The 57,671-nt window shown below is 73.2% G+C and carries 46 protein-coding genes and 1 pseudogene (2 of these 47 running past the window's edge); 27 read left to right on the forward strand and 20 right to left on the reverse strand.

Annotated elements, in window-relative coordinates; genetic code table 11:
- The 8 genes from Q0994_RS24235 to Q0994_RS24270 form a co-directional block, all read left to right on the forward strand.
- Window positions 1-353, forward strand: the 3' end of a protein-coding gene (locus Q0994_RS24235) for a M20/M25/M40 family metallo-hydrolase (protein WP_299538269.1). Its footprint begins 1,060 nt before the window's first position; the window shows 353 of its 1,413 coding nt (coding positions 1,061-1,413); the start codon falls outside the window, past its left edge; it ends in the stop codon at window positions 351-353.
- 21 nt (window positions 354-374) lie between these two features.
- Entirely contained in the window at window positions 375-2,396 is a 2,022-nt protein-coding gene (locus tag Q0994_RS24240) for a prolyl oligopeptidase family serine peptidase (RefSeq protein WP_299538271.1), read from the forward strand.
- A complete protein-coding gene (locus tag Q0994_RS24245) occupies window positions 2,393-3,358 on the forward strand; it encodes an LD-carboxypeptidase (protein ID WP_299538273.1) in 966 nt (321 codons plus the stop codon). Before Q0994_RS24240 ends, Q0994_RS24245 begins: the two co-directional genes overlap by 4 nt.
- Window positions 3,359-3,484: 126 nt before the next feature.
- Window positions 3,485-4,021 carry a GNAT family N-acetyltransferase gene (locus tag Q0994_RS24250; protein ID WP_299538275.1) on the forward strand — a complete coding sequence of 179 codons (537 nt, stop codon included), beginning with the start codon at window positions 3,485-3,487 and terminating at the stop codon, window positions 4,019-4,021.
- Between the two features lie 77 nt (window positions 4,022-4,098).
- On the forward strand, window positions 4,099-5,580 hold the full coding sequence (locus tag Q0994_RS24255; protein WP_299538277.1) for an aminotransferase class I/II-fold pyridoxal phosphate-dependent enzyme: 1,482 nt from the start codon (window positions 4,099-4,101) through the stop codon (window positions 5,578-5,580).
- Between the two features lie 187 nt (window positions 5,581-5,767).
- Window positions 5,768-6,055: a polyprenyl synthetase gene (locus Q0994_RS24260; protein WP_299538278.1), complete on the forward strand. Its 288-nt coding sequence runs from the start codon at window positions 5,768-5,770 to the stop codon at window positions 6,053-6,055.
- A complete protein-coding gene (locus Q0994_RS24265; RefSeq protein WP_299538279.1) occupies window positions 6,048-7,100 on the forward strand; it encodes a polyprenyl synthetase family protein in 1,053 nt (350 codons plus the stop codon). Before Q0994_RS24260 ends, Q0994_RS24265 begins: the two co-directional genes overlap by 8 nt.
- Before the next feature lie 154 nt (window positions 7,101-7,254).
- Window positions 7,255-8,415 carry an oxygenase MpaB family protein gene (locus tag Q0994_RS24270; RefSeq protein WP_299538281.1) on the forward strand — a complete coding sequence of 387 codons (1,161 nt, stop codon included), beginning with the start codon at window positions 7,255-7,257 and terminating at the stop codon, window positions 8,413-8,415.
- Window positions 8,416-8,444: 29 nt separating this feature from the next.
- On the opposite strand, the gene Q0994_RS24275 is transcribed toward Q0994_RS24270, so the two are convergent.
- Window positions 8,445-9,119, reverse strand: a complete 675-nt coding sequence (locus Q0994_RS24275; protein WP_299538282.1) for an HAD family hydrolase — start codon at window positions 9,117-9,119, stop codon at window positions 8,445-8,447.
- Window positions 9,120-9,255: 136 nt separating this feature from the next.
- The gene (locus Q0994_RS24280; RefSeq protein WP_299538283.1) at window positions 9,256-9,825 is read right to left on the reverse strand and encodes a type 1 glutamine amidotransferase domain-containing protein; all 570 of its coding nucleotides are present in this window, start codon (window positions 9,823-9,825) and stop codon (window positions 9,256-9,258) included.
- A 238-nt stretch (window positions 9,826-10,063) separates the two neighbouring features.
- On the opposite strand from Q0994_RS24280, the gene Q0994_RS24285 reads away from it, so the two are divergent.
- On the forward strand, window positions 10,064-10,273 hold the full coding sequence (locus Q0994_RS24285) for a hypothetical protein (protein ID WP_299538284.1): 210 nt from the start codon (window positions 10,064-10,066) through the stop codon (window positions 10,271-10,273).
- A 27-nt stretch (window positions 10,274-10,300) separates the two neighbouring features.
- Here Q0994_RS24285 and Q0994_RS24290 read toward each other — a convergent pair whose 3' ends face one another.
- The 4 genes from Q0994_RS24290 to Q0994_RS24305 all read right to left on the reverse strand — a co-directional run bounded on the left by Q0994_RS24290 (window position 10,301) and on the right by Q0994_RS24305 (window position 13,697).
- On the reverse strand, window positions 10,301-10,648 hold the full coding sequence (locus tag Q0994_RS24290) for a DUF6204 family protein (protein WP_299538286.1): 348 nt from the start codon (window positions 10,646-10,648) through the stop codon (window positions 10,301-10,303).
- Between the two features lie 173 nt (window positions 10,649-10,821).
- The gene (locus Q0994_RS24295; RefSeq protein ID WP_299538288.1) at window positions 10,822-11,175 is read right to left on the reverse strand and encodes a VOC family protein; all 354 of its coding nucleotides are present in this window, start codon (window positions 11,173-11,175) and stop codon (window positions 10,822-10,824) included.
- Between the two features lie 87 nt (window positions 11,176-11,262).
- Entirely contained in the window at window positions 11,263-12,072 is an 810-nt protein-coding gene (locus tag Q0994_RS24300) for a class I SAM-dependent methyltransferase (protein ID WP_299538290.1), read from the reverse strand.
- 119 nt (window positions 12,073-12,191) lie between these two features.
- Complete coding sequence (locus Q0994_RS24305) at window positions 12,192-13,697, reverse strand: bifunctional phosphatase PAP2/diacylglycerol kinase family protein (RefSeq protein ID WP_299538292.1); 1,506 nt, start codon at window positions 13,695-13,697, stop codon at window positions 12,192-12,194.
- Window positions 13,698-13,973: 276 nt separating this feature from the next.
- On the opposite strand from Q0994_RS24305, the gene Q0994_RS24310 reads away from it, so the two are divergent.
- The 4 genes from Q0994_RS24310 (at window position 13,974) to Q0994_RS24325 (ending at window position 18,036) form a co-directional block, all read left to right on the forward strand.
- Window positions 13,974-14,747: an IclR family transcriptional regulator gene (locus tag Q0994_RS24310; protein ID WP_299538294.1), complete on the forward strand. Its 774-nt coding sequence runs from the start codon at window positions 13,974-13,976 to the stop codon at window positions 14,745-14,747.
- The gene (locus Q0994_RS24315) at window positions 14,744-15,601 is read left to right on the forward strand and encodes an SMP-30/gluconolactonase/LRE family protein (protein WP_299538296.1); all 858 of its coding nucleotides are present in this window, start codon (window positions 14,744-14,746) and stop codon (window positions 15,599-15,601) included. Before Q0994_RS24310 ends, Q0994_RS24315 begins: the two co-directional genes overlap by 4 nt.
- A gap of 139 nt (window positions 15,602-15,740) precedes the next feature.
- Window positions 15,741-16,979 carry an aminotransferase class I/II-fold pyridoxal phosphate-dependent enzyme gene (locus Q0994_RS24320; RefSeq protein ID WP_299538298.1) on the forward strand — a complete coding sequence of 413 codons (1,239 nt, stop codon included), beginning with the start codon at window positions 15,741-15,743 and terminating at the stop codon, window positions 16,977-16,979.
- Window positions 16,980-16,992: 13 nt separating this feature from the next.
- A complete protein-coding gene (locus Q0994_RS24325) occupies window positions 16,993-18,036 on the forward strand; it encodes an MBL fold metallo-hydrolase (RefSeq protein ID WP_299538300.1) in 1,044 nt (347 codons plus the stop codon).
- A gap of 15 nt (window positions 18,037-18,051) precedes the next feature.
- On the opposite strand, the gene Q0994_RS24330 is transcribed toward Q0994_RS24325, so the two are convergent.
- Window positions 18,052-19,170 carry a dipeptidase gene (locus Q0994_RS24330; RefSeq protein WP_299538302.1) on the reverse strand — a complete coding sequence of 373 codons (1,119 nt, stop codon included), beginning with the start codon at window positions 19,168-19,170 and terminating at the stop codon, window positions 18,052-18,054.
- Window positions 19,167-20,504 carry an amidohydrolase family protein gene (locus Q0994_RS24335; RefSeq protein WP_299538304.1) on the reverse strand — a complete coding sequence of 446 codons (1,338 nt, stop codon included), beginning with the start codon at window positions 20,502-20,504 and terminating at the stop codon, window positions 19,167-19,169. The genes Q0994_RS24330 and Q0994_RS24335 overlap by 4 nt, the downstream gene beginning before the upstream one ends.
- 137 nt (window positions 20,505-20,641) lie before the next feature.
- Between Q0994_RS24335 and Q0994_RS24340 the strand changes: the two genes are divergently transcribed.
- The 5 genes from Q0994_RS24340 (at window position 20,642) to Q0994_RS24360 (ending at window position 34,418) form a co-directional block, all read left to right on the forward strand.
- Window positions 20,642-21,439, forward strand: coding sequence for an IclR family transcriptional regulator (locus tag Q0994_RS24340; RefSeq protein WP_299538306.1), 798 nt, complete (start codon window positions 20,642-20,644; stop codon window positions 21,437-21,439).
- A 5-nt stretch (window positions 21,440-21,444) separates the two neighbouring features.
- Window positions 21,445-22,374 carry an ornithine cyclodeaminase family protein gene (locus tag Q0994_RS24345; RefSeq protein ID WP_299538308.1) on the forward strand — a complete coding sequence of 310 codons (930 nt, stop codon included), beginning with the start codon at window positions 21,445-21,447 and terminating at the stop codon, window positions 22,372-22,374.
- Window positions 22,375-22,611: 237 nt separating this feature from the next.
- Complete coding sequence (locus Q0994_RS24350) at window positions 22,612-26,937, forward strand: LamG domain-containing protein (RefSeq protein WP_363325569.1); 4,326 nt, start codon at window positions 22,612-22,614, stop codon at window positions 26,935-26,937.
- Window positions 26,938-27,063: 126 nt separating this feature from the next.
- On the forward strand, window positions 27,064-33,963 hold the full coding sequence (locus tag Q0994_RS24355; protein ID WP_299538310.1) for a polymorphic toxin-type HINT domain-containing protein: 6,900 nt from the start codon (window positions 27,064-27,066) through the stop codon (window positions 33,961-33,963).
- The gene (locus Q0994_RS24360) at window positions 33,963-34,418 is read left to right on the forward strand and encodes a hypothetical protein (protein WP_299538312.1); all 456 of its coding nucleotides are present in this window, start codon (window positions 33,963-33,965) and stop codon (window positions 34,416-34,418) included. The genes Q0994_RS24355 and Q0994_RS24360 overlap by 1 nt, the downstream gene beginning before the upstream one ends.
- Window positions 34,419-34,562: 144 nt before the next feature.
- On the opposite strand, the gene Q0994_RS24365 is transcribed toward Q0994_RS24360, so the two are convergent.
- From Q0994_RS24365 to Q0994_RS24385, 5 genes are all read right to left on the reverse strand, one after another.
- Window positions 34,563-35,210, reverse strand: coding sequence for a hypothetical protein (locus tag Q0994_RS24365; RefSeq protein ID WP_299538314.1), 648 nt, complete (start codon window positions 35,208-35,210; stop codon window positions 34,563-34,565).
- Between the two features lie 61 nt (window positions 35,211-35,271).
- Window positions 35,272-37,596, reverse strand: a complete 2,325-nt coding sequence (locus Q0994_RS24370) for a hypothetical protein (protein WP_299538316.1) — start codon at window positions 37,594-37,596, stop codon at window positions 35,272-35,274.
- A gap of 19 nt (window positions 37,597-37,615) precedes the next feature.
- Window positions 37,616-38,044, reverse strand: coding sequence for a hypothetical protein (locus Q0994_RS24375; protein ID WP_299538318.1), 429 nt, complete (start codon window positions 38,042-38,044; stop codon window positions 37,616-37,618).
- Window positions 38,045-38,311: 267 nt separating this feature from the next.
- Entirely contained in the window at window positions 38,312-38,917 is a 606-nt protein-coding gene (locus tag Q0994_RS24380; protein ID WP_299538425.1) for a DedA family protein, read from the reverse strand.
- 11 nt (window positions 38,918-38,928) lie between these two features.
- Window positions 38,929-39,711 (reverse strand): MBL fold metallo-hydrolase, encoded by a 783-nt coding sequence (locus Q0994_RS24385; protein ID WP_299538320.1) that lies wholly within the window; start codon window positions 39,709-39,711, stop codon window positions 38,929-38,931.
- 246 nt (window positions 39,712-39,957) lie between these two features.
- On the opposite strand from Q0994_RS24385, the gene Q0994_RS24390 reads away from it, so the two are divergent.
- Window positions 39,958-42,327, forward strand: a complete 2,370-nt coding sequence (locus tag Q0994_RS24390; protein ID WP_299538322.1) for a phage holin family protein — start codon at window positions 39,958-39,960, stop codon at window positions 42,325-42,327.
- 93 nt (window positions 42,328-42,420) lie between these two features.
- On the opposite strand, the gene Q0994_RS24395 is transcribed toward Q0994_RS24390, so the two are convergent.
- Together Q0994_RS24395 and Q0994_RS24400 are read right to left on the reverse strand one after the other, a co-directional pair.
- On the reverse strand, window positions 42,421-43,473 hold the full coding sequence (locus Q0994_RS24395; RefSeq protein WP_299538324.1) for a LacI family DNA-binding transcriptional regulator: 1,053 nt from the start codon (window positions 43,471-43,473) through the stop codon (window positions 42,421-42,423).
- Window positions 43,474-43,687: 214 nt separating this feature from the next.
- Window positions 43,688-44,710, reverse strand: a complete 1,023-nt coding sequence (locus tag Q0994_RS24400) for an isopenicillin N synthase family oxygenase (RefSeq protein ID WP_299538326.1) — start codon at window positions 44,708-44,710, stop codon at window positions 43,688-43,690.
- 298 nt (window positions 44,711-45,008) lie between these two features.
- Between Q0994_RS24400 and ligA the strand changes: the two genes are divergently transcribed.
- From ligA to Q0994_RS24425, 5 genes are all read left to right on the forward strand, one after another.
- A complete protein-coding gene (gene ligA / locus Q0994_RS24405; RefSeq protein WP_299538328.1) occupies window positions 45,009-47,129 on the forward strand; it encodes an NAD-dependent DNA ligase LigA in 2,121 nt (706 codons plus the stop codon).
- Window positions 47,130-47,156: 27 nt separating this feature from the next.
- Window positions 47,157-47,282: a hypothetical protein gene (locus tag Q0994_RS24410; protein WP_299538330.1), complete on the forward strand. Its 126-nt coding sequence runs from the start codon at window positions 47,157-47,159 to the stop codon at window positions 47,280-47,282.
- 209 nt (window positions 47,283-47,491) lie between these two features.
- On the forward strand, window positions 47,492-47,797 hold the full coding sequence (locus Q0994_RS24415; RefSeq protein WP_299538332.1) for a 4a-hydroxytetrahydrobiopterin dehydratase: 306 nt from the start codon (window positions 47,492-47,494) through the stop codon (window positions 47,795-47,797).
- Window positions 47,798-47,911: 114 nt separating this feature from the next.
- Complete coding sequence (locus Q0994_RS24420) at window positions 47,912-48,811, forward strand: SDR family NAD(P)-dependent oxidoreductase (protein ID WP_299538334.1); 900 nt, start codon at window positions 47,912-47,914, stop codon at window positions 48,809-48,811.
- A 169-nt stretch (window positions 48,812-48,980) separates the two neighbouring features.
- Window positions 48,981-49,562, forward strand: a complete 582-nt coding sequence (locus Q0994_RS24425; protein ID WP_299538336.1) for a TetR/AcrR family transcriptional regulator — start codon at window positions 48,981-48,983, stop codon at window positions 49,560-49,562.
- A 140-nt stretch (window positions 49,563-49,702) separates the two neighbouring features.
- On the opposite strand, the gene Q0994_RS24430 is transcribed toward Q0994_RS24425, so the two are convergent.
- From Q0994_RS24430 to Q0994_RS24440, 3 genes are all read right to left on the reverse strand, one after another.
- The gene (locus tag Q0994_RS24430; RefSeq protein ID WP_299538338.1) at window positions 49,703-50,539 is read right to left on the reverse strand and encodes an aldo/keto reductase; all 837 of its coding nucleotides are present in this window, start codon (window positions 50,537-50,539) and stop codon (window positions 49,703-49,705) included.
- A gap of 146 nt (window positions 50,540-50,685) precedes the next feature.
- Entirely contained in the window at window positions 50,686-52,485 is a 1,800-nt protein-coding gene (locus Q0994_RS24435; protein ID WP_299538427.1) for a long-chain fatty acid--CoA ligase, read from the reverse strand.
- Between the two features lie 436 nt (window positions 52,486-52,921).
- Complete coding sequence (locus Q0994_RS24440; RefSeq protein ID WP_299538340.1) at window positions 52,922-53,815, reverse strand: LysR substrate-binding domain-containing protein; 894 nt, start codon at window positions 53,813-53,815, stop codon at window positions 52,922-52,924.
- Window positions 53,816-53,984: 169 nt separating this feature from the next.
- On the opposite strand from Q0994_RS24440, the gene Q0994_RS24445 reads away from it, so the two are divergent.
- Window positions 53,985-55,031, forward strand: coding sequence for a bile acid:sodium symporter family protein (locus Q0994_RS24445; RefSeq protein WP_299538429.1), 1,047 nt, complete (start codon window positions 53,985-53,987; stop codon window positions 55,029-55,031).
- Window positions 55,032-55,223: 192 nt separating this feature from the next.
- Here Q0994_RS24445 and fdhD read toward each other — a convergent pair whose 3' ends face one another.
- Window positions 55,224-56,072 (reverse strand): formate dehydrogenase accessory sulfurtransferase FdhD, encoded by an 849-nt coding sequence (gene fdhD / locus Q0994_RS24450; protein WP_299538342.1) that lies wholly within the window; start codon window positions 56,070-56,072, stop codon window positions 55,224-55,226.
- 5 nt (window positions 56,073-56,077) lie between these two features.
- Window positions 56,078-56,242, reverse strand: a pseudogene (locus tag Q0994_RS24455) (Fe-S-binding domain-containing protein); the annotation flags it as partial.
- Between the two features lie 161 nt (window positions 56,243-56,403).
- Between Q0994_RS24455 and Q0994_RS24460 the strand changes: the two are divergent.
- The gene (locus Q0994_RS24460) at window positions 56,404-57,354 is read left to right on the forward strand and encodes a beta-ketoacyl-ACP synthase III (RefSeq protein ID WP_299538344.1); all 951 of its coding nucleotides are present in this window, start codon (window positions 56,404-56,406) and stop codon (window positions 57,352-57,354) included.
- 297 nt (window positions 57,355-57,651) lie between these two features.
- Window positions 57,652-57,671, forward strand: partial view of an ROK family transcriptional regulator gene (locus Q0994_RS24465; RefSeq protein WP_299538346.1) — the 5' portion only. Its footprint extends 1,162 nt past the window's final position; 20 of the gene's 1,182 nt are visible here — the first part of the coding sequence; the start codon lies at window positions 57,652-57,654; its stop codon lies beyond the right edge, outside the window.

The raw sequence follows: 57,671 nt of genomic DNA on the forward strand, positions 1-57,671 counted from the left end.
AGGAGGAGTTCCGCGCCACCCTCGACCGGCTGACCGGTCCCGGCGTCAACTGGGAGTACCACCACCGCGAGGTGGCGCTCCAGGCGCCCGTCGACAGCCCCACCTTCGCCAAGATGCGCGCCGCGGTCGAACGGTTCGACCCCGGCGCGCACGCCGTCCCGTACTCCATGTCGGGCGGCACCGACGCCAAACAGTTCTCCCGGCTGGGCATCACCGGCTACGGCTTCTCGCCGCTGAAACTGCCCGTCGGATTCGACTACCAGGCGCTCTTCCACGGCGTCGACGAACGCGTCCCCGTCGAGGCCCTGCACTTCGGCGCCCGCGTCCTCGACCACTACCTGCGCACCGCCTGACCCGTACGGGGGATCACCAGCATGGCCGACACCGAACGCACCCGCCCGGAGCCCGCCCCCTACGGGACGTGGCCCTCCCCGATCGACGCGGCCCTGGCCGCCTCGCACGACGGCCGCCCCGAATACGTGGGGACCGTCGGCGACGAGGTGTGGTGGACCGAGCCCCGGCCCGCCGAAGGCGGCCGCCGGTCGCTGGTGCGGCGGCGCGCCGACGGCGCGACCGAGGACGTGCTGCCGGCGCCGTGGAACCCGCGCAGCCGCGTCATCGAGTACGGTGGGCAGCCGTGGGCCGCCGCGCCCCGCGCCGAGGGCGGGCCCCTGGTCGTCTTCGTCCACTTCGACGACCAGCGGCTGTACGCGTGCGCCCCCGACCAGGACCGCGAACCGTGGCCGCTCACCCCGGTCTCCGGCACCGGCGGCGGACTGCGCTGGGTGGACCCGCAGTTCCACCCCGGCCGGGACGAAGTCTGGTGCGTCCTGGAGGAGTTCACCGGCGAGGGCCCCACCGACGTCCGCCGGGTGATCGCCGCGGTGCCGCTCGACGGATCGGCCGCCGAGGACCGTTGCGCGGTGCGCGAACTCTCCGACGATCGGCACCGGTTCGTCACCGGACCGCGCCTGTCCCACGACGGCGGCCGGGCCGCCTGGATCGCCTGGGACCACCCGCGGATGCCCTGGGACGGCACCCAGGTGATGCTCGCCGAGATCACCGACGGGGGAACCTTCACCGGCATCCGCCCGCTCGTCGGCGGCACCGACGAGTCGGTCTGCCAGATCGAGTGGGACCGCGACGGCTCGCTGCTCTTCGTCTCCGACATCGGCGACTGGTGGGAACTCCAGCGCATCCGCCCCGACGCCGCACCCGGAGCCGTCGTCCCCAGCAGTGGGCTGTGCCGGGGCCGCGGCGAGGAGTTCGGCGGGCCGCTCTGGAAGATCGGCCTGCGCTGGTTCCGGCTGCTCGACAACGGACTCGTCGCCGTGCTGCACGGCAAGGGCTCCCCCCGCCTCGGCGTCCTCGACCCGGAGACCGGCGAACTCGTCGACGCGGCCGGACCCTGGACCGCCTGGGCGGAGACCCTGGCGGTGCGGGGGGACCGGGTCGTCGGCGTGGCCGCGAGCCCGTACACCGGCTACGAGGTCGTCGAACTCGACACCGCCACCGGCCACACCCGCGTCCTCGGCCCGCCCCACCGGGACCCCGTCGATCCCGCTCACTACCCGAAACCGCAGGAACGGGTCTTCACCGGCCCCGACGGCCGGGACATCCACGCGCACGTCTACGCGCCCCGCAACCCCGGGGCCACCGCCCCCGACGGCGAACTCCCGCCGTACGTGGTCTGGGCGCACGGCGGCCCCACCGGGCACGCCCCGCTCGTGCTCGACCTGGAGATCGCCTACTTCACCTCGCGCGGGATCGGGGTCGCCGAGGTCAACTACGGCGGGTCCACCGGATACGGCCGCCGGTACCGCGAACGCCTGCGCGGCGCGTGGGGGGTCGTCGACGTCGAGGACTGCGCCGCCGTCGCCACCGCCCTCGCCGACTCCGGCGAGGCCGACCGCGACCGCCTCGCCATCCGGGGCGGCAGCGCCGGGGGCTGGACCACCGCCGCGTCGCTGACCGGCACCGACGTCTACGCCTGCGGCTCCATCAGCTACCCCATCCTCGACCTGGAGGGCTGGAACGGCGAGGAGACCCACGACTTCGAGTCGCAGTACCTGGAATCGCTGATCGGCCCCTTCGCCGAGGTGCCCGAGCGCTACCGCGAGCGGTCCCCGATCAACCGGACCGACCGGCTGCGGGTGCCGTTCCTGCTGCTCCAGGGGCTGGACGACGTGATCTGCCCGCCCGCGCAGTGCGAGCGGTTCCTCACCGCGATCGAGGGACGCGGCATCCCGCACGCCTACCTCGCCTTCGAGGGCGAGAGCCACGGATTCCGCCGCGCGAGCACCCTCGTGCGCGCGCTGGAGGCCGAACTCTCCCTGTACGCGCAGACCTTCGGCTTCGCACGCACCGACGTCCCGGTGCTGGAGCTGCGCCCGTGAGCCCGGCGCCCGCCGGGCCCGACCCGCGCCCGCTCGCCCGTGCCGCCCGGCTGCGGCCCGGCGCCCGGGTCGCCGTGGTCGCGCCCAGCGGCCCCGTCCCCGCCGAGCGGCTCGACGCGGGTCTCGACCTGCTGCGCGGCTGGGACCTCGACCCGGTCGTCGCCCCGCACGTCCTCGACGCCCACCCCCGCCTCGGCCACCTCGCCGGGACGGACGCCGACCGTGCCCGCGACCTCCAGGACGCCTGGCTCGACCCGTCCGTGGACGCCGTGCTCTGCGCCCGGGGCGGGTACGGGGCGCACCGCATGGTCGACCTGCTGGACTGGGCGGCGATCCGGGCGGCCGGCCCCAAGGCGTTCGTCGGGTACAGCGACATCACCGTGCTGCACGAGGCGTTCGCCCTGCGCGCGGGGTTCTCCACCCTGCACGGCCCGATGATCGCCACCGAGGCGTTCCTCAAGGACGCGGTCACCCAGGACTCGCTGCGCACCACCCTGTTCGACCCCGGCAGCGCGACCACGATCGGCCTGGACACCGCGACGGCGCTGGTGCCGGGCCGGGCCCGCGGCATCACGTACGGCGGCTGTGTCAGCCTGCTCGCCGCCGACCTCGGGACCCCCGGCGCCCGCACGTCCGCGCGCGGCGGGCTGCTGGTCGTCGAGGACGTGGGGGAGGAGCCCTACCGGATCGACGGCATCCTCACCCGGCTGCTGCGGTCCGGGGCCCTCGACGGGGTGGCCGGGGTGGCCTGCGGGTCGTGGGAGAAGTGCGGACCGTACGACGGGGTCCGCGCGGTACTCGCCGACCGCCTCGCCCCGCTCGGTGTGCCGGTCGTCGAGGAGCTCGGCTTCGGGCACGGCCCCACCTCGCTCACCGTCCCCCTCGGACTCCCGGCCGTCCTCGACGCCCCGGCCGACGGCGGCCGGGGCACTCTCCAGTACGAGGTACCGGCGCTGGTGTGACCTCCGGGCGGGCCCCGCCCGCACGGGGCGCGGGTGGGCACACTCCGGCCCACCCGCGCGTTTCCGTGTGCTTCCCGCCCGGTGGCGGGTTCTCGCCGGACGGGAGTCCGGTCGTAGGCTCCTCGGATGGATCATGATCATGTGGCGCAGGGCGAGCGGGTCGCGCTGCGCCGCTACCGCCCCGAGGACGAGGCCGAGTTCACCGCACGTGTGCGGGAGAGCCGCGCCCTGCACCGGCCCTGGCTGTTCCCGCCCGAGGACGCGGCCGGCTACGCCGCCCAGCTCGCCCGATTCCGTGACGACCCCGCCCGCGAGGGGTTCCTGGTCTGCGAACGCGCGGCGGGCGGAGCCCTCGCCGGATTCGTGCACATCAACAACATCGTGGCCGGGGCCTTCCGCTGCGGCGCACTCGGCTACGGCGCGTTCGCGCACGCGGCAGGGCGCGGCCTCATGGGCGAGGCGCTGCGGCTCGTCGTCCGCCACGCCTTCGGCCCGCTGGGGCTGCACCGGCTGGAGGCCAACATCCAGCCCGGCAACGCCCCCTCGATCGCGCTGGTCCGGCGGGCCGGATTCCGGCTGGAGGGGTTCTCGCCCGACTTCCTGCACATCGACGGAGCGTGGCGCGACCATGAGCGCTGGGCGATCACCGCGGAGACGACCTGAACCGGCCGGACCGTCCCTCCGGGGGCGCGGCGTCCGGCCGGTGATTGCCCGCAGCGGGCCGGGGGAAGACGTGGCACATGCGTACAGATCACAAGGAAGCACCTGTTCTGGAGGCCCTCGCCGCGTACCGGGACTCGGGCCATCTGGCGTTCTCGCCGCCCGGCCACAAACAGGCACGCGGCGCCGATCCTCAGGTGCGGGCGGTGCTCGGGGACGCGGTCTTCCACGGTGACGTCCTGGCCAGCGGCGGCCTGGACGACCGCAAGACCCGCAACCACATCCTGCTGCGTGCCGAACGGCTGATGGCCGATGCCGTCCACGCCGACCACACCTTCTTCTCGACCTGCGGCAGCTCTCTCTCCGTCAAGGCCGCGATGCTCACGGTCGCGGCCCCGCACCAGAAGCTCCTGGTGGGGCGTGACGCCCACAAGTCGGTGATCGCCGGGCTCGTCCTGTGCGGCATCGAACCGGTGTGGATCGAACCGCAGTGGGACGCCGAACGCGGTCTGGCCCACGCCCCCGCGCCCGAGGAGTACGAACGCGCCTTCGAGGCGCACCCCGACGCGCGCGGCGCCCTGGTCACCAGCCCCACCCCCTACGGCGCGGCCGCCGACCTCCGGGCGATCGCCGAGGTCTGCCACCGCCGCTCCCGCCCGCTGATCGTCGACGAGGCGTGGGGAGCGCACCTGCCCTTCCACCCCGACCTGCCCACCTGGGCCATGGACGCGGGCGCCGACATCTGCGTCACCAGCATCCACAAGATGGGCAGCGGCCTCGAACAGGGCTCGGTCTTCCACCTCCAGGGCGACCTGATCGACCCCGTCACCCTGGCCTCACGGGCCGACCTGCTGGGCACCACCAGCCCGTCGACCCTGCTCTACGCCGGCATCGACGGCTGGCGCCGCCAGATGGTGCTCGACGGCCACGCGTTGATCTCGCACGCCCTGAGGCTCGCCGCCTCGGTCCGCCAGGAGATCGAACAGATCGACGGCATGCACGTGAACGACGCCGACGACTTCTGCGGGCCCGGCCGGGCCACCGAGTTCGACCCGCTGCCCGTCGTCGTGGACCTCTCCGGTCTCGGCATCACCGGCTACCAGGCCGCCGACTGGCTGCGCGAGCGTCACCGTCTCGACATGCACCTGTCCGACCACCGGCGCATCAACGCGCAGATCACCCACGCCGACGACTCCACCACCACCAGCCGCCTGATCGCCGGACTGCGGGACCTCGCCCGCCACGCCGGGGACCTGCCCCCCGCACCGCGAGTGGTCGTCCCCGATCCCTCCGACCTGCGGCTGCAGCAGGCCCGACTGCCGCGAGACGCGTTCTTCGCCGAGACCGAGGACGTGCCGGTGGGCGAGGCCGAGGGCCGGATCGCCGCCGAGATGGTGACCCCGTATCCGCCGGGCATCCCGGTCGTCCTGCCCGGCGAACGCCTCACCGCGCCAGTGCTGGAATACCTCCGCTCGGGGGTGCGCGCGGGCATGAACCTGCCCGACGCGGCGGACGTCGAGCTGAACACCGTCCGGGTGTGCGTGGACGGCGACGAGGACTGAGGGACGGCGGAGCGGACTCGGGGCCGGCGCGGGGGCGGTCCCGGCGCGGAATCACTCGATCGGGCGCAATCGGTCCGCCGGAGACCTCCCGCCCCGTACCCCGGGACAGACTCGGGTGCGAGCACCGCACGAGACCGGCCGACCGGCCGGGTCCGGGGCGGTCGACGCGGTACGGGGGGAACACGCCGTGACACACGACGACGCGCGCGGGGGCGGACCGGCCGGGGACGCCGTGGCCCTGGCGGCCGGGCTGGCGGACATCGCCGTCACCACGCTGGGCAGCGCGGTGAGCGGGCTGACCGGGCTGCTGCGCCGGGCCGATCTGGGTGAACTGCTGGCCGAAGGCCGCCAGGACACCGAGGCGCGCGGCCGGTTGCTGCTCGGGCGGTACGTGGGCGTGCCCCCGGCCCACCTGGAGATCCTGGCCCGTTCCGTCCTCGCGGACGGCCGGCTCGGGGGCGGCGCGGGTGACTGACCAGGCGGAGCACGCCGCCCTGAAGGCCCGCGTCGACCGGGTGCTCGACGAGTTCGTCACCGCGGAGGCACAGGCGCTGGCGGACGTGGACGCCTCGCTGGGGCCGGTCGCCGAGCAGTTGCACGCCGCGACGGAGCACGGCAAACGGATCCGGGCGGCCTTCTGCTACTGGGGCTGGCGCGGGGCGGGCCAACCGGACGGTGAGGCCCTGCTGCGTGCGGCCTGCGCGGTCGAGCTGGTCCACGCGGCCGCCGTCGTCCACGACGACCTGATCGACCGCAGCCGCTCCCGGCACGGCCGTCCCACCGCGCACGTCGCCCTGCGCGCCGCCTTCACCCACGGCCCCCGGCCGAAGGCGGGCGCCCGCGCGCTGGCGCTGCTCACGGGCAACCTGCTGATGTCGATGGCCGGCCAGATGTTCACCGCCTCCGGCCTGCCCGGCGCCTACCTGGGCCGGGCCAGGCCGCTGTGGGCGGTCATGGCCCGTGAGCTGGTGGCGGGGGAGTGCCTGGAGATCCTGCGGGTCGGGGCCGAACCCGACCCGGCGGCCTCGGTCAAGGTGATCCGGTACAAGACGGCCAAGTACACCGTCGAACACCCGCTGCACCTGGGCGGCCTGCTGGCGGGCGCGCCGCCGGCGCTGCTCGCCGCGTACACCGGCTTCGGGGTGCCGTTGGGGGAGGCGTTCCAGCTCCGTGACGACCTGCTGGGCCTGTTCGGCGATCCGCAGCGCACGGGGAAGGACCCCGCCGACGACGTGGCGGGGAACCGGCCCACCGCGCTGATGGCGCACGCCCTGCGGTTCGCCGCCGAGGAGGAGCGCCGCGAGCTGCGGGCCCTCCTCGGCGGTGGCCGGCCCGACGAGGGTCAGGTCGAGCGGGTGCGGGAGATCGCCCGGAGCACCGGGGCCGTCGCCCGCGTCGAGGACATGATCGCGGCCCGGTCGCGGGCCGCCCACGAGGCGCTGGACGACGCCTGCCTGACCCCGGAGGCGCGCCGCGCGCTGTCCGGCCTGGCCGCCTTCGCCACCGCCCGCCACCACTGACCCGCGCCTCCCGATCCCGTGCCTCCCGGCCCTCCCGTACACCGGTCCCGCGCATCCGGACCTCCGCGTATCCCGGACCCGGCGCGTATCCCGGCCCTCCAGCCCGGCCCCGCCCATCCCGACCGACGAGTTCCGTATCCAGGGAGCAACGCCCATGTCCTACACCTCCGCGTCCATGGACGCGCTGCGCACCGCCGGGGACGAACTGGCCGACGCCACCGTGGCGACGCTGTTCGAGCGCGGCGAAGTGGGCACCTTCAACACCCTGATGCGGTACGTCTCCACGGCTGGTCAGGAACTCCCCGACGGACTGCCCGAGGTGGCGCGGGAGTACCTGCACGAGACCGGCGCGCCACCCTCCTGGGTGGACTGGTCCGAGATGGAGCGGGCCCGGCTCTTCTTCGTCGACAACAACGTGCACATCTCCACCGCGCTCTCCTTCGCGGCGATGCCCGCCTGCTACGTCGTGCCGCACATCGCGAAACTGCTGTCGGCCACCCACTCGCTGAAGTACCCCTCCAAGCGCATGGCGGAGACCGGGCAGTTCACCGTGTACCTGATGCGGCCCGACGCCTTCGAAGCCGGCAGCCGGTTCATCCCCGCCGCCCAGAAGGTCCGGCTGCTGCACGCCTCCATCCGCCACCACCTGAAACGGGAGGGGCGCTGGGACGTGGCTGCCGACGGCACGCCGATCTGCCAGGAGGACATGATGGGCGGGCAGATGATGTTCTCCGTCCAGGTCCTCGACGCGCTGCACCGCCTCGGCGTCCACATGAGCAACGAGGGCGCCGACGCCTACTACTACGCCTGGCGGGTCGTGGGGGCCATGCTCGGCGTCGACCAGGACCGGGCGCCCGCCGACCTCACGGCCGCCCGGCGGTTCTCGGACCTGTACATGACCCGGCACATGGGCCCGAGCGAAGAAGGCGTGCAGCTCACCCGCCAGCTGATCGACCTGTACGAGGAGGTGGTGCCGGGCACCCTGCTCGATCCCGTCGTGGGCGCCCTCGTCCGCTACCTGGTCGGCGACACGTGCGCCGACTGGCTGGGCGTGCCCCGCAGTCCCTGGGACACGGCGGTCAGGGCGGCCCCCGCCCTGTTGAACGTGCTGGAGACCATCGAGGACAGTTCCCCCCTCGGCGCGTGGGCGCTGGACCGCCTCGGAGACCTCACCACGCGCTTCGAACTCAGTTCGCTCACCCGCGGACGCGTGATGCACTACGCGATTCCGGAGCACCTGAAGGGCGACTTCGGGATCGACAACTCCGTGCCGCCGAAGAACCGTTGGACCCCGCCCCCGGCCACCGTCGGATGAACGCACGCCTTCGCTGCCGGTCCACCGCCTCAGCGGGTGCGCTCCAGCAGGGCGAACGGACTGGTGTCCAGACGGTCCAGCAGGTCGGCCACGTCGTCGTACACCGCCGCCGCACCCGCCTCGACGAGGTCCGAGCGGGGGATGCCGCCGCCGAGCACGGCGACGGAGGTCACCCCCGCCATGCCCGCGGCCTCCATGTCCCAGACGGTGTCGCCGACGAAGACCGCCTCGGCGGCGTCGGCGCCCGCCAGTTCCAGGGCGTGGGCCACCGGGTCGGGAGCGGGCTTGCCGGCCTCGACGTCGTCGGCGCTCGCGGTGGCCGCGATGACGTCGTCCGCGTCGACGGCCCCGCGCAGCGCGTCGAGTTCGGGGCCGGTGGCCGAGGTCGCCAGGACGATCGTCCAGCCGCGCCGGGCGAGCGCCCGCAGCAGGTCGGCGGCCCGGTCGAAGGCGGGGAGCCGGTCGAACCAGGTGCCGTAGAGCGTCGAGTGCGCGGCGCTGATCGCGTCGTCCTGCCCGGCGTCCCGGCCGGGGCCGAGGAGCCGGGAGATCAGGTCCCCGCCGCCGAGCCCCACCGCCCGGTGGATGTCGTGCATGGGGACGTGGTGTCCCGCCTGGCGGAACGCCTCCCACCACGCCACGACGTGCAGATGGTTCGTGTCGGCGAGGGTGCCGTCCACGTCGAAGATCGCCGCGCGTGCCATCCGTACCTCCCTGTGACCGGGCCCGGCTACCGGGCCGAGTACCGTCTCGCGCCCCGGCGGATGCGGCGCACGGCCGTGCCGTGCCGGGCCGTGCGGGGCGCGGCCCGCACGGTCCGGCGGCGCGGGTTGCCGCCGCTCAGCCCGCGCTCGGGGCGAGCGCCGCCTCGATCTCGCGCAGGAAGTCCGGCAGGTCGTCCGGGGTGCGCGAGGTGATGAGCGTGGAGGAGCCGGTGTCGTCGCTCACCACGGACTTGTCGACCCAGGTGCCGCCGGCGTTCTGGATGTCGGTGCGCAGCGAGGCGTACGACGTCAGGGTGCGGCCCTCGGTGAGGCCCGTCTCGACGAGCAGCCAGGGGCCGTGGCAGATGGCCGCGACCGGGCGGGCGGCGGACGAGAAGGCCCGCACGATCCTTTGGGCGTCGTCCTGGAGGCGCAGGGTGTCGGCGTTGAGCGTGCCGCCGGGGACCAGCAGCAGGTCGTAGGAGTCGGGGTCGACTTCGGGGAGCGTCAGGTCCGGCTGGACCGTCGCGCCCGGGTCCTTGTCGCCGACCAGTGTCCGGATGTCGTCCGTGGTCACCGCCGCGACGGTGACCGCCGCGCCCTTGTCGCGCAGGTGCTTCACCGGCACGACGAGTTCGTCCTGCTCGACGCCGTAGTTGGTGACGATCGCGAGTACGCGGCGGCCTTCGAATGTCTTCTCGGCCATGGGCCTTCCTTTCATCGCGTCGTGGAACGCGGGCCGGCGCGGCGTGGGCCCGTCGGCGCGTGTCCCCGTCTGTCGTCGTCCACTGTCCAGCCTTGCACGGCCGGGGCGGGGGACGCCAAAGGGGCGCATACCCCATGATCGGAAATTCGCACCTCGGCGAACGGGCGTATTTAGGGCATAACGTGCACCATGGGAAGAGCGGGGTGGTCATGCCCCGTACGCCGTACCGGAGGAAGCAGTGAGCAGGACCAGGAACATCGTCCAGGCCAAAGCCCGTCGGCTCAAAGGGATGATCAAGGAATCGGACGGGATCGCCCTCGGTGACGAGCGGCTGAGGACGGAGGGCCGGCGCGAGAAGGAAGCGGCACTGGCCCAGGAGCGCCGGGCCCGCGAGGGGGCGCCCCGCCCCGGACGCCCCCGCCGCCCGGAACACGCGCCCGGCGCCTGAGGGCGGTCGGGCCGGGCCCGCGGGGCGTCAGCCGGGTCCCCGGCGCCCCTTCCGGTTGATCTTCATCGTGTCCATGTCGGTCACGGTCGACCGCAACGGGCCGTGTCCGTAGCCCCTCCCGCGCAGGGTGGTCTCCACCCGGTCCTCGGCGAGGGCGCCGGCCATCTCGTCGCCGTCCTCGGAGTCCGAGACGACGACGTGGCGGAAGCTGAAGTGCTTCAGCGTCGCGTCGTAGGTGAACGACCCCTGTTCGGTGAACTGCATCGCGGTGAGCCCGTGGTCGGCCACCTCCGCCAGCAACCGGCCCCGCGCCTCGTCCGTGAGTCCGTCGAACGTCCCCCGCACGATCACCCGGTAGGTGTGCCGCGTCCCCATCGTGCCCGCCTTCCCGTGCGCGTGCCTCGCACGCCCCGCGCGTACTTCTGCCGTTCCCCCGACGGCGACCGCCGCCGACCGCCCAGGTTACGACGTGGGTGGCGGCGATCACGCGGAATATCGTGGCCGTCGGCTCCGGAGCGAACGGGCGGGCCGGGCCGCGCGGCCGGTGGTCAGGTGAGCGCGTTGCGGTCCACGTACTCGAAGACGGAGCCGTCCGGGTGGAGTGCGATCAGGTTCCGGCCGGCGGGGGTGGGCACGGGTCCCGCCACGATCCGGGCGCCGGCCCGGGTGAGCGCGGTGAGGGCGTCGTCCACGTCCTTCACGGCGATGGTCGCCGACACCTTGCGCAACACCTCCAGCTCGGACTCCGGGCCGCTCATCAGAAGGAAGCAGGCGATCGCGGCGACCGACACCCCGCCGCGCTCGAAGCGCAGCGCCCGGACGCCGGTGAGGTCCTCGTAGAAGGCCACCGCGGCCTCCAGGTCGTCGACGCAGATGCGCAGTGTGGTGCCGAGAATGTCCATGTCCACGAGGGTAGTTGCCGCCTGCGCCGTGTGTGATCTGTTCCGGGCGGACGGTCCGTGCGCGAGCGCGGTCCGTCCGCGGCGCGGTCAGGCCCGGCAGAGGATTTCGCCGTGCGGCACCATGAACCAGCCGTCCTCCTGCCGCCCCCAGTCGCGCCAGGCGTCGGCGATCGCCTCCAACTGCCCGGTGGTGGCGTGCCCGCCGCCGACGGCGATCCCGGCGTAGGAGGAGGCGGTCGTGCGCTCCGCCCACAGTCCGGACCACCATTGCCGGGTGTCCGGCGTGGCGTAGCACCAGGTGGACGCGCCGGGCGTGACGTCGGTGAAGCCGGCCTCGCGGGCCCAGGAGAGCAGCCGTCGGCCCGCGTCCGGCTCCCCGCCGTTGCCGCGGGCCACCCGCCGGTAGAGGTCCAGCCACCCTTCCATGCCCGGTACCTCCGGGTACCAGGTCATCGCGGCGAAGTCGCTGTCGCGCACCGCGACCACGCCGCCCGGCCGGCAGACCCGGCGCATCTCGCGCAGCGCCCGGACCGGATCGCCGAGGTGCTGGAGCACCTGGTGGGCGTGGACGACGTCGAAGGAGTCGTCGGGGAAGTCCAGCTCGTGCACGTCGGCGACGGCGAACGCCAGGTTGGTCAGGCCCCGTTCGGCCGCCGCCGCGGCCGCCCGGTCCAGGATCTCGCGGTGGGTCTCGACGGCCGTCACCACGCCGGGGGCCACCCGCGCCGCCAGGTCCGCGGTGATGGTGCCCGGCCCGCACCCCACGTCCAGCACCGACAGGCCGGGCCGGAGTTCGTCCAGCAGGTACCCGGCCGAGTTCTCCGCGGTGCGCCAGGTGTGGGAGCGGAGCACGGACTCGTGGTGCCCGTGGGTGTAGACGGCGGAATCCTTCGGCATGACCGGATCTCCTTGTTTCCAGGCGCTCTTGTGAGCACACCCGTCACGCTACGCCCGGATGTCGCATGATGAGATCCGTGTTTTGACATGTGAGACGCGCCTGCCGTGGGCGCGGCCCCTCAGGAAGACATCGGGCAGTAGACGGTCAGCGCCTCGGGAAGCTTGTCGATCACCAACTCCGAGTCCGCGTGCGCCACTTCGCCGTCATAGGCGTACGGGGTGCCCTGCGGCAGTCCGGCGATCCGGATGCGCTTGCGGCGCTCCGCGGCGTGGGCGGGCGAGCGGGTGATCGGCCCGGAGATCGCCGCGGCCAGCAGCCGCAGCGCGGGCCCCCGGCCGCCGTGCACCACCCGTACGTCCAGCAGGCCGTCGGCCAGGTTGTGCCGCCGGCCCGGTGCGGGACCCACCCGGCGGAACAGCCCGTTGCCGACGAACAGCAGCCACAACGGGCGCCGTTCGCCCTGGAGTTCCGCCTCCAGGGGGCGTTCTCCGCGCAGTACCTTCGCCGCGGCCAGCACCCCGGCGGGCCAGCCGCCGATGCGGGGCGCCCACTGCTCGCGGATCGACACCAGCTCCGGGTAGACGCCCAGGCTGAAGGCGTTGAGGAAGTACCCGGGCGCGCCGGAGGCTCCTGCGGGGCCGGGCCGGAAACGGCCGACGTCGACGCGCACCGCGGCCCCGCCCTTGAGCGCCAGGACCGTGTCGTGCACCGTCTCGATCCCCAGGTCGTACGCGAAGTGGTTGAGCGTCCCGCCCGGGAAGACCGCCAGCGGCACCTCGTGCGTCGCCGCCACCGAAGCCGCCAGGTTGACCGTGCCGTCCCCGCCGCAGACGCCCAGCACCTCGCCCTGCTCCACCGCCTCCTCCATCGCGGCCGGCAGGTCGGACGGAGCACACTCCATGATCACCGCGAGCGGCAGCACGTCCCGGATCAGCGAAGCCGTCGCGGCGGCCGAACCGGAGTTCCGGTTGACCACCACGACCAGCCCCGCGCCCTCCGGCAGCGCGGGCGCCTCGGCGGGAGGCCGGCCGGGAGCGGGCAACTGCCCGCGCGTGGGCACCACCCCGCGCAGGGCGAAGGCGGCGCCCACGCCGAGCGCCGCGCCCGCCAGCACGTCGCTCGGATAGTGCACTCCCGTGTAGACGCGGGAGGCGGCGACGGCCAGCGCCACCGGCGCGACCGCCGCGCCCCACCCCTTCGACTCCAGGGCCACGCCGGTCGCGAACGCGGCGGCGGACGCGGCGTGCCCGGACGGGAACGACGTGGTGACCGGCTGCCGCTTCAGCTGCCGTATCACCGGCACCATGTCGAGCACCGGCCGGTCCCGGCGCACCGCACCCTTGCCGACGGTGTTGATGGCGACCGAGGCCACCGCGAGCGACGCCACGCCGCGCAGCGCGGCCCGCCGGGCCCGCGCGCTGCCGCCCAGGGTGGCCATGCCCGCGGCGGCGCCGAACCACAGCAGCCCGTGATTGGCGCTGCGGCTCAGCCGGGGCAGGACCGGGTCGGCGCCCGGCCAGTGCCGCTCGGCGACGGTCTGGAACGCCGACAGGTCGCGGCTCTGCAACCAGCCGCGCATCCGGGTGGGAGAGGTGAGGGAACGGGGTACACGGCGTGACGACATGGCTCAGCGGATACCCCAGGAACGCCCGATGAACCAGCAGGCGCGCCGGGACGCGTGTCGCACCGCCCCCGTCGGCCCCGCCCGGAAACGCCCCCAGCCGGGGCATACCGGCTCCGCGGCCTTCGTCACGGTCATTGCCCGCCGGACGGCACCGGCGCTAGCCTCTGTTCGTCATACCGGCTGACGATCGAAGTTTCGAACAGCTCCGGTTCCGGGCCGGCCGGAACGGGCCGTACGGCGTGCCTGCGGCGAACGACGCACAAGGGGTGGGGAAACATGGGGCGACTCGTCCCTGCGGTGACCAGGGCGCTGGACGTGCTCGAACTCTTCCTGGAGGGCGACGGGACGCTGTCCGCACCCGAGGTCACCCGCCGACTGGAACTGCCGCGCACCACCGTCCACGAACTGCTGACCACCCTCGCGGCCCGCTCCTACCTGGTCACGGTTCCCGGCCAGCCCGGACGCTACCGTCTCGGGGTCCGCACCTACCAGCTCGGCAGCCGGTACGCCGAACAGCTCGACCTGGCCGCCGAAGGGCTCCAGGTCGCCCGCGAGGTCGCCGAGACGTGCGGCGAGACGGTGCACGTGGCGATCCTGGAGGACGCCGACGTCATCTACATCGCCAAGGTGGACTCCACCCACGCGGTCCGGATGGTGTCCGCCGCCGGCCGCAGGCTGCCCGCCCACTGCACCTCCGTCGGCAAGCTGCTGCTCGCCGCGCTGCCCGAGGCCGAACTCGAAGCCCGGCTCCGGGGCCGCGAGCTGGAGGCCATGACGGAGAACAGCATCACCGGCACCGAGGAGCTGCGCGCCGCGCTGGCCGAGATCCGGGAGCGGGGGATCGCCGTCGAGCACCGCGAGTCCAACCCCGACGTGTCCTGCGTCGCCGCCCCGGTGCGGGACCGCTCCGACCGGATCGTCGCCGCTCTCTCGGTCTCCGTGCCGATGAGCCGCTGGAGCGAGGAGCGCGAGGACGAACTGGCCCGCCTCGCCGCCAAGGGCGCCGACGCCCTCTCGGGGCGGCTCGGCCACCACGGGGGGCAGGCATGAGCGCCACCGCGATCGAGGTCGCGATACGGGCGGAGGCCGAACTCGGCGAAGGCCCCACCTGGGACGCCGCCACCGGACGGCTGCTCTGGGTCGACATCCTCGCCTCCCGCGTCCACACCTACGACCCCGCCGCCCCCGAGGGGCCGGGCCGCACCGAACTCGTCGCCCCGCAGCACGTGGGCGCGGCCAAGCCCCGTGCGGGCGGCGGACTCGTCGTCAACCTCCGTGACGGGATCGGGCTGTACGACGCGGCGGGCGCCTTCCGCTGGCTGGTCCAGGACCCGGTGCCGGGCCGGCGCGCCAACGACGCGGCCGTCGCCCCCGACGGGGCGCTGTGGGCCGGCACCATGCGCTACGACGGGGCGGAGGGCGGCGGCAGCCTCTCCCGCGTGGCACCGGACGGGACCGTCACCCGGGTCGCCACCGTGACCTGTGGAAACGGCACCGGCTGGAGCCCGGACGGACGGCTGATGTACCACATAGACACCCCCACCCGGCGGATCGACGTCTACGACGTGGACGGCGAACACGTCCGGAACCGCAGGCCGTTCGCCACCGTGGAACCGGGCGCCGGCCTCCCCGACGGACTCACCGTCGACGCCGACGGCTGCGTCTGGGTGGCCCTCTGGCAGGGCTCGGCGCTCCGCCGCTACACCCCCGGCGGCGCCCTGGACCGCGTGATCGGGCTGCCGGTGTTCCAGCCGACCGCCTGCGCGTTCGGCGGCCCCGGACTGCGCGACCTCTACGTCACCACCGCCCGCACCGGCCTGCGCGACCCGCAACCGCCCGCCGGTTCGGTACTGGTGCTCCCCGACGCGGGGGCCGGGCTCCCCACGCCCGCGTTCGCCGGCTGACCCCGCCGCGCCCCGGCCCGGACGGACCGCCTCCGGGCCGGTCCGTCCGGGCGGGCAGCCGCGCCGAAACCTCCGTATAAAGGCTCTGGGGGCGGCACGGCGACGACACGGGGGACGGCGGTCGGACGAGGAGGCACCGGTGGACCGGACCGAGCAGGGCCACCGGGGCGGTGCGCGCCAGGACCGCGGACCCGTCCGGTACGGCCCGCCCGCCCTGGACCCGGGGCTCCCCGTCCTGCCCCGCCTGGCCGGCCGGCTCGCCGCCGCCGCCCACGACCTCCACCCCGAGCCGCCGGGCGGCGGACCCGAGCTCCGCGGAGCGGCCTGCGGCTACTTCGCCCGCCGGGGCCTGCGCGGCGGCCCCGCACTGATCGCGGCGGCCCCCGGCGCGCAGCCCCTGCTGCTGGCCCTGATGGCCGCGCACGGCGGCGACGTCCTGATGCCCCGGCCCTGCCCCGCCACCTGGATGCCGCAGTCCCGGCTGCTCGGCCGGCCGTTCTACCACGTGCCCACACCCGCCGAGTGCGGCGGCGTCCCCGACCCCTACGCCCTGCTGGAGACGGTCCGCCGGGTCCGGGCGGAGGGCGGCCGGCCGCGCCTGCTGGTGCTCTCCGTCGCCGACGACCCGACCGCCACCGTCGCCCCGCCCGAGCTGGTCCGCGAGGCGTGCGAGGCGGCTGTCGGCGAGGGCCTGCACATCGTCAGCGACGAGACCTGGCGCGACACCGTGCACCGGTCGCGCGACACCGTGCTGATCGGCCCCGGCGACCTGTGCCCCGACGACGTCACCGTCCTCACCGACCTCGCCGGCTCGCTCACGCCCGCCGCCTGGCCGGTGGCGGTCGCCCGTTTCCCCGACACCGACCGGGCCGCGGCGCGCCACGCCCGCACCCTCGACGTGCTCACCGCCCTCGGCGCGCTCGTGGCCGTGCCGGTCGCCCGCGCCGCGACCGAGGCGCTCGGCGAGCCGGAGGACGTGGTCGCACGGGTCCGGCGGTCCGCGCTGCTCCAGGGGACCCTGGCGTCCGCAGCCCACCGGGCGGTGCTCGGCGCCGGGGCGCTGGCCAGGCCCCCGCAGGCCGGCCGCCACCTCTACGCCGACCTCGGACCGCTCCGCACCCGGCTGGCGACCCGCGGGGTGACGGACTCCATGGAACTGGAGGAGTACCTCGGCCGGCGGCTCGGCGCCCCCGCGCCGGGCGGGCACCGGTTCGGCGACGAACTGGGGGCGCTGCGGGTCCGCCTCGGCACCGCGCCGCTCTCCGGGGCGACCCCCGAGGAGCAGGAGGCCGCCCTCACCGCCGCGGAGCCCCTGGAATTGCCGCACGTCGCGGCGGCGCTGAGCATGTTCGCGAGCGCCTTCGACGAACTCCGATGACAGGAGCCTCCCGATGACCGAGCAGTCCGGGGGTACGAACGCCGCCGCGCGGGCCCCCCTGCCGTCCGGACCCGACGCCCGGCCCCTGCCGGGCGCGGACCCCGGAGCGCGCCCGCCGCAGGACCCGCGGGTGTGGCCCCGGTCGTTCGCCGACCGGCTCACCGCACCGCTGCCCGGTGTCCGGGCCATGGCCCGGCTGGTACGGGAACGCTCCCTGCGGCCCGGCGCCGAAGGGCTGCGCGGCATCAGCCGGCTGCCCTACGCGCCCGCGCCGCTGCCCCGCACCAACGCCCCGACCGTCACCTGGGCCGGTCACGCGAGCTGGGTGGTACGGCTCGGCGGCCTGACGGTGCTCACCGATCCCGTCTGGTCCCGGCGCATCGTCGGCACGCCCGCCAGGATCACCCCGGTGGGCGTGCGCTGGGAGGACCTTCCGCCGGTCGACGCGGTCGTCATCAGCCACAACCACTTCGACCACCTCGACGCACCGACCCTGCGCAGGCTGCCCCGGGACACCCCGCTGTTCGTCCCTGCCGGGCTCGGCCGCTGGTGCCGCCGCCGGGGGTTCACGCGGGTCACCGAGCTGGACTGGTGGGAGGGGGCGGAGCTCGGCGGCGTCCGCTTCGACTTCGTCCCCGCCCACCACTGGTCCAAGCGGACCCTGTTCGACACCTGCCGGTCCCTGTGGGGCGGCTGGGTGCTGACCGACGTGCGGGGCACCGGGCGGCGGATCTACTTCGCCGGCGACACCGGGTACGGCCACTGGTTCGCGGAGATCGGCCGCCGCCACCCCGGCGTCGACCTGGCGTTGCTGCCGATCGGCGCGTACGACCCCCGGTGGTGGCTCTCCGACGTCCACACCGACCCGGAGGAGGCGGTGCAGGCGTACGAGGACCTCGGCGCGCGGGCCATGGCGCCGATGCACTGGGCGACGTTCCTGCTGTCCGCCGAACCGGTGCTGGAACCGCTCAGCCGGCTGCGCACCGCGTGGAAGCGGGCCGGACACCCGCGCGAGAACCTGTGGGACCTGCCGGTCGGCGGCTCCCGCGAGGTGTGACCCCGCTCCGCGCGGTCAGCCCCAGACACGCTCCGCGTAGTGCGCGAAGTTGCGGCCGAGCACCTTCTCGATGCGTTCGGAGCCCCACCCCTCGCGCTCCAGCAGGCCGATCAGCTTGCGGAACTGGTCGACGCCGCGCAGGTCCACCACGAAGGGATAGGTGTCGGCGCGCTCGCCGGCCGCGCCGACCCCGGCGGCCTGCCGCTCCGCCACGTGCTGGGCGAGCTTCTCCCGGTAGGCGTCCAGGTCGTCGACGGCCGTCACCGGTCCGTCGGTGCCGATGCCGACGGCGTCCTCCCCGCAGACGTTCACCGCGTGCACCAGGTGCGCCACGACGTCGTCGGCGGTGGCGTGGCCGGTGACGTTCAGGAAGGGCATGAAGTACACGCCGACGAAGCCGCCGCGCGAGGCGACCAGCCGCAGCTCTTCGTCCGTCTTGTTGCGGGGCAGGTCGGTCACGGCACGGCAGCCCGTGTGGTTGATCGACACCGGCACGGAGGAGATCCGGGCCGCTTCCAGACAGGTGTTCTCGCCGCTGTGCGAGAGGTCGACCATCATCCGGCTCTCGTTGACCGCCTCGACCACCTCCCGGCCGAACGGCGTCAGCCCCCGGTTCTCCGGGGCCATCGACCCGTCGCCCAGGTGGTTGGCCTGGTTGTACGTCAGCTGGAAGACGCGCACCCCGCGCCGCTGGAACTCCGCGATCCGCCCGAGGTCGTCGCCGACGGCCACGCCGTTCTGGAAGCCGTAGATCACACCGACACGGTCCTCGTCGCGCGCCCGGTACAGGTCCGCGGCGGTGCGGACGTGCAGCAGGTCGTGCGGGCGGGAGCGGATCAGCTCGTCCCAGACGCCGATCTCGTGCAGGGTGTGCGCGTAGGGCTCCAGGTCGCCCATCACATAGCCCAGGGTGATGTTGACCGCGTGCACGCCGGAGGCGCGCGCGTCCGCGACGGCCCGGTCGTCGATCGCCATCTGGTCGATGCCCTGAAGGAGCCCGCCCGCGCTCTCGGCCGCCTCGGCGGCGTTCGGGTTCTCCAGCCCGCCCAGGGCGTTGACGATCAGCATGCCGTCCCGGGGCCGCCGTGCGGGGGCGGCCGGGGCCGGCTGCGTCTGCGTGGTCCGTACCGTCATCGGGGTCCGGTTCCTTCCCGGTCGGCGGACGCGGGGGTGAAGTCCGCCCGGTCCAGGGGGAGTCCGCGCTTGACCACCAGGGTGATGTCGCGCAGATTGCGGATGTCGGCCAGCGGGTCGCTGCCGAGCACCACGAAGTTGGCGAGTTTGCCGTCGGCGACGGTGCCCATGGAGTCCGCCGCCCCGATGGCGAGCGCGCCGCCCAGCGTCGCCGCCCGGATCGCCCGGGAGGCGGGCAGGCCGCAGCGCTCGACCAGGAACACCAACTCGTCGTGCAGCGAGGGGAACGCCTCGCCCGGCGCGCTCTCGTAGTCGGTGCCGGTGGAGATCTCCACCCCGGCCCGGTACGCCTGTGCGGTGAGCGCCGCCGACAACTCGGCGTTGGCGCGGGCGCGTTCCTTCTCCTGCGGGGTGTCGGCGTCCTGGGCCAGCCAGTCCCACAGGGCGTTGGTGGCGTCGAGGACGGTGCCGCGCTCCCGCATCCGGGTGAACAGCGCCGCCATCTCCGGGTCGTCTCCGGACGCGAACCGGGCGTGGTCCACCGGCGGCTTGTCCTGGTAGCTGGTCAGCGCCCGGCCGGCGAACTCGTGCACCAGCAGGTGGACGTGCGAGACGACGTCCACCCCGGCGTCCACCACCTCGCCCGGCGAGGCGGGGAAGACGGCGGCGTGCGCCCAGACGCCGAGGCCCTGCCGGTGCGCCTCGGCGGTCAGGGCGGCCACCGTGGCCCCCGGCAGGTCGGCGTAGATCTTGATCGCGGTGGCGTAGGTGCCCCGGGCGACGGCGATCGCCAGCGGCAGGTCGGTCTCCTCCGTGATGGCCTGCATCCACGGCACGTGTCCGGGGACCGCGCCCTGCGAGACCTGCCAGGTGCGCGGGTCGACGAAGAAGCCGGGACCGGCGGTCAGCGCCGCGTAGTGGATGTCGGGGCCGGGGATCTCGCCGACCAGGGTCGCCCGCGCCAGGTCGGAGACGTGCCGCAGGTCGTCCGCCATGTCGCGGATCGCGGTCACGCCGCCGTAGACCTGGCGGCGCAGCACGGCCTCGGCGACCGGACGGTTCGGCGGGGTGGCGAGGTGCTGGTGCGAGTCGATCAGGCCGGGTACGACGTACGAGCCCCGGAGGTCGACGATCCGTGCCTCGGAGAGCACGGACACCGGGATCTCGCCGTCCGGCGCGACCGTCCTGACGCGGTCGCCGTCCACCACGACCGAGACGCCGGACCGGGCCGGGCCGCCGGTGCCGTCGATCAGGGTGGCGCTCCGGTACAGCACGACCGTGCCCTCCGCCGGGGCGGCGAACGGAGTCGGGGCGGGGAGATCCTCGTGAGCCATCGGGTCACACCTTTCCGTGCCCGCGCTGCGACCGGACACCAACAAGAGAATTACATCTGCTGTAACATCTGTTACGGCAGTCGGAACATACGCTACCGTGCGGGTACGACGTCGGGTAAGGGAAGCGGGTGGTCGGGTTGGCGAGATCGGCGAGTTCGGCGGTCGACAAGGCGCTGGATCTGGTCGAGGCGGTCTCGCGCGCCGACCGGCCGCTCCGGCTCAGCGAGGTCGCCGACGCGGTCGGACTGCACCGCCCCACCGCCTACCGGGTCCTCGCCGACCTGGTGCGCCGGGGCTGGGTGCTGCGCACCGGGGACCACTACCTGCCGGGGGCGGCGGCGCTGCGGCTGTCCCGGACCGCGGCCGCGCGCTCGCTGGCCACCCTCTCCCGCCCGGCCCTGGAGGAACTCGCCGCGCGGACCGGGATGATGGCCAACCTCCAAGTGCTCGAACACGACCGGTCCCGGGTGATCGACGTGGTCCGGCCGGCCCGCCTGGAGATGATCAGCCTGCTCGGCGACCAGGCCCTGCCCGTGCACCGGTTCGCCGGACCGCTGGCCCTGGTCGCCGCCCTGGAGCCCGCGGCGCGCGGCCCGTACCTGCGTCCGGCGGAGGCGGACGGCCACCCGATGACCGGTCCCGACGGGCTGCTCGCGGACCTGGAGCGGGTCGCCCGCACCGGCTTCGCGGTGGAGCGCGGACGCAACGAGGCGCTGGTCGCCTCCGTCAGCCGGGCGGTGGTGCCCGAGCCGGGGAGGCCGCTGTGCGCGCTGACCGTCGTCGGGCCCGACGCGGAGTTCGGCGAGGACGCACTGGTGGAACTGCGCGCGGCGCTCGCCGCGGCGACGGACGCCGTCGCCACCGCCCTCGGCGTGCCCGCCGCCCCGGACGACGAACCGACCACGACGGACACGCCCGTCCCGGAGGGGGATTGAGCCGCATGCTGGTACTCGACGCCGAACGGACCCGGGCCTGTCTCGACCCGGACCGGCTGGCAGAAGCGCTGACCACCGCCCTGGTGTCCGTCGCGCGGGGTACCGCGTCCGCGCCGCCCCGGGTGGCCGCCGAGGCCCCGGCCGGGCTGCTCGGCGTGATGCCGGCCCACGTCCCCGGCCTCGGCCTGGCCGCGAAGCTGGTCTCCGTCTTCGCCGACCCGGCGCACCCCGGTCGCAGCACCCACTGGGGCGTGGTCGTCCTGTTCGACGAGCAGGACGGCCGGCCGCTCGCCGTGATGGACGCCGAGGCGGTCACCGCCGTGCGTACCGCCGCCACCGCCACGCTGGCCCTGCGCGCCCTCGGCCCGGCCGAGCCGCGCCGGATCGCCGTCATCGGCACGGGGGTCCAGGCCGGCGCTCAACTCGACCTGCTGGCACGGTACTTCGCGGACACTCCGGTCGTCGTCGGCGGCCGGGACCCGGCGCGGGCCGGTGCGCTCGCCGCGCGCCACCCGCGGGCGGCCGCGGCCGGCGTCGAGGAGGCGGTGCGGGGCGCCGACGCGGTGCTCTGCTGCACCGGCGCCCGCACCCCGGTGCTGCACCGCACCTGGCTGGCCGACGGCGCCCACGTCGGCTCGGTCGGCGGCTCCCACGGCCCCGAACTCGACCCGGCCACCGTCCGGGACGGCTCGCTGTTCGTGGAGTGGCCCGGCGCCGTCACCGCCCCGCTCCCGGCCGGCGCCCACGAACTCCAGGGCCTGCCGCCCGGCCGGGCGACCACCCTCGGTGCGGTCCTCGACGGCGCCCACCCCGGCCGCCGCGCCTCCGGCGAGCTGACCGTCTTCAAGTCCACCGGCCACGCCGCCCTCGACGTCGCCGCCGCGTCCGTCGTGTACCGCGCGGCGCTGGAGGGGGAGGGGGCCGTGCTGTCCTGAAGGCGGGGACGGCGGCCGGAAGGCGAAGAGAGGGTTGCTGCTACCGGTCCCGCGCCGACGCGAGATGGCGTCGAAGTGAACGGTGCGCAAGGGGAGTTCATCGTTCCGGGGAACGGAATTCGCGCTTCCGACCCGCGGCGCTCATAAGTTTTCTCCGCTCAGTGATCTTGTGTCGAGGGTGGGGGAGTGCGACGGATGCGGTTCGGTGCCGGAAGACGTGGGAGAACGGGCAGGGGGGTGGCGCTCGGCGTGGGCGTCGCCCTGGCGGCGGGGCTGCTGCAGATGGGAGCGCTCCCGCAGGCCGTGGCGGCCGGCCCGCAGCCCGCCGCGCGGGCCGTGCAGTCCCCGACGGCCCCGGCGGAGGGACCCGGTGCCATGGCGGCGGCCTCCGAGGACGAGGCGTTCGCCGCGGCGGCCCGGACCGGCCGGAAGGTCGAGGTGGCCTCCCTGCGGGGGGAGAGCAGCGAGGTCTGGGCCACCCCTGAAGGCGACCTGGAGGCGCGGGAGTACCTGCGCCCGGTGCGGACCCGGATCGACGGCGAGTGGCGGCCGATCGACACGGATCTCGCCCCGTCCGGCGACGGGATGGTCGCTCCCGGCGCCGCCACCGTCGGTCTCGGGTTCTCCGGCGGCGGCGAGAAGGTTCCGCTCGTGCGCATGGAGCGGGCCGGGCGGACGCTGGAGCTCGCGTGGCCCGGCGCCGTCCCCGCGCCCCTGCTTGACGCGAGCATGGCAACATATGCGGACATCCTGCCGGACGTCGACCTGCGGCTCACCGCGCTCGTCGACGGTTTCACGCAGCTGCTCGTGGTCAAGTCGGCCGAGGCCGCACGGAGTCCGGAACTCGCCGCGCTGCGGCTGCGGCTCAGCGCCGACGGCATGGCGGTCGAGGAGACCGCCACCGGCGGCCTGCGGGCGGTCGACGAGGGCGCGGGCGGTGTCGTCTTCGAAGCGCCGACCCCGGTGATGTGGGACTCCAGCGGCGGCGGCCAGGCCGCCGAGGGCGCCGAAGGCGCGTCCACGGCCTCCCTCGCCCGGACGGCGACCGCCGCGGAGCCCGCGGCCGGCGCCGAGGACCCGGCCGCCGGAGAGTCCGGCCGCCTGGAGCAGGTCGGCGTGGACATCGCCGGGGACGGCGCCGAACTGGTCCTCACCCCCGACCACGACCTGCTGACCGGATCCGGCACCGTCTACCCCGTCTACATCGACCCCCAGTGGTATTCCCCGAAGGCCACCTCCTGGACCATGGCGTCCAGGTACTGGGCGAGTTCCCCGCAGTGGAAGTTCAACGGCGAATCGGACGCGGGCCTCGGCTACTGCGGCTGGGCCTACTGCGCGCCCTACGACGTGAAGCGGCTCTTCTACCAGATCCCGACCACCAGGTTCGCCGGCCGGACCATCCTCTCCGCCGAGTTCGTCGTCCGCGAGACCTACGCGGCCTCCTGCGACAACCGCGAAGTGCAGATCTGGCGCACCAAGGGCATCAACTCCTCCACCACCTGGAACAGCCAGAACGCCTCCGGCTTCTGGGCCGACCATCTGCAGACCCGCAGCTTCGCCCACGGATACGACGGCTGCGCCGCGGCCGACGCCGAGTTCGACGTCAAGTCCGCGGTGGCACAGGCCGCGGCCGCCAAGTGGTCGCAGATCACCTTCGGGCTGCGGGCCACCAGCGAAGACGACCGCTACACCTGGAAGCGGTTCTCCGACGACGCCTACCTGCGCGTGCGGTACAACCGCGCCCCCGACAAGATCAAGCTGTCGCAGCTCACCATGAGCCCCGGCGGACCGTGCGTGGCCTCGGACAAGATGGTCCGCATCCGCTCCACCGCGACGGTCCGCGCCAACAACGTCACCGACCCCGACGGGGACACCGTCTCCGTGCAGTTCCAGGCGTCCTGGGACTCGGGCGACGGAGCCGGGTGGAAGGCCCGCTACACCTCGGCCCGCACCACCGCCAAGAAGAGCGGGTCGGACTTCTCCCTGGTGCTGCCCGGCAGCATCCCCAAGAACAGGCACGTCGACTGGCACGTCCGCTCCTACGACGGAGCGCAGTGGTCGGCGTGGAGCTACACGGGCGCCCACGGCTGCCACTTCATGTACGACACGTCCGTGCCCGTCGGCCCGGTGATCGACTCCGCCCAGTACGGGGAGTCCGATCCCGACCATCCCGACGACCCCTGGTGGGACGGTGTCGGTAGGTACGGCACCTTCTCCGTGGACACCACGTCCACCGACGTCACCAAGTACTGGTTCGGCGTCAACGCGGCGCCCAGCAGCGCCCACACGCTCACCACCACGGGCGGCGGGCTCAAGACGATGACCTTCATGCCGACCAGGCCCGGCGTCAACTTCATCACCGCGCAGGCCTTCGACGCCGCCGGCAACGGCTCGGAACCCACCACGTACACCTTCCGCGTCCGCTCCGGCCAGCCCGACCGGCTGACCTGGCAGATGGACGAGCAGGCGGGGGCGACCGCCGTGGCCGGAGCGGGCGGCGCCTGGCCGGCCGCGCTGCACGGAGCCACGCCCGGCGGCGCCGGCGTGTCCGGCAAGGCCCTCGGCTTCGACGGCGTCGACGACTGGGCAGCCAGCGATTCGCCCGTACTCAACACCGGCAAGAGCTTCTCGGTGTCCCTGTGGGCCAAGCTCCCCGGCACCGATCCGGGCCGCCCGGTCATCGCGCTGTCCCAGTCCGGCCAGAACAACAGCGGCTACGAGATCTACTACTCCTCCGCCCTGGGCGGCTGGGTGTTCCTGCGGCACTCGGACGACGCCGCCTCCGGAAGCACCTCCACCCGGGCCGTCCAGCCGCCCTGTGCCACCGGTGACACCGCCTGCACCACCGCCCGGCTGGGGCAGTGGACCCACCTCGTCGGGGTCTTCGACAACCCCAACCACCTGCTCAAGCTGTACGTGAACGGCAAGCTGGCCGGCACCGCCCCGTACACCAACCCCTGGGACGCGCGGGGCGGAACCCTGATGGGTGCGGCACGCCACTGGGGTGAACTCGCCAACTTCTTCCCCGGCACCCTCGACGACGTCCAGCTCTTCGACTACCAGCTCACCGACCCGCAGGCCGCCCGGCTCGCGACCGGGCAGCCGGCGAACACGGGCCGTCCGGCCAAGCTGGTCCTGCCCCTGGACGAGGAGGCGGGAGCCACCGAGGTGACCGGCCGCGGCCAGGCGGCCGACGCGACGCTGAAGGGCGGCGCCGTCACCGGAACCACCGGGGTGAGCGGACGGGCGGTGACCTTCGACGGCGTCGACGACCACGCCACCACCGGCCGCCCCCTGCTGGACACCTTCCAGAGCTTCGCGGTCTCCACCTGGGTGCGGCTACCGAAGGACAAACCGGCCAGAGCGATGACCGTGGCGTCACAACTCGGCTCCGTGCGACGCAATTTCGAGCTGTACCACTCCTCCGCCCTCGGCGGCTGGGTGTTCTCCCGGACCGACGCCGACACGGCCGACGCCGCCATCGTCCGCGCCACCCAGACCGCCTGTCCCGAGAACACCAACTGCGCCGCGGGCCGGTTCGGCGAGTGGAACCACGTCGTGGGCGTCTACGACGCCGACGCCGGCAGACTGCTGCTCTACGTCAACGGCGTGCTGCAGGCCAGCACCGCCTTCACCGCCCGTCTGTCGTCCGAGGGGCCGCTCACCATCGGCAGCGGCCTCGACCCGAACGGCACGGTCACCAGCCCGCTCAAGGGCGACACCGACGACGTACGGCTGTACGACCGCGCCGTCTCCGGCGACGAGGTCCGCCAGCTGTTCAAGCAGCGTCCCCAGGTGGGCTCCCGCTGGAAGTTCGAGTCGGCCGCCGGCACCCCGCCGGCCACCCCCGACGCGTCGGCGGCGGGCGCCGGGATGACCCTCTACAACGGGGCCGCCACCGGATCGGGCTGGGTGGACGGCGGCCTCACCCTGGACGGCGTCAACGACTACGCGGCCACCGCCACCGGCGTGCCCACGGTCGACACCGGCGCCAGCTTCACCGTCAGCGCCTTCGTCCAGGCCGCCGCCCAGCCCACCGGGAACGTCACCCTGCTCAGCGCGCCCGGCACCACCAGGAGCGCCCTCGCCGTCCGGTACGTGCCCGGCGCGGCGGCGGACGGCGACCCCGGACGCTGGCGCATCGAGACCGCCGACGCCGACAAGGCCGACGCCCTCACCACCCAGGTCGACAACGGTCAGTTCTTCACCGTCCAGGAATGGACCCACCTCGCGGTCGTCTACGACGGCTTCGCCCGCGAACTGCAGCTCTACGTCAACGGCGAACTGCAGGACGTGGCGTGCGCGGACACCGACGAGAACGGCGAGCCGGACGTGTCCGGCTGCACCGACACCGACTCCTCCGGTGAGGACGTCGTGACGTTCAAGGCCACGCAGAACCTCCAGCTCGGCCGCGCGAAGACAGGTGCGAGCACCTGGGGCGAGTACTTCCCCGGCACCGTGTCCGACCTCTGGACCTTCCAGGGGGCTCTCACGCCCACCCAGATCAGCCATCTCGCCGTCGGCATGCCCGGCGTGGAGACCGCCGTGCCCAGCGGCGACTGACCCCGTCCGCCCGCCGGACCACCCGCACCCGCCGCCCGACAGGCGGCGGGCGCGGGCCCGGCCCGCCCGCACCGCCACGCCACCCAGTCCGAGGCACCCGGCACCGCGCTCGGGGGACCACGAGGGATGACCATGAGACCCGGACCACGAAGTACCTTCCGCCTGCCGCAGGCCCTGCGGCGCAGAATCGCCCTGGCCACCGCCTCCGTCCTGACGGCCGGCCTGCTCCAGGGGATGGCCGCCCCGGCGGTCGCCGAGGCCTGGCGCACACCCGAACTGCCCGCCGCCGAGAAACCGCTGCCCGGCGGCCCCGCCGGCGGGGCCGTGGCCCGCAAGGTCACGAAGGGCCCCCGCACCCCGCAGCGGCCTCCGGCCACCGCCTGGCCCGAGGCCGGCTCGGCGACCGTCGAACTGCCGCCGGCCGGGAGGGGAACGGCGAAGTCCGCCCTCCGGGCCGGGAAGCTCCCCCTCACCCTCGGCACCCGGGCCGAGGACGGGGAGCACGCGGCCACCGGCGAAGTCGCCGCGCGCGTGCTCGACCGCGCCTTCGCCGACGAGGCCGGAGTGGACGGACCCGTCTTCACCCTCCGGGCCGGCCGCGCGCAGGACGCCGGCACGGTCCGGGCCGGGATCGACTACTCCTCCTTCGCCGACGCCTACGGCGGCGGTTACGCGAGCCGGCTGACACTGGTCCGGCTGCCCGCCTGCGTGCTGACCAGCCCCCAGGAGGCCCGCTGCCGCACGGCCGAACCGGTCGAGACGGTCAACGACGGCGAACGGCGGACGCTCACCGCCGACGCCGTCCCCCTGAGCGCCTCCTCGGCCACCGTCCTCGCCGCCGTCGCGGACACCGGCGGCGGACTGGGCGACTACAAGGCGACGTCCCTGGCCGCCTCCGCCACCTGGAGCACCGACCTCAACAGCGGTTCCTTCGGCTGGTCCTACCCGATGGCGGTGCCCCAGGTCCCCGGCGGACTCGTCCCGAACCTCGCCCTCTCCTACTCCTCCGGCTCGGTCGACGGCCGCACCGGCAACACCAACAACCAGTCCTCCTGGGTCGGAGACGGATTCGACCTCTCGCCCGGCTTCATCGAGCGCCGCTACAAGAGCTGCTCCGACGACGACGTCGAGAACGCCGACGGCAACACCCCCGGCGACCTCTGCTGGGGCTACGACAACGCGGTCCTCCAGCTCAACGGCACCGGCGGCGAACTGGTGCCCGCGGGCACCGACTCCTGGAAGCTGAAGACCGACGACGGCACCCGGATCGACCGGCTGCGCGGCACCGCCACCGACGTCCGCTCCAACGGCGCCCGCGACGACGAGTACTGGCGCGTCACCACCCCCGACGGCACCCGGTACTTCTTCGGCTACAACCGGCTGCCCGGCTGGGCCAGTGGCAAGGAGACCACCGACTCCACCTGGACCACGCCCGTCTTCGGCGACGACACCGGCGAACCCTGCCACGCCTCCGCGTTCGCCGACTCCTGGTGCCAGCAGGGCTACCGCTGGAACCTCGACTACGTGGTGGACACCCACGGCAACGCCGCCGCCTACTACTACGACAAGGAGGCCAACTCCTACGGCCGCAACCTCAAGGCGGCCGACGACACCCCCTACGTCCGCGGCGGCACCCTGGACCGCATCGAGTACGGCCTGCGGTCCACCAGCGTCTACTCGGCCCAGGCCCTCGCCAAGGTCGACTTCACCAGCTCCGAGCGCTGCCTCCCGGCCACCGGCACCACCTGCGCCGACATCACCAAGGACGCCTTCGCCTGGTACGACACCCCCTGGGACCTGAACTGCACGGCGGGCACCGACTGCGACGACGGCCGCTTCTCCCCGGCGTTCTTCACCCGCAAGCGGCTCACCGGCGTCACCACCGAGGTCCTCGCCGCCGGCGCGTACGCCAAGGTCGACGGCTGGACGCTCGGCCACCGCTGGGGCCAGGCCGACGTCGACTACCAACTCCTGCTCGACTCCGTCCAGCGCACCGGCCACGACGGCACGGCCTCCGTCACCCTGCCGAAGGTCACCTTCGCCTACACCCAGCTCGCCAACCGGCTCGACGAGACCGGTGACGGCTTCGCGCCCTTCATCAAGGCACGGCTCTCCGGCATCGCCGACGAGTCCGGCGGCCAGCTCGACGTCGGCTACTCCGCCCCCGCCTGCGCCGCGGGCGCGACGCCCGTCCCGGAGACCAACACCACCCGCTGCTTCCCGCAGTACATCGGCGGCAGCTCCACCGACGACCCGGTGCGGCAGTGGTTCAACAAGTACGTCGTGGCCACCGTCACCGCCACCGACCGCACCGGCGGCTCCCCGGACCAGGTCACCATGTACGACTACCTGGACGGCGCTGCCTGGCACTACGACGACACCGACGGCATGACCCAGGAGAAGTTCAAGACCTGGTCCGACTGGCGCGGCTACGGCCACGTACGCGTGCGCACCGGCGGTCAGGGCGGTGCCGCGGCCATGCGGACCCAGGCCGACACCTACTTCCTGCGGGGCATGGACGGCGACCGGAAGAACACCGCCGGCGGCACCAAGAGCGTCAGCGTCACCCTCGGAACCGGGGAGGGCGACGCCCTCGCCGACCACTCCTCGTCCGCCGGCTTCGCCTACAAGACGGTCACCTACTCCGGGTCCGGAGGCAAGGTCCTCGGCAAGACGGTGAGCCGGCCCTGGCACAGGGAGACCGCGAAGAAGGTCCGGGACTGGGGTACCGTCACCGCCGATCTCTCCGGCACCGAGAACACCCGGACCTGGACCTCCCTGGACGACGGCGCCGGCGCCGCGTGGCGGACCACGTCCACCAGCAACGCCTTCGACGCGGCCACCGGCCAGGTCACCCGTACCGACGACGCCGGCGACACCGCGACCGCCGCCGACGACCAGTGCACGCGCACCACCTACGCGGCCGGCAGCGCCGTCGTCGCCACGCCCGTCCGCGTCGAGACGGTGGCCAAGGCCTGCGACGCCGCCACGGTGGACCGGCCCGCCGACGTCGTCTCCGACACCCGCACGGCCTACGACGGCGGCGCCTACGGCGCCGCGGCGAGCAAGGGCGACGCCACCCGCGTCGCCAAGCTGAAGAAGTACGACGGCACCACCGCCGTCTACCTGGAGTCCGGCTCCACCTACGACGTCTACGGGCGGACGCTCACCAGCACCGACCTGACCGCCGACGTCACGGTCACCTCCGCGGGCACGCTGACGCGTACCGCACGCGGCGACGGCCGGACCACCACCACCGCGTACACGCCCACCACGGGCCTCGCCACCGGCTCGACCGTCACCAACCCGCCCGTCGTCCCCGGCGACAGCACCACCGCGACGACCGCCTCGCAGACCTTCGAACCCCTGCGCGGCCTGCCGCTGACCGCGACGGACACCAACGGCAAGGTCACCTCCTACGCCTACGACCCGCTGGGCCGCGCCACCAAGGTGTGGCTGCCCGACCGGACCACCACCCAGGTCCCGAGCTACGAGTTCACCTACACCGTCGCCGACGGCAAGGCGGTCGCCGTCGGCACCAGGACCATCGGCAACGACGGTGCCCAGGTGACCTCGTACGTCCTCTACGACGGCTTCCTGCGCGCCCGCCAGACCCAGGCGCCGGGACCCGGGGACGGCACCCTGCTCACCGACACCTTCTACGACGAACGCGGCCTGACGGCCAAGGAGTTCGCCCCCTACTACACGGACACCACCGCCCCGTCCACCACGCTCTTCCGGCTGGACGACGCGCTCGCCGTCGAGACCCAGACCTGGTACGCCTACGACGGCCTCGGGCGCCCGACGGAACAACGCCGGGTCGCCGGCAACGGCGACGGCGGCAAGGTCCTCGGCGTGACCAGAACGATCTACGGCGGGGACCGGACCACCGTGATCCCGCCGGTGGGCGGCACCGCCACCACCACCGTCACCGACGCCCGCGGCAACACCACCGAACTGCGCACGCTCCACGCGCGCGACGCGGACGCCGCCTACGACACGACGGCCTACGCCTACTCGCAGCGCGGTGAGATGACCAGCACCACCGACCCGGCGGGCAACGCCTGGACCTGGACCTACGACCCCCTGGGCCGTCTCACCGACACCACCGACCCCGACAAGGGGGCCACGCACCACACCTACGACGACCGCGGGCTGCTCTCCACCTCCAAGGACGCCCGCAACACCGTCCTCGCGCACGTGTACGACGGTCAGGGCCGCGAGACCGAGCTGCGCGAGGGATCCAGCACCGGCACCCTGCGGGCCAAGTGGGTCTACGACACCGTCAGCGGGGCCAAGGGCCACCTCGCCGAGTCGATCCGCTACAGCGGCGGCCAGGCGTACAGCACCAAGGTGCTGGCCTACGACCGGCTCTACCGGCCGCTGCGCACCTCGGTCACCGTCCCCGCCACCGAAGGCGCGCTGGCCGGCACCTACCTGTCCGCCACCACGTACAAGGCGTCCGGCCTGGTCGAGGGCGTCGGATACCCCAAGGCCGGATCGCTGGCGGCCACCACCACGGCCTACACGTACGAGGACGACACGCTCCGCCCGATCGCGGTCAGCGGCCCGCAGAACCTCAGCGCCGGCACCTCCTACAGCTACACCGGCAAGCCGCTGCAGTACACCTTCTCCGCGAGCGGCGGGAAGGCGACGTACGAGACCAACAGCTACCAGTGGGGCACCCAGCGGCTGGCGACCTCCCGGGTCGACCGGCAGGACGTCGCCGGCACCGACCAGGCCAACACCTACACCTACGACGAGGCCGGAAACGTCCTGTCCGTCTCGGACACCTCCCGCTCCGGCACCGACAACCAGTGCTTCGCCCACGACTACCTGGGCCGCACGACCGAGGCGTGGACGCAGTCCACGGCCGTCTGCGCGACCGCACCCAGCACCGCCGTCCTCGGCGGCCCCGCCCCCTACTGGGACTCCTACACCTACGACGTGGTCGGCAACCGGCTCACCGAGACCGGACACGCCACCGGGGCCGGCGCCGACAGCCTGCGGACCTACCACTACCCGCAGCCCGGCTCGCACCGCCTGTCCTCGGTGGACACCGAGACCGGCACGGTGAAGTCCACCGACAGCTTCGGCTACGACGAGACAGGCGACACCAAGACCCGCCTCCTCGGAAACGGCACCTCCCAGACCCTCGACTGGGACGCCGAGGGCCACCTGGCCAAGGTCACCGAGCCGGTGGAGGGCGGCACCGCCAAGGTCACGGAGTACCTGTACGACACCGACGGCAACCGGCTGATCGGGCGCAGCCCCACGGAGACCACCCTCTACCTCGGCACCACCGAGATCACGCTGGCCAAGGGCGGCACGACGGCCAAGGGCACCCGGTACTTCGACCTCGGCGGCGGCCATCAGGCGGTCCAGACCGACGACGGCAGGATCACCTTCACCCTGGCCGACCACCACGGCACCGCCCAACTGGCCGTCGACGCCGCCGGCCAGGCGCTCACCCAGCGGCGCACCAAGCCCTTCGGTGGCACCCGCGGCACCGGACCCGCGAACTGGCCCGGTACCAGGGGCTTCGTCGGCGGGACCACCGACGCCTCCACCGGGCTCACCCATCTCGGCGCCCGTGAGTACGACCCGGCCACGGGACGGTTCCTGTCGGTCGACCCGCTGTTCACCGCCGACGACCCGCAGCAGATGCACGGCTACACCTACGCCGCCAACAACCCGGTGACCCATTCCGACCCGGCGGGCACGGAGATCGGCTCCCGGCCCAACTCCTGCCAGTACAGCCTCGCCAACTGCGACAAGAAGACCCAGGAGGCGGTCGGCTACGACCCGAAGACCGGCACGACCGACTACCGCCGCGGCACCGACTACAAGAAGCAGCAGAAGTCGAAGAAGGTCTGGGTCGCCGACAACACCCCGGTGACCAACGACATCGACAAGCTGTCCGACTACTGGGCCAGCGCGATGGACGGGGAGTTCACCGACGACTTCTGGTACAACCCGGTCTACGAGTCGGCCGACGAGGGCTCCGCCTGCTACGGACGCGAGGGCTGCCGCCAGGCGTACCTCTACGTGCTGCACGGCGGGAACGACGTGGAGAAGGCCAAGGAGATCGCGGCCACCTACTGCGCCCACCAGCCGAAGACCTGCGCGGAGAAGGCCAAGGAGGTCGCCCGCGGCAAGGTGATCGAGGACTTCGTCAACACGGCCTTCGTCGCGTACCTCGGCGTCGGCGCGAGCAGGGAGGCGATCCCCTGCAACAGCTTCGTGCCGGGCACCGCGGTCCTCATGGCCGACGGCACCAGCAAGCCCATCGAGGACATCGAGACCGGGGACCAGGTCCTGGCCACCGACCCGGAGACCGGTCGCACCGAAGCCCGCACGGTCACCGCCGAGATCACCGGCGAGGGCCGTAAGCACCTGGTACGGATCACCCTCTCCGTCGAGGGGGCGCAGAACGACGGGGCGGACAAGGGCGCTGCTCGTACCGTCTCGGTGACCGCGACCGAGGGCCACCCGTTCTGGGTCCCGGAACTGAAGACGTGGCTCGACGCCGGCGACCTCACGACCGGCGAGCACCTGAGGACCCGCCGGGGCGACCTGCTCCGCATCGAGTCCCTCGAAAGGTGGACCGCGGCGGCCACCGTTCACAACCTGACCGTGGCCGAACTGCACACGTATTATGTGCTGGCCGGTCAGGAACCGGTCCTCGTCCACAATGCTGGAGGGTTCACCCAGGGTTCCAAGGACCCACTGAACTTCGGCAGCAGATACACCGGGCGGGTCGACAGATTCGACATCGGCGGCACTTCCGACTTCGAGGTGCACGTGTACCACAAGGGCAAGGAAGTCGGCATCTTCGGCAGCAACGGGTGGTTCTCCAAGCACGGGAAGGGCACTGACGTCGAAGTGCCGCGGAACGTCTACAACAACCTCAAGGGGCTGGCGGTGGAGGAGATGAGGCGAGACCGCCGCATCGGTCCCAAGGGAACGCAGAACATCAAGGGCGACAGCTGGATGCGCCCGCGCATCACCGGCGGTGGTTGCTGATGCAGTACGTACGTGTGGAACCGCTGCCGGACCGTTACGGTTTCCATCTGGACCCGGGCGACTATCTGGAGGCACTACCGGAGATCTCCGCCGGTCTTCCCCCCGGTGCCGCCACGTACGCCTGCGATCCCGGGCACTACGATTTCCGGAGTTCCCGGTGCGTCAAGGACCTGGAGTGGACCAGGACGGTCCTTGCCGACGAGCAAACGGTGATCTCTCTGGAGCTGGCTCTGTCGGCGAACGAATGGAAGCACGACAGCGGGCTGCGTCTGCGCTACACAGATGTGCGGTCCTTCCGGACCGACGCGGAGGAGTCGGACGGCACGATGCCCCGCCTGGGTGCCCTGCAGCTCGACGAGGTGCTCCCGCACCCGGCGGGCATGTCCCACGAGATCTCCTTCACCTGCGGCTCCATCCACATCGTGGCGGCCGATCTGGTCGCCGTGTGGGAGTGAACGCCGGTCCGGTGACCGGATGAGCGGGTCTCGACCCGCCACCCGCACGTGCCGCAGGGCCCGTACCCCACGTGGGGTACGGGCCCTGCGGCACGTGCGGGTGCGGCAGCCGCCGGGCGGGCCCAGCCGCGGGCGGCCCCGCCGCTACTTCGGTGTGAGTACGGGGGTCTCCGGCAGGCCCGCGGCGCCCTCGCAGCCGAGTTCCTTCACCACCGAGAGCGCGCCGGCGTGGAGGATCTCCAGATTGGCCGCACGGATCTCGGGAGTGTCGGCCGCATCGCTCTTGTTGGTGAAACTCCCGTAGACGCGCAGGGGGTCCGTGCTCGAACCCTTCAGCTCGGGACTCACGCAGGCGAGGTAGATCGACGCCCCCGCGCCCCTGGCCTCGGACCTCTTGCCCATCGTGTACGCCTGCGTGCCGGGCGCGGTGCTCGGATCCTCCAGGTCCTGCGGTGCGTACATGGAGAAGGTGATGTCCGCCGCGTCGCGCGGTCTGCCGCCCTTGCGGCTGAACTCGCACAGGTCCCCGCCCGCGGCCGAGCGGTGCCCGGACTCGTATCCGCGTGTCAGGGCCTCCACGACCTTGTCCGTGCCGTCGCCCTTGTCGAAGAACTCGGTGGTCCCGGTGACCGTCTCCAGTTTCTTCGCCAAGGCGCCTTCGAACAGGCCGCCGCACACCTCGTCGGCGCCGACGTAGGCGGTCGCCCCGTCCTCCTTGCCCGCCGTGTCCTCCGAGCCGCAGGCCACCAGCCCGGCCCCCAGCGCCACGACCAGCCCCGCAGCGGCAGTCACGCGTCCTGCCCGCACCCGTCCCACGATCCTCATCCCTCCACCCGTACCCATATGTGCCTCGTCAGCCGGTTTCCGGAGCCCTGCCCTGCTGGTTCTCCCGGTCGTTTCCGGTCGAATAGCCGAGCCTCATGGATTCCTTCATGTCCTGGCGGAACTCGCTGTCCTTGTCCGTCGTGTTGCTCGCCAGGAACTCCTCCATCGGCGCTTCGGCCATGGACTCCCCGGAACGGTAGATCCGGTTCCATTCCTGTTCCGTCAGCTCCTCGGCCTTCTCCTTGCTGGCGTCGACCGAGTTGTCCGACATGTCTCCGATGAACTGTCCGATGACCTGCTCGGCCGCGCCGCTGGCGGTGTCCGTCGCCAAGGGGATGAGAACGGCGGCGGTGCCGACCGCGGCCGTGGCGGGCAGGAAGGCGACACCGGCGGCGACACCCGCCACCGCACCGAACTCCACCCACCCCGAGCGCTTGGCGACCGCTTTCTCGTAGTCCTCGTGGGTCTTCATGTTGTCGGCCTGGACCTGGTCGGCGCGGGACTGGTCGAGCATGCCCTGGACCTCCGCGCCCACGTGCACCGTCGACCGGGCCCCGCCCTTGTCGATCACCCCGTCGGGACCGACCTGCCCTTCCAGCACGCTGCGGGTGTAGACCTGCTCCGCCGTCGAGAGCGTCGCATAGGCGTCCGGGTGCTGGCCCATGGCGCTGAGGAACCCGCGGGCGACACTCCGGCCCTCTTCGTCGTCCTCGAAGTCGATGTGGCCCTCCGGGTTCTTCCCGGGGGCGAACACGCTGTCCGTACCGCCCTTGTCCAGAGCCCAGTTGATGTCGTCGATGTAGCCGGCGCCCATGGTCCCCAGGCTGTCGGCCAGCGCCTCCTGCTGCTTGAGCAGGCCCGCGTCTGCCCCGTACTTCTCCATGACCTGCTGCATGACACCCGCGTTGTCGGCGTCGCGCACCACACTGCCGTCCGGATGCCCCGCGGGATAGCCCAGCGTCGCCGCCTCCAGGGCGTGCCCCAGGGCGTCGGGCATGTGGTTGAGCGACCCCTTGAGCTCGTCCTCGTCGAGCGAGTTGACGTCGCCGAAGGACTCCCACTTCTCGTTGCCGAAGAAGTCGAGGTAGTTGTCGATCCCCTTGCCGAGGTCGGCCGTCGCCCCGCGGTTGACGGTGCCGTCCTCGTTGTACGCCGTCGGGGCGTCGCTGAAGAACTTCTTCGCCGCCTCCGGGCTGTTGCCGAGCGCCTCCAGCATGGCGGTGGTCGGGTCGTAGCCCGCGCCGTTCACGCCCGAGGGGTTGAACGGGTTCTTGAACGGGCTGTTCACCACCTTGTTGTCGGCGAACATGTACGGGTCCTTCTGGTGGAGCTGCGCCACGTGTTCGGCGATCGGGTTGAGGAACTTCGCGTCGTAGTTCCCGTACCGCATGATCCCACCGAGCAACTGGTAGCCGTAGGGCCCGTTGTAGTCGTGTTTGGTCAGCGGGATGCGCTCCGTGCCCATCTTCCGCAGCTCCGGGCCCCACTTGTCGGCGAAGTCCTTGTCGTGCGAGGCGGTGGCGAGGTTCAGACCCAGGTTCTTCTGGAGCTGCTGGACGTCTTCGAGCCGCTGCTTGTCGACCTTGCCGTAGTCGTACGTGTCGGTGGAGAGCTGGCCGAAGAACGCGAGCGACTTCTCCGGGCCGAGCTTCTCGTAGAAGTTCTTGGAGAACTCCACCGAACCGCTGTTGTCCTTGAGCAGTTCGTTGAGCTGCTGGAGTTCGGTGTGCGTGATGTCGCGGCCCTTGGAGGCCAGTTCGGCGGCGCGGGCGGCCTCCTCCTGGTCCAGCTTCGTGTAGGTCGGGGCCTGGAAGTCCTTGCGGTCGGTGACGTTCTTCTCCAGGGCGTTCTTGAAGGAGACGTCGGTGTCGTTGCAGTTGTCGACGACGAGGTCGATCCTCTTCTGCCACGACTCGATGTTCTCCCGCTCCTGCCGCAGGAGATCGCTGTAATCGGGGTCGTGCCGAGCGGTGTTGTTCTCGGACAGCGGGTGCCGCGCGGTGACCTTGCCCTTGCCGTCCACGTGGACGCCGGCGGCGGGCCCCTCGTGGTCGCGGATCGCGATCAGGTCGTCCTTGGCCGCCTTGATGGCCGCGTGACCCTCTTCGAGGATCTGCTTCACACCCTTGGCCTCGGCGGCGGCGTCCGCGAACTCCTTGGCGGTCTTGCCGATGAACGCCCGGGTGACGCCCGCGTTGACGCCCTCCCAGTCGGCCTTGTCCGCTCTGGCCTTCATCCCGTCGGAGGCGTCGGCGGCCAGCGTGTCCAGCTTCCCCGCCATGTCCGACCAGCTGTCGGCCGCGGTCTTCAGTTTCCCCACCGGGGCGTCGACTATGTCCTCGAACTTCAGCATGCGCGTGCTCCCCCGAGCGCTAGTTCATGTATTCCGTGAGCTTGGAGATCGGTGCCAGATCTCCCTGGACCTTCAGTTCGTCCTTCGCGTGCTGGGCCTTGGAGTAGTCGAGGTGGTTCGAGATCTGCGCGCAGGAGTCCACCAGCGTCTTGAGATGGGTCTGCCAGAAGTCGTGCACCTTCAACACCGCCGAGCCGCACGCGAAGTTCCCGTTGGTCAGCGCGATCGCCGCGTCGAACGTGGACGGGCGGGCGAGGTCGCCCTCCTTCGAGAGCCGCGTCCGCAGGGCGTAGGCGTCGTTCCCGATGGCGCCGAGATCGTCCCGGTTGACCACCAGGTCGCCGCTCCCGCCGCCCCCGCCTCCGTCGGCCGGAACGCTGTTGATCTGCATGGCGGTCCGCTGGGCAGCCGCCGCACGCAGCTCGGCCCACTCCTGTTCGAACGTCATCCATTCCCCCAAGTCCACCCGGGCCGACCGCTTCGCCCGTCCGCTCGCGGCCGTCGACCGGGTCACCGTATCGCTTGTCGCTCCGGGGCCGAACGTGCGGCCGAGGGGAGAGCGCACGAACGGGACGGACGAAAGCGGCGGAGTGCGGGGATTCCGGCCGGACCCCCCGCGGGGCGGGACAGCCCCGGCACCGGAGGCGCCGCATTCCGGCCCGGGAACGCGTGAGCGGGCAGCCGGTCCGGCCGCCCCGCTTCCGGACCGGGGGCGTCAGCCGGGGAAGCGATCCCGCACCCGGCGCCACAGCGCCGGTACCCCGCTGATCAGCAGCGCGATCCCCACCGCCGCCACCACGCCCTGCCACGGCTCCGGGAACAGGGAACCGCCGAGGATGCCGATGAGCTGGTACGTGGCCGCCCAGGCCAGGCAGGCCGGCACATCCCCCCGGACGAACCGGGCGAGCGGCATCCTGCCCAGCAGGCAGGCGAGCATCACGGGGATGCGGCCGGCCGGGATCAGCCGGGAGAGCACCAGAACCGCCACTCCGTGCTCGTCCAGCTTCTTGCGCGCCTGCTCCAGCTTGTCGGGAGCGGCCCGGTCGGTGATCGCCTTCAGCCAGCGCGATCCGTGCTCGGAGTCCACCCCGCGCTCCCCGAGCCAGTACAGGCAGACGTCCCCCAGGAACGCGGCCGCCGACGCCACCGCGAACACCCACAGCAGGGCGAGCGGAGACGGCCCGTGGAAGGCGACGACGGCCGCGGAACTGACCAGCGCCCCCGTCGGCACCACGGGTATCAGCGAGCCGAGGGCGACCAGGGCGAACAACGACGGATATCCGATGGCCTGCTGCGCCGAGGCGGTCGGCAACTGCCGCATGACCTCCTGGATCACCGGCCGACCTCCGGGCGGACCCGTTCTCCGTGCCCGAGCAGATGCACCGCCACCTTCGGGGCGAGCCGCGCCGCGTGCCGGACGAACTCCTCGCCCGGCGCGTGGAACTCGTGCGGGCGCACCCCGTCCAGCCCGATCGGCCAGTACGTGCCGTAGTGCACGGGCACCGCGGAGTACGGCTCCAGCAGCGTCAGAGCCTCCGCGGCACGGGTCGCGTCGAGGTGGTCCTCGCCCAGGTGCGGCCCCCAGCCGCCGACCGGCAGCAGCGCCACGTCGACCGGGCCCACCGCCTTCGCCATGTCGTCGAAGAGGCCGGTGTCCCCGGCGAAGTACGTGCGCGCCTCGCCCTCGACCACGTAACCGAGCGCGGGAACGCGGTGCGGGCCGACCGGGAGCCGCCGACCGTCGTGCCGGGCCGGCACCGCCCGTACGGTCAGCGCGCCCACCCGCAGCTCGTCGCCGGGCGCCACCTCGGCGATCCGCAGGTGCCGCAGCCTGCGCACCAGCCGGAGCCCCGGCACCGCGGCGACCGCGCCGCGCGGCACGATCAGCCGGGTGCCGGGGGCGAGCCGGGCCAGCGACGGCACGTGCAGGTGGTCGGAGTGCAGATGGGACAGCAGCACCACGTCGGCGACCGCCGCCCCCGGCGGAGGCACCGCGCCGCGCCGCCGCCGCAGGTGCGCGAAGCGCCGGGCGAACAGCGGGTCGGTGAGCACCCGGACACCGGAGTCCTCCACCGTGCAGGTGGCATGACCCCACCAGGTGACCTCCACGGGCACGTCCGCCTCCTCGTTCGATCCTCGATGACGCCGGCCGTCCCCCGGGGAACACCGGTCGGGCGGTCTTCGGCGGGACCGGTGCCCGGCCGCGCCGCCGCTACGAGCCTACGGGCTTGTCTGCCCGCGCCGGCGGGGCCCATGCCCGGCCTTCTTCCCACGTCCGGACGGTTGCGGGGCGGCCGGCGCGGCTGTGGGAAGCTGGGGGCGGGCCGTGAACGGCCGGCCCGGACGTGAGATGGAGCAGGAGTGGGCGGCGGTCGATGGCGCAGGACGGGCGCGACCGTGCTGCGCGTGGTGGCGGTGTGGATGGTCTCGACCGTCACGATGCTGATCCTGGCGGGCATCCTGCCCGACTTCCAGCTCCAGTCCGACGACGGTGACACCATCACCCGGACCGCCTTCACGGCGGCCTGGGGCGCGGGCGCGTTCGGCCTGCTGTCGGCGCTGGTCTGGCCCGTCCTCGTCCGGTCGCTGCTCGTCGTCCCGGCCCTGGTGCTCGGCGCCCTGGTCTTCTTCCTCAACGGCTCGCTGCTGCTGATCGCGCTCTGGCTCATCCCGGCCGACCGGGGCGCCGCCAACCCGGAGAACGCGGTCGTCGTCGCGGCCGTCATGTCCGCCGTCGCCTCCGCCGTCTCCACCGCGCTGGCCGTCCGCGACGACGACGCCTACCGCCGCCGGCTCTCCCGGCTCGCCGACCGCAGGCGCCGCCGGGGCGCCCTCGGCTCCTCGGACCGGGACGGCCCGCCCGGCACGGTCTTCATCCAGCTCGACGGCGTCGGCCACGAGGTGCTGCGCGAGGCGGCGGCCGACGGGCTGATGCCGACGGTCGCCGGCTGGCTGGCCGACACCTCCGGGCACCGGCTCACCCCCTGGCGCACCGACTGGTCCAGCCAGACCGGCGCCAGCCAGCTCGCCCTGCTGCACGGTTCCAACCACGACGTGCCCGCCTTCCGCTGGTACGAGAAGGAGACCGGCACCGTCATGGTCTCCAGCCGTCCCGCCAGCGCGCTGGAACTCCAGCGCAGGGCCATCGCCCGCACCCACGACGGGGGCCTGCTCAGCTACGACGGAGCGAGCCGCGGCAACCTCTTCAGCGGTGGCGCCGACCAGCTCGCCCTGGTCCTGTCCATGGCGGCCAGACGGGGCAAGGGCAGCCGTTCCCGCGCGGGGTACTTCGCGTACTTCTCCGACCCCGCCAACGCCGTGCGGACCGCGCTCTCCTTCGTCGCGGAGGTCGGACGCGAGATCGCCGAGTCGACCCGGTCGAGGCTGCGGAAGGAGACGCCCCGCATCAAGCGCGGCGGGCTCTACCCCTTCATCCGGGCGTTCGCCACCGTCGTCGAGCGCGACGTGGTCGTCGCGGCCGTCATCGGCGACATGTTCGCCGGACGCACCGCCGTCTACGCCGACCTCGTCGCCTACGACGAGGTCGCCCACCACTCGGGTCCGCGCAGCCGCGACGCGCAGAAGGTGCTCGCCCGGCTCGACCGGTCCCTGGCGCTGATCGCCAAAATCGCCGACCACACCCCGCGCACCTACCGCATCGTCATCCTCTCCGACCACGGCCAGAGCCCCGGCGAGACCTTCGAGGGGCGTTACGGGCTGACGCTGAAGGACCTGGTGCGGGCGGGCTGCGGGCTGCCGGTACCGCGCCGGGCCCTGCGCACCCACAGTGCCTCCGAGGCCCGCGACGCGGTGCGCATCGCGCTGCACCGGCCGGTCGCCGACCGGGAGGCCGAGCACCCCGTCCAGACCTCCGACCCGGTGGTGCTGGCCTCGGGCAACCTCGGTCTGCTGTCCTTCCCGGACATCGAGGGACGGGCCTCGCGCGAGCAGATCGACCTCCGCCACCCGGCACTGCTCGGCACCCTCGCCAACCACCCGGGCATCGGCTTCCTGCTGGTGCGCAGCGAGGCGCACGGCTCGCTCGTGCTGGGCGCCGGCGGGGTCGAGGTCCCGATCGCCGAGCTGACGGACGACGAGGGGCCGCTGCGGGGCTTCGGGCCGGGCGCCGCGTCCGCGGTCCGCCGCACCGACACGTTCCCGCACGTCGCCGACGTGATGGTGAACTCGATGTACGACCCCGAAACGGGCACCGTGCACGCCTTCGAGGAGCAGATCGGCTCGCACGGCGGCCTGGGCGGCGAACAGGCCGGACCCTTCCTGCTGTGGCCGCGCGGCCTCGCCGACCCGCTGGACGTCGTCGCCGCGGAACGCGCGGACGGCGCGATCCCGGCGGGGGACGGGCTGATCGGCGCGGAGGCGGTGCACCGGGTACTGGCGCACTGGCTGCGGGAGCAGTCCGGGCCCCAGGTGCCGGTGCGGGCCGGGGGGTCCACCGGGATGACGCTCGCGGACGAACCGTTCCCCGACGGCCCTCCCGCCACCGCTGCCGCCACCGCTGCCGCTCGCGCCGCCTCCGGGGCCGACGCGGAGGCCTCGGCCGCGGAGCCCTGGGGCGGCTTGCCCGCCCCGCCGCCCGCCGCCGGGGCCGCCCCGGACGTGGACGCGGTGGTCGAACTGCTGCCGGGGGCCGAGCCCGCGGACGGGGCCGGGGAGGCCGGCCGCGGACCGGCGGCGGACGACGAGGAGCCGGTCCGGCGTACGCGCGGCTGACCGGACGGACGTTCTCGGCAGACGGCGGCTCCGCGGCGACGGTGGTTCCGTGGCCCACGCCTGCTCCGCGGCCGGCGGTGGCCGCGGGGTCCCTCACGCCGAGTCGCGCACCACCAGCGACGGGCGGAACACCACCGAGGGGGCCGGGGAGCCGGCCGCGCCGATCTGGCGGAGCAGCAACCGGGCCATCTCCGCCGCCATCTCCTCCACCGGCTGCCGCACCGTCGTCAGCGGCGGGTCGCAGGCCAGTGCCGCGCTGCTGTCGTCGAACCCGACCACCGCCACGTCCGTCGGCACGTCCCGCCCGGCCCGCAGCAGCACCGGCATCGCGCCGAGCGCCATCAGGTCCGAGGCGATGAACACCGCGTCCAGCTCCGGCCGGTCGCCCAGCAGCCGCTTCATCGCGAGGGCGCCGCCGGCGTGGGTGAAGTCGCCCTCCGCGCACGCCACGTCGGTGATCCCGTGCGCCGCCAGCGCGTCCACGAACCCGGCCAGCCGCACCTGGCCCGCCGGGCTGTCCTGCGGCCCGGCCACCGTGGCGAAGCTCCGCCGCCCCAGCGACACCAGGTGATCGGCGGCCAGCCGGGCCCCGGTGAGCTGGTCGGCCTCCACATACGTCAGCGGATTGGGGTACGGCGCACGGCCCGCGAGCACCGCCGGCAGCCGGGCCTCGTCCAGCAGCCGGGGCAGCGGGTCGTCCGCGAGCGAGGTCAGCAGCACCACCCCGTCCACGTGCCCCTGCCGCAGGTAGGACAGCAACTGGCCGCGCGACTCCTCGTCGTCGGCGAGCATCAGCACCAACTGGATCCCGGCCGGGCGCAGTACGTCGAGCAGGCCGCTCACCACCCGCCCGAAATACGGGTCGGAGAAGATCCGGCCGGCGAACGACCCGTCCGAAGGGCTGTGCCGGCGTTCGGAGACCACCAGCGCCACGGAGTCGGTGCGCCGGGTCACCAGCGACCTGGCGGCCCGGTTGGGCACGTAGCCCGTCGCCGCGACCGCCTCCCGCACCACCTCGCGCAGCGCCGGGTCGACGGTCGTCGCGCCGTTGATGACGCGGGAGACCGTGGCGCGGGAGACCCCGGCCACCGCCGCCACGTCCTCCAGGGTGGCGGGGCGCGCGGGCGGTGAGACATCGGCAGGCATGGAGCCTTTATACCGGTCCTGAACGGAAGATCGAATGACAGTACGCATATCGCCGCCCCGCGCCCCTCGCCCCTCGTACGCAGGTCACGGGGGCCGCACGGGCCGGCCGGGCGGCGGGGTGCGCCGGCCGGCCCGTGCGTGTCGGAGGCGTTCCCCCGGTTCCGCACGGCGGGGGCGGGCCGGGTCCTGCCCGGCCGACCCGTTCACCGTACGGTCAGGAGGCGCGCTCCGAGGCGAAGTTGGCGCTGATGCGGCGGTGCAGGTACTCCGCCGCGGTCAGCGGCGGATAGGTCCCGCCGGGGCTCTCGATCAGCACGTCGCCGTTGGCCTGGGCGAAGAACGCCAGGCTGTACCGGGCGCCCTGGTACTCGTCCGGGGCCGGATTGCGCACCCGGTGGAAGTTGGACGGCAGCCGGTCGTCGCTCCAACGCATCAGCATGTCACCGATGTTGCAGGTGATGACGTCCGCCGACGGCACCACCGGCGTCCACTCCTGCGCCTCGGCCTCCTTCCCCGGGCAGACCTGGAGGCCGCCCTGCCCCTCCTGCTGGAACAGCAGGGTGAGGCAGTCGAAGTCGGTGTGCGCGCCCGCCCGCCAGGTTTCCGTGCCGCCCCGCGCCTCCTGAGGTACGGCGAAGTAGTGGAGCAGCCGCAGGGTGCTCCGGTAGGTGTCGGCCGAGGGGTCGTGGGCCCGGTCGAAGAAGCCCTCGGGGAAGCCCAGCCGGTCGGCGAAGCAGGACAGCACCCGCATCGCCACCTCCCTGCAGCGCGCCTCGAACCCCAGCATGGTGGCGCGGAACCCGTCCAGCTCCTCGTCGGTGGGCCAGAGCCCTTCCATGTGGGGGCGGGTCACCTGGTACGACTCCTTGGTGTCCGGCACCCCGGTCGAAGGACGCACCTGACTGCGGCTCTCCCAGCCGGAGTTGGTGCCCTTGCGCAGGGAGTAGCGGGACTTGACGTCCTCCGGGAGCGCGAAGAACGCCTCCGCGGCGGCGAACGCCGCGTCCACCTCGTCCTGTCCGATGCCGTGGTGGTGGATCTGGAAGAAACCGATCTCCGTGGCGGCGTCCCAGAGTTCCCCGGTGATCTCGCTCCTGCGCCGGTCGAAGTCGGAGAGGTCGATGCGGCGGATCTCCCGGCCGGACACCTCGGTGCCGGCGCCGCCCATGCGGCTCTCGCGGTCGAGTTCGGCGAGGCCGGGGCCGTCGGCGGGGGAGTGGGGCAGTGGTGTGTTCACAGCGGCAGTGCTCCGTTCGGAGGTCACTCGTATCGGCCGTCGGGATGCAGTCACCGCCCCTGCACCCCCACCGGGCCCCGGGACGTAGGTCCCTGGAGGCTCCGGCCACGATCCTTCGTGGGCTGGCACGCTCGGCGTGCGCGATGCCCCGAGCCTCCCGCCGCCGTGTTGCGGTCCCGTGGCGTTCCGCGTACACGCGGGTTACGGGACCCACGACCCGCCGGGGCCGCGGGCGCCGGCACCCGTTCCGTCCGTCCCGTCCGGCTCGTCCGGGGGACTGTCAGTGGGGGGAGGCAGGATGGTGGCCATGACGAACCCAGACGTTGTGCTCGCCGACGAAGCCGCCTACGCCGCCGCCGTGGAGGAGGCCACCCGTGCCGCCGCGGCCTACTACGCCTCGGGCGACAGCGCTCTCGACGACGACGCGTACGACCGTCTGGCGCGCGGCATCGCGGCGTACGAGCGGGAGCACCCGCAGGAGGTGCTGGCCGGGTCGCCCACCGGCAAGGTGGCCGGCGGAGCCGCCGTCGGCGACGTGCCGCACACCGTGCCCATGCTGTCGCTGGACAACGTCTTCTCCGACGAGCAGTTCGCCACCTGGACCGCCTCCCTGGAGCGCCGCATCGGCAGACCGGTCACGGCGTGGAGCGTGGAGCCCAAGCTGGACGGACTGGCCGTCGCCGCCCGGTACCGCGAAGGGCGGCTGGAGCAGTTGATCACCCGCGGCGACGGCACCGCGGGGGAGGACGTCTCGCACGCCATCGGCACCCTCGTGGGCCTTCCCGACCGGCTCACCGAGCCCGTCACCTTCGAGGTGCGGGGCGAGATCCTGATGACCGAGGCCCAGTTCGAACAGGCGAACACCCTGCGCACCGGGCACGGCGGCGCGCCCTTCGTGAACCCGCGCAACGGCGCCGCCGGCACCCTGCGCGCCAAGGACCGCCCGTACCGCGTCGAGATGACCTTCTTCGCCTACGGGGCGCTTCCGCTGCCCGACGCGCCGGGGGCGACGGCCCCGCCCGCCGGACTCCCGCACAGCGAGGTCCTGGCGTACGTCGCCGGGCTGGGCGTGCACACCGCCGCGACCACCGCCGTCGCCCCCCGCACCGTCGCCTCCGTCGACGAGGTGACCGCGCGCGTCGCGGAGATAGCGGCGCTGCGCGCGTCGCTTCCGTTCGGCATCGACGGCATCGTGGTGAAGGCCGATCTCGCCGCCGACCAGGCCGAGGCGGGCTCCGGCACCCGCGCCCCGCGCTGGGCGATCGCCTACAAACTGCCCGCCGTGGAGAAGATCACCCGGCTGCTGGCCGTCGAGTGGAACGTCGGCCGCACCGGCATCATCGCTCCGCGTGCGGTGCTGGAGCCGGTGGAGATCGACGGTTCCACCGTCGGATACGCCACGCTCCACAACCCCGCCGACATCACCCGCCGTGATCTGCGCATCGGCGACCAGGTGATGGTCTACAAGGCCGGAGACATCATCCCGCGCGTCGAGGCGCCCGCCGTGCACCTGCGCACGGGCGAGGAGAAGCCGATCGTGTTCCCCGAGGTCTGCCCCCAGTGCGGCTCGGAGATCGACGCCGGCGAGCAGCGGTGGCGCTGTGTCCGGGGCCGCGACTGCCGGGTGGTCGCCTCCGTGGCGTACGCGGCGGGCCGCGACCAGCTCGACATCGAGGGCCTGGGCGCCACCCGGGTCGTCCAGCTCGTGGACGCCGGTCTGGTCGCCGACTTCGCTGACCTGTTCACCCTGGAGCGGGAGCAGTTGCTGACCCTGGACCGGATGGGGGAGACCTCGACGGACAAGCTGCTGGCCGCCATCGACACCGCCCGGACCCGCCCGCTCTCCCGCGTCTTCTGCGCGCTCGGTGTACGCGGCACCGGCCGGTCCATGTCCCGGCGCATCGCCCGGCACTTCGCCTCCATGGACCGGATCGTGGCGGCCGACACCGAGGCGTTGCAGCGGGTCGACGGGATCGGCACCGAGAAGGCGTCCGCCGTCGTCGCCGAGCTGGCGGAGCTGGCCCCGCTCATCGGGAAGCTGGAGCGCGCCGGGGTCAACATGACGGAGCCGGGCGCCACCCCGCCGCCGGAGCCCGGCACGGAGCCGGAGGCGGCCGAGGCGGACGGCGCGGACGGCGCCGCGGACGGGAGCGCCGCGGAAGGCCTCCCGCTCGGCGGCATGACGGTGGTGGTGACCGGCGCGATGACCGGCCCGCTGGAGAAGCTGTCGCGCAACGAGATGAACGAGCTGATCGAGCGGGCCGGCGGCAAGGCCTCCTCCAGCGTCTCCCGGCGCACCAGCCTGCTGGTCGCCGGCGAGAAGGCGGGCTCCAAGCGCACCAAGGCCGAGGAGCTCGGGGTGAGGATTTCCGGACCGGACGAATTCGCCGCGCTGATAGCGGAGTTCGTGGAGGCGTAGCCCGCACGGCCGCGCGGGCGTGGCGGCGTGGAGCGCCTGCTGCTCGTCTGTGACGCCGCACGCACGGTCCGGCACGCGCTCTTCCCGGTCACCGGCATCCCGGCGGCGGTGGACGCGGCCCTGCGGCCGGGGCGGGCCCTCGCCACGGCCTGACGGTCCGGGGAGCGGGCGCGACCCGGCCGCGGGACCCCGCCTCCGGGTGCTCGCGGGCGGCCGGCCGGGTGCGGCGCCGGTGCCGGGTGGTGTGCCGGGTCGTGTCGGGCGTGACAGGGGTTCGACCCGACCCGTAACGTCGGTCGCCGCCCGACGGCGGGCGCAGTCCCGCCGTCCACCCGCAGGACGCGCCGAAGAGGAGCCGCACCATGCCCGCCGCACCGCTCACCCCGTCCGAGATCTCCGGCCGACTGGAGAAGCTGGCCGGATGGACGTACGAGGACGACCGCCTCGCCCGCACCTACCGGCTGCCCTCCCATGTCGCCGCCGCCGCGCTGACCATGCATGTGGCGTCGATCCAGCAGGAGTTGAACCACCACTCCGACATGACCCTGGGCTACTCCACGGTGTCCCTCACGGTGCACTCCCACGACGCGGGCGGCAAGGTCACGGACAAGGACTTCGCCCTGGCCGCCCGCGTGGAGGCGGTGGCGCCCGCCCACGGCGCGGAGTGAAAGGCGTCGCCGGCCGGGCAGGGATCAGTAATCGGATGAACTATCCGCTTGTGTTAGCCTCTCTCTCGGAACGAAACGGATAGATAATCCGATTCTCTGGATGGGGGGACCTTCATGTCCAAGACAGCCGTGGTCACGGCCGGCACCGGAGGCATAGGCCTGGAGACGGCGCTCGGGCTCGCCGGGGCCGGGTTCGCGGTCACCGTGGTCGGGCGGGACGCCGACCGGGGAGGCAGGGCGGTCGCGCGGATCAACGCGACGCGGCCGGCGCGTCCCGCACGGTTCCTGGCCGCCGACCTCGCCTCGCTCGACCAGGTCCGGACGCTGGCCGACAGCATCGCCGCCGGTCACGCCGGATCGGGGGAACCGCTCACGGTGCTGGTCAACAACGTGGGCGCCATGTTCGCCGAGCGGCGGTACGTGGACGGCGTCGAGGCGTCCTTCGTCGTCAACCACCTCTCGCCGTACCTGCTCACCGAACTGCTGCTGCCCACGCTCGCCGCCGGGCCGTCCAGCCGGATCGTGAACGTGACCTCTGCCGCGGTCACCGTTGCCAAGCGGGTCTTCGACGCCGCGGAACCACCGGGCGGCTACTACGGCTTCCACTGGTACGGGCGCGCCAAGCTCGCCCACCTCGCCCACACGCTCGACCTCGCCGAACGGCTGGACGGCACGGGCGTCTCCGTCTTCGCCGCCGATCCCGGAGGCGCCGCCACCGACATGACCAACGGCACCATGGCCGACCCGAGGATCGTCTCCCCGCAGCTGCGGTTGCTGTGGCCCTGGGTGCGCCGCCGGTTCGAGCGCTCCACGGCCGGCCCGGCCTCCGTGGCGGCCAGACCCTCGATCACCGCCGCCACCGACCAGGCGCTGGCCGGTCGGACCGGTCTCGTCATCGGCCCTCAGGCGCACCCCGTCGCCCCGTTCCGTGCGGCGACCGACCCCCGCCTCGTGAAGGCGGTACGCCTGCTCAGTGAAACCCACGCGCCCACGGCGACCGGAACCGGCGGCTGAGCACCTCCGGCGGGCTTCCCGGTCGCGGGCCGCGCACGCGGTCGGCGTCGCCCGGCTCGCGCTCCCGGGAAGCCCGCCGGGGAACGCCCGCCCCCGGCGAGCGCCCGAGAAGGCCGCATATGATGGCCGGCGAGCCTGTGAACCATGACGAGCACCTGGACCTCCTTCTGTGACGACCCCACCGCTGCGCAAGGACGCCGTCCGCAACTGGGAGCGGATCGTCGCCGTCGCCCGGGACCTGGTCGACCAGGGCACCGCACTACAGCTCAACGACGTCGCACGCCGGGCCGGCCTCGGAGTCGCCACGGTCTACCGGAACTTCGCCACCCCCGAGGCCCTGCTGGAGACCGTCGCCGCTCCCTGCCTGGAGGGCCTGGCCGCACAGGGCGAGCGGGCCTTGGCGGACCCCGACCCCTGGCGGGCGCTGACCGGCTTCCTCACCCATGTCCTCGAAGCGCAGCTCCACGACGCGGCGCTGCCTCCCGTCGCCGCCGCGCCCGAGGACACCCTGCCGCGTACCACGGCACTCAAAGCGTCACTGACATCGGTCGGCACCACACTCCTCGGCCGGGCCCGTGACGCCGGAGTCGTCCGTCCCGGTCTCGCCGCCGCCGACCTGGTCCCCCTGATGTGCGGCATCGCCCACGCGGTGAACGTCCACGGCGGCACCCCCGGCCACCGGACCGAGACCGGCCACCGCTACCTCGCCACCCTGCTCGAAGGCGTACGTCCCCCGACGCCGCACGCCTGAACCCCGCGTGCGGCCGCGCCGTCAACGGGACGACGAGGCCGCACGCGGTTCGTCCGTCCGCCCGCCCCGTACGGCGACGGCTCCCCGCCGCCGGAGCGGTGGGGAGCCGTGAGGAGGGCCGTGAGGGGTGCCGGGCGGGGTCAGCCGCCGACGTTGAACTCGGCCGGGTTCGGGCCGGTGCGCTTGCCCTCGTCCAGGGCGGCGAACGCCTTGAGGTCGTCGGCGTCCAGCTCGAAGTCGAAGACGTCGATGTTCTCCTTGATCCGCGACGGGGTCACGGACTTGGGGATGACGACGTTCCCCGTCTGCAGGTGCCAGCGCAGTACCGCCTGGGCGGGCGTGCGGCCGTGCTTCTGCGCGACGGCGACGACGGTCGGGACCTCCAGGAGGCCCTTGCCCGAGCCCAGCGGCGACCACGCCTCGGTGGCGATGCCGTGCTCGGCGTGGAAGGCGCGCGACTCGGCCTGCTGGAGCTGCGGGTGCAGCTCGATCTGGTTGAGCGCCGGGACCACGGAGGTCTCGCCGATCAGCCGCTCCAGGTGCTCCGGCAGGAAGTTCGACACGCCGATGGCCTTGGCGCGGCCGTCCGCGTAGATCTTCTCGAACGCCTTGTACGAGTCGACGTACGTGCCCTTGGCCGGCATCGGCCAGTGGATCAGGTACAGGTCGACCTGCTCGAGACCCAGCTTGTCGAGCGAGGCGTCGAAGGCGCGCAGCGTCGCGTCGTACCCCTGGTCGGCGTTCCAGAGCTTCGTGGTGACGAAGAGTTCGTCGCGCGCGACGCCGGAGGCGGCGATCGCCTTGCCCGTGCCGGCCTCGTTCCCGTAGATCGCGGCGGTGTCGATGGACCGGTACCCGGCCTCGATCGCGGTGGCGACCGCCTTCTCCGCCTCGTCGTCCGGCACCTGCCAGACGCCGAAACCGAGCTGCGGCATGTCGAGGCCGTTGTTGAGGGTGAGAGAGGGGACCTGGCTCACGAGCTGTCGATCCTTACGTCGGGGGGTTGGTACTCGGGATACCAACGATCGGGACCGGAGATCCATTCCCGCAACCGCCGGTTCCACCCTCCCGTCACACCAACGGCTCCCGCCGCCCGACCGTCGCGCCGCCGACGGGGAGGGCCTCAGCCGTAGAGGGCGTCCACCTCGACCGCGTACGCCGACTCGATCGCCTTCCGCTTCAGCTTCAGCGAGGGGGTCAGCAGTCCGCGTTCCTCGGTGAAGCGGTGGGCCAGGATGCGGAAGGTCCGGATGGACTCGGCCTGCGAGACCGCCGTGTTGGCCGCCACGACCGCCCGCCGGACCTCCATCTCCAGATCGGGGTCGCGCACCAGCTCGACCGGCTTCAGCTGGGGCCTGCCCTGCATGGTCAGCCAGTGCTCGACGGCCTCCTGGTCGAGCGTCACCAGCGCGGCGATGTAGGGGCGGTCGTTGCCGACGACGATGCACTGGGCGACCAGCGGGTGGGCCCGGACGCGCTCCTCCAGGCCGGCCGGCGACACGCTCTTGCCGCTGGAGGTCACCAGGATCTCCTTCTTGCGGCCGGTGATCGTCAGATAGCCGTCCTCGTCGAGCGATCCGATGTCGCCGGTGGCCAGCCATCCGTCCCGTACGGTGGCGGCGGTCGCCTGCGGGTCGCCGAGGTATCCGGCGAAGACGTTCGGGCCGTGCACCCACACCTCGCCGTCCTCCGCTATGTGCACGGTGGTACCGGGGACCGGCTGGCCGACCGAGCCGTAGCGGATGCGGTCCGGGGGGTTGCCCGTGGTGGCGGCGCTGGTCTCGGTGAGGCCGTACCCCTCGAAGATGTCGACCCCGCTGCCGCCGAAGAACAGGCCGAGCCGTCGCTCCATCGCGGACCCGCCGGACATGGCGTACCGGATCCGGCCGCCCATGGCGTCGCGCAGCTTCTTGTAGACCAGCTTGTCGAAGACCTGGTGCTGGAGCCGCAGCCCGGCCGACGGGCCGGGCCCGTTGTCGAAGGCGCGTTCCTCCACCGCCTCCGCGTACCGGACGGCGATCTCCACCGCCTTGTCGAACGCGGCGAGTCTGCCCTCGGCCTCGGCCTTGCGCCGGGCGCCGTGGAAGAGCTTCTCGAAGATGTACGGGACGGCGAGGATGAACGTCGGCCGGAACGTCACCAGGTCGGGCATGAGGGCGTTCGCCGAGAGGCTCGGCTGGTGGCCCACCTTCACCCGGTTGCGGAGCGCGGCGACCTCCACCATGCGGCCGAACACGTGCGCCAGCGGGAGGAAGAGCAGGGTGGAGGGTTCGTCGCCGGGCTTCGAGCGGAAGATCGGCTCCCACCGTCTCGCCATGGTGTCGCCCTCGAACATCAGGTTGGCGTGGGTGATCAGGCAGCCCTTCGGCGGACCGGTGGTGCCCGAGGTGTACACGACGGTCGCCACCGAGTCGGGCGTCACCGCGCGCCGGTGCCGGTGCACCACCTCGTCGTCGATCCGGGTGCCCGCCTCCGTCAGCTCCTCGACCGCGCCCGCGTCGAGCTGCCACAGCCGGTGCAGCCGGGGCAGCCGGTCGATCACCGAGGCGACCGTCATGGCGTGGTCCTCGTGTTCCACCAGCACGGCGGAGACCTCGGCGTCGTGCAGCATCCAGAGCACCTGCTCGGCCGAGGACGTGGGGTACACCGGCACCGACTGGGCCCCCAGCGACCAGAGCGCGAAGTCGAACAGCGTCCACTCGTAGCGGGTACGGGACATCAGCGCGACCCGGTCGCCGAACCGCACCCCGTGCGCGATCAGCCCTTTGGCGAGGGCCAGCACCTCGTCCCGGAAGGCGGTCGTGGTGACGTCGTGCCACCGGCCGTCCTCGTCCTTGCGCGCGAACGAGGCCCGGTGCGGGTCCTCCTGGGCGTGCTCGAACACGGCGTCGGCAAGACCCCCGGCCTGGGGCGCGGCCGCGATGGGTGGGACGGTGAACTCGCGCAATGACCTGCTCCTTACGGCGCTCCGCACAGCGCCGCGACGCTACCCCAACGGACGCCCTCGCGGGAGGGGAACGGATGGCCGGAAACCCCTCCATCCGTACAGGTCAAGCGGGTAAATCCGGCCAGAAGGGCAAGGCTCGGGCACGCATCCGACCTCGGAGTAAGCGCATCGGGTGGAAATCTCCACCGAATCTGTGCAGATCGTGCCGTCGACGGGCCGCTCGCATACGCCGTGCGTCGGCGCGACGCGTCCGGGAATGGCCTTTTCTCGCCGTGGCGACGTGGTCACGGACGGGGCGGAGGGGGCCGCGGGGGCGGACCGCCGCAGCCCTTTCCGCCCCCCGGACCTGCTTCCGGACCCGCCCACGGGCCCGCTCCCGGACCCGCCCGCGGCCTCTCGCCCTCCGGGGCCCTCACCCCGTTCCGCCGCGCCCCGTGAACCCCCGGTGCAGCCGGTCGCCGCCCGCCAGGATCGCCGCCGCCAGGGCGTCCGCGGCGGGCTGCGAGGAGGTGCGGCGGCGGTCGTGCAGCAGGACGAAGTCGACGTCCCCCAGCTCCGGCAGCCCGGCCCGCGCCGGGGCGGGCAGCGCCGTCAGCCCCGGCGGTACCAGCCCCCGGGTGTGCGCCATCACGCCCAGCCCGGCCCGCGCCGCCGCGACCAGTCCGCTCAGGCTGGTGCTGGTGCAGGCGACCCGCCAGGACCGGCCGTGCTCCTCCAGCACCTCCAGGGCCCGCGCGCGGGTGATGCCGGGGCGGGGGAAGAGGATCAGCGGAACCGGGCGGTCCGGGTCGATCCGCAGCCGGGGCGCGCCGATCCATACGAGTGCGTCCCGCCAGACCAGTTCGCCGTGGGTGTCGTCGGTCCGCCGCTTGGCGAGCACCAGGTCCAGCCGCCCCGCCGCCAGCTGCCGGTGCAGCGTCCCGGACAGCTCCACGGTCAGCTCCAGCTCGACCTCGGGGTGGTCGGTGCGGAACGCCTCCAGGATCTCCGGCAGCCGGGTCAGCACGAAGTCCTCGGAGGCGCCGAAGCGGAGCCGGCCGCTCAGCCGGGTCCCGCTGAAGAAGGCGGTGGCCCGCTCGTGCGCCCCGAGAATCGTCCGGGCGAAGCCGAGCATCGCCTCGCCGTCCTCGGTGAGCGCCACCCGGTGGGTGTCCCGGGCGAAGAGCTGCCGGCCGGTCGCCGCCTCCAGCCGCCGCACGTGCTGGCTCACCGTGGACTGCCGCACCCCGAGGCGCCTCGCCGCCTGGGTGAAGCTCAGCGTCTGGGCGACGGCCAGGAACGTGCGGAGCTGCGCGGGGTCGTACATGGGCCGAGGTTATCGTGATCCGTGATGACAGTGAGTGTGGTGTACGGGATTCCCGATCGACGCGATCACGAGCAAGATGGGCAAGGCACGCACCGTCCCGGCGGACGACGGCACGGACCCGACCGGTTCCGCGGCCCCGCACGAGACCCCCGAGAGAACCGTGGAGCCCATGAACCGCCGCGCCACCCGCCTCCTGTCCCGGCTGCCGGTCGACGGCTACGTCCTGGCCCTGCTCGGGACGGTCGGCGTCGCGGCCCTGCTGCCCGCGTCGGGAGCCGGGGCCACGGTGGCCGACGGCGCCTCCACCGGGGCCGTCGCCTTCCTCTTCTTCCTCTACGGCGCCCGGCTCTCGACCGCCGAGGCACTGGACGGGCTGCGCCACTGGCGCCTCCACCTCACGGTGCTGGCCTGCACCTTCGTGGTCTTCCCGCTGCTCGGGCTGGCGAGCGGAGGGCTCGTCCCGTACGTGCTGACCCCGCAGCTCCAGGCCGGGTTCCTCTTCCTCTGCCTGGTCCCGTCCACGATCCAGTCCTCGATCGCCTTCACCTCGATCGCGCGCGGCAACGTCCCGGCGGCGATCTGCGCGGGTTCCTTCTCCAGCATCGCGGGGATCTTCCTCACGCCGCTTCTGGCGGCCCTGCTGCTCGGCGGCTCCGGCGCCGGGTTCTCCGCGGACTCACTGCTGAAGATCGCCTTCCAGCTCCTCGTCCCGTTCCTCGCGGGACAGCTGCTGCGCCGGTGGCTCGCGCCGTTCCTCGTCCGGCACAAGAAGGTACTCGGCCGCGTCGACCGGGGCTCGATCCTGCTCGTCGTCTACGCCGCCTTCAGTGAGGGCATGGTCGCCGGGGTCTGGCACCAGGTCACCCCGCTCCGGCTGGGCGCCCTGCTCGCCGCGGAGGCGGTGCTGCTGGCCCTGATGCTCACGCTGAGCTGGTACGGCGCCAAGCGGCTCGGGTTCGGCCGGGCGGACCGGATCGCGATCCAGTTCGCCGGCTCCAAGAAGAGCCTGGCGGCCGGTCTGCCGATGGCCACGGTCCTGTTCGGCGCGCACGCGAGCCTCGCCGTGCTGCCGCTCATGCTCTTCCACCAGATGCAGCTCATGGTCTGCGCGGTCCTCGCCAAGCGGCGTTCGCGCGACCCGGAGGAGCCGCCGACCGGGGCGGGAGCCGAAGCGGGGGCGGGCGCGCCGGAGCGGCGGGCCGTGTCCGTGGGCTGACCCGGCCGCGCCCCGGCCGCCCGGCCGGAACGAGGTCCGTCACGGACCGCACACGCCCGGCCCGCGCGACGAAGGCGGGCGCGAGGAAGGCCGGGCTTGCGACGGAGGCCGGACGCGACGGAGGCCGGAAGGGTCCGGCCGGCGCAGGGGGTGCTCCCCGCCGGGCTCCTGATCCGTGCAGCGGGCGGCGCCTCAGCTTCCCGGGACCGGGTCCTCCAGGGCGATGCGGTGCTCTCCCGCGTACACGTTCATGGACGGACCCCGCAGGAAGCCGACGAGGGTCAGTCCGGTCTCGGCCGCCAGGTCGACGGCGAGGGAGGAGGGCGCGGAGACCGCGGCCAGCATCGGAATGCCCGCCATCACCGCCTTCTGCGCCAGTTCGAACGAGGCCCGGCCCGACACCAGCAGGATCGACCGCGACAGCGGCAGCCGGTGGTCGGTCAGGGCGCGCCCCACCAGCTTGTCGACCGCGTTGTGCCGGCCCACGTCCTCCCGCACGTCGACCAGCTCGCCCTCCTCGGAGAAGAGGGCCGCCGCGTGCAGGCCGCCCGTCCGGTCGAAGACCCGCTGCGCCGCCCGCAGCTTGTCGGGCAGCGCCGACAGCAGCTCCGGTGCGACCCGCAGCGCGGGGGAGTCCGCCACCGGGTGGCGGGTGGTCGTCCGCACCGCGTCGAGACTGGCCTTGCCGCACAGGCCGCACGACGAGGTGGTGTAGACGTTGCGTTCGAGAGTGATGTCGGGGACGACGACGCCCGGCGCCAGCTTCACGTCCACCACGTTGTACGTGTTCACGCCGTCCGCCGTCGCCCCGGCGCAGTACACGATCGACTGGACCTCGTCGCCGGACCCCAGGACGCCCTCGCTCACCAGGAACCCGGCCGCGAGCGCGAAGTCGTCGCCGGGGGTGCGCATGGTGATGGCGAGCGGCTTGCCGTCGAGACGGATCTCCAGCGGCTCCTCGGCGACCAGGGTGTCCGCGCGGGCGGAGACCGCCCCGTCCCTGATCCTGATGGTGCGCCGACGCTCCGTGACCCGTCCCATATGGCTCAGACCCGATTCTGTACGTGTTGGAAGCCGAAGCGGCCCTTGATGCAGAGGTTGCCGTGGTTCACCGGGTTGTCGTGCGGCGAGGTGACCTCGACCCTCTCATTGTCCTGCACATGGAGGGTGACGTTGCATCCGACTCCGCGGTAGGCGCACTCCGTCCGGGCGCACGCGTCCCGTGCTGCAGGAGACGCACGCCGACGGGGGCGCCTGTTGTCAATGCTCCAACCAGCGGCACGGTTCTCTGTCGGATCACATGCCGTCGTACCCGTCGGTAGCGACCAAGACTGGATCGTTCCTGCCTTAACCCGACGAGGGGACCCCGTACATGACCGGCTCACGCATCGTGGCGCTCGGCCACTACCAGCCCGCCCAGGTGCTGACCAACGACGATCTCGCGGCGATGGTCGACACCAGCGACGAGTGGATCACCAGCCGCGTCGGCATCAAGACCCGTCATGTCGGCGGCCCCGGGGAGCCGGTGGACGAGATGGCGGCGCACGCCGCGGCCAAGGCGCTGGCCGCCGCGGGACTCCAGGCCGGCGACATCGACCTGGTCCTGGTCGCCACCTCGACCGCGATCGACCGCTCGCCCAGCATGTCCGCGCGGGTCGCGGCACGGCTCGGCATGGGGTCACCCGCGGTGATGGACATCAACGTCGTCTGCTCCGGCTTCACCCACGCGCTGGCCACTGCGGACCACGCGATCCGGGCCGGTGCGGCGACCCGTGCCCTGGTGATCGGCGCCGACAAGATGGCCGACATCGCGGACTGGACCGACCGCACCACCTGCGTGCTGCTGGGCGACGGTGCCGGGGCCGCCGTGGTCGTCGCCGAGCCGGAGGGGACCACGGCCCCCGGCATCGGGCCGGTGCTCTGGGGTTCCGTGCCGGAGATGGGCAACGCGGTGCGCATCGAGGGGACCCCGCCGCGCTTCGCGCAGGAGGGGCAGTCGGTCTACCGCTGGGCCACCACCACCCTGCCGCCGATCGCGCGCCAGGTGTGCGAGAAGGCGGGCGTCGCCCCGGAGGAGCTCGGGGCGGTGGTGCTGCACCAGGCCAATCTCCGGATCATCGAACCCGTCGCCCGCAAGATCGGCGCGGTCAACGCCGTCGTCGCCCGGGACGTGGTGGATTCGGGCAACACCTCGGCCGCCTCGATCCCGATGGCGCTCTCCAAGCTGGTCGAGCGCGGAGAGGTGGACAGCGGCGCCCTCGCCCTGCTCTTCGGCTTCGGCGGGAACCTCTCGTACGCCGGCCAGGTGGTCCGCTGCCCCTGAACAGGCCGCCCGGCCGCCCGAAGGCGGAGAAGACGGGCGTCGCGGCCCGCGGAGGGGCTGCCTTCGGGCGTCCGCACGGCGCCGGGCCCGGCTCCCGTGGTGCCCGAGGCGCGCGCAAGGTTCCCGGGCGCGCGGGTCGTTGGCATTTCCCCGCACCGGACTCCTCTTTGTCCTTGAAGTGGAAAAAGAGGAGGCGGATTCCTGCGCAACTTCTTCCCCCTCCGGCAAAGCGCTGCTACGTTCCCCAACGAAGCCCGACGGACAGGCCGATGTGGCGGGGAGGGACGCGTGAGACGTATGACGGCACGACCCGCGAA

It is taken from the genome of uncultured Streptomyces sp. (assembly GCF_947488945.1).
Taxonomy (GTDB): domain Bacteria; phylum Actinomycetota; class Actinomycetes; order Streptomycetales; family Streptomycetaceae; genus Streptomyces.

Coding starts and splice junctions, on each gene's coding strand:
- Q0994_RS24325 (WP_299538300.1), top strand. CDS start 16,993: ATGACCGAGCAGTCCGGGGGTACGAACGCCGCCGCGCGGGCCCCCCTG.
- Q0994_RS24250 (WP_299538275.1), top strand. CDS start 3,485: ATGGATCATGATCATGTGGCGCAGGGCGAGCGGGTCGCGCTGCGCCGC.
- Q0994_RS24355 (WP_299538310.1), top strand. CDS start 27,064: ATGACCATGAGACCCGGACCACGAAGTACCTTCCGCCTGCCGCAGGCC.
- Q0994_RS24345 (WP_299538308.1), top strand. CDS start 21,445: ATGCTGGTACTCGACGCCGAACGGACCCGGGCCTGTCTCGACCCGGAC.
- fdhD (WP_299538342.1), bottom strand. CDS start 56,072: ATGGGACGGGTCACGGAGCGTCGGCGCACCATCAGGATCAGGGACGGG.
- Q0994_RS24295 (WP_299538288.1), bottom strand. CDS start 11,175: ATGGACATTCTCGGCACCACACTGCGCATCTGCGTCGACGACCTGGAG.
- Q0994_RS24240 (WP_299538271.1), top strand. CDS start 375: ATGGCCGACACCGAACGCACCCGCCCGGAGCCCGCCCCCTACGGGACG.
- Q0994_RS24370 (WP_299538316.1), bottom strand. CDS start 37,596: ATGCTGAAGTTCGAGGACATAGTCGACGCCCCGGTGGGGAAACTGAAG.
- Q0994_RS24330 (WP_299538302.1), bottom strand. CDS start 19,170: ATGACGGTACGGACCACGCAGACGCAGCCGGCCCCGGCCGCCCCCGCA.
- Q0994_RS24300 (WP_299538290.1), bottom strand. CDS start 12,072: ATGCCGAAGGATTCCGCCGTCTACACCCACGGGCACCACGAGTCCGTG.
- Q0994_RS24360 (WP_299538312.1), top strand. CDS start 33,963: ATGCAGTACGTACGTGTGGAACCGCTGCCGGACCGTTACGGTTTCCAT.
- Q0994_RS24270 (WP_299538281.1), top strand. CDS start 7,255: ATGTCCTACACCTCCGCGTCCATGGACGCGCTGCGCACCGCCGGGGAC.
- Q0994_RS24415 (WP_299538332.1), top strand. CDS start 47,492: ATGCCCGCCGCACCGCTCACCCCGTCCGAGATCTCCGGCCGACTGGAG.
- Q0994_RS24460 (WP_299538344.1), top strand. CDS start 56,404: ATGACCGGCTCACGCATCGTGGCGCTCGGCCACTACCAGCCCGCCCAG.
- Q0994_RS24280 (WP_299538283.1), bottom strand. CDS start 9,825: ATGGCCGAGAAGACATTCGAAGGCCGCCGCGTACTCGCGATCGTCACC.
- Q0994_RS24445 (WP_299538429.1), top strand. CDS start 53,985: ATGAACCGCCGCGCCACCCGCCTCCTGTCCCGGCTGCCGGTCGACGGC.
- Q0994_RS24335 (WP_299538304.1), bottom strand. CDS start 20,504: ATGGCTCACGAGGATCTCCCCGCCCCGACTCCGTTCGCCGCCCCGGCG.
- Q0994_RS24275 (WP_299538282.1), bottom strand. CDS start 9,119: ATGGCACGCGCGGCGATCTTCGACGTGGACGGCACCCTCGCCGACACG.
- Q0994_RS24375 (WP_299538318.1), bottom strand. CDS start 38,044: ATGACGTTCGAACAGGAGTGGGCCGAGCTGCGTGCGGCGGCTGCCCAG.
- Q0994_RS24420 (WP_299538334.1), top strand. CDS start 47,912: ATGTCCAAGACAGCCGTGGTCACGGCCGGCACCGGAGGCATAGGCCTG.
- Q0994_RS24440 (WP_299538340.1), bottom strand. CDS start 53,815: ATGTACGACCCCGCGCAGCTCCGCACGTTCCTGGCCGTCGCCCAGACG.
- Q0994_RS24255 (WP_299538277.1), top strand. CDS start 4,099: ATGCGTACAGATCACAAGGAAGCACCTGTTCTGGAGGCCCTCGCCGCG.
- Q0994_RS24290 (WP_299538286.1), bottom strand. CDS start 10,648: ATGGGGACGCGGCACACCTACCGGGTGATCGTGCGGGGGACGTTCGAC.
- Q0994_RS24395 (WP_299538324.1), bottom strand. CDS start 43,473: ATGCCTGCCGATGTCTCACCGCCCGCGCGCCCCGCCACCCTGGAGGAC.
- Q0994_RS24380 (WP_299538425.1), bottom strand. CDS start 38,917: ATGCGGCAGTTGCCGACCGCCTCGGCGCAGCAGGCCATCGGATATCCG.
- Q0994_RS24315 (WP_299538296.1), top strand. CDS start 14,744: ATGAGCGCCACCGCGATCGAGGTCGCGATACGGGCGGAGGCCGAACTC.
- Q0994_RS24305 (WP_299538292.1), bottom strand. CDS start 13,697: ATGTCGTCACGCCGTGTACCCCGTTCCCTCACCTCTCCCACCCGGATG.
- ligA (WP_299538328.1), top strand. CDS start 45,009: ATGGTGGCCATGACGAACCCAGACGTTGTGCTCGCCGACGAAGCCGCC.
- Q0994_RS24310 (WP_299538294.1), top strand. CDS start 13,974: ATGGGGCGACTCGTCCCTGCGGTGACCAGGGCGCTGGACGTGCTCGAA.